Below are 57,671 nucleotides of genomic sequence, written 5' to 3' on the forward strand. Positions count from 1 at the left end.
TTAATATCAGATTTAAGTGCTGATATGGCTCAGTTGGTAGAGCGCACCCTTGGTAAGGGTGAGGTCCCGAGTTCGATTCTCGGTATCAGCACCATCTCCCTTAAGAGAATTGCTTCTGAGATTTTAGAAGCTTTTTTTGTTTCTGTACCTCCATTTTTTTTTCTAATTATTCGATCCAGTCTACTTATTCATATTTATTTATCCTAAATTATATTATTTTAATATTTAATTAATAGTGAAATTTATTTGTGTTTAAGGAGCCATATACTAAACTTTTAAATATAACAGTTATATCTAAAAATATAACTATTTCTAACTAAATCAATAAATTAACGTTAACGGATTGATAATAATCTAAATGAATATATAAATATCTTCTTAATTCTCTTTGTAATTATATCGAGATAATATGGCACTTTTTCACACGTATTATTTGTGTTTTAGTGTCCATTCATGCTCTAAGGCGGTAAGTAAGATGCCCTTCAATACTGATCTTTTTGAAAACGTTCATGCTTCAAAGGAAGCTTCACAGACTAAAGTAGATCCTTCTGAGAATACAAATGTATCAAAGGCCACAGTTGCTACTGAAGGATTAAATGCTTCTATGAATGAAATCCCAAAGTCTGAAGGCAAGAAGAGTTCTGGTCGTCCAGGAAGACCAAGAACAGGAAAGATGGAAAGAGTAATGTGTTACTTCCCCAAAGAACTATTGGAGGATATGAATCATTTTTCTGAAAAGGAAATGATTAGCCGTAATTCCTTTATTATTACCTGTATTCTGAAGCATATCAGAGTGCTGAAGAAGGAAGAACGTGAAGAAGAGTAGGGCTGTTTCTTTGTTTTATCAACATAAAGCCAGCTTTTGGTATGCTGGCTTTAATTCTTTTTGTGGTCCTTTATTTAAAAGCCTTTTTATCTCCTTCGTAAGGGATCCACACATTATTTTCGTATTGATGTAATTTTACAAAGTCATGCATGTTTTTTCTTGAAACTGTACAGTGATTGATTGCATCCATATGAACAGTAATGATTTTGCTTTTTGGCATCTTCATAACCATTTTCTTAACATCTTCGGTTCCCATAATAATGCTTTCGTTATAATCGAGTACCTTTGCATATCCTGTATTCATTACAATAAGTTCAGGCTGATATTTTGTTAAAGCCAGGTCAACAAGTCCTGTCCAGATGGTATCTCCTAGAATAAAGGTAGTTTTCTCGTTCTTTTTTGTGAATACAATTCCCATTGTATTCATCATTGCTTCCTTGTAGATAGGATCAGAGAAGAGCTCGACAGGTCCGTGCATACCTTCGATATGATTCAGTGTAACTCCTTTGAATTCAAGATCTGATGAAAGAATTCTGACATCCTTAAATCCCTGTTTTTTTATAATGGATGCGTCTGTGTCGTTCTGAACAATAATAGGCATAGATTTGTCAATTATTTTTACAGCAAAATCATCCCAGTGATCAAGGTGAGTATGAGATACAACAACCGCATCCACATCCTTTAGAATATTCTCTGGTGACTCAGGAAGATCTAAAATTGGATTTCGAATTTCGCTGTTGAAAGTTCCTGCAAATCCCTCATAGTAACCTTTCTCCGCAAGCATTGGATCGATTAGAAAGGTTACATCGTTATAGCTTAGCTTTCCGGTTGCATTTCGAATATGCTGATAGCTGACTTCAGCATGAGCTACTCCCAAACATAGAACAGCCGATATAGTGATTCCTGAAATTATTTTTTTAAACATATTTACTCCTTTAAAGGTGAATTGAAAAATCTTTCATAGCTATTACAGAGTTTTTCAAGACTGCTTTGGAACTGCTCGTATTCAGTGTCTGTAAAATCCTTAAAACCAATATTTATGATTTTGGATACGACATTGTCGAAATCCTTTTTAGCCTTTAGTCCTTTTTCTGTTAAGACAACAATAACCTGTCTTCTGTCTTTTGGATTTGATTTTCTTTCAATCATTCCGTTCTTTGAAAGGTTATTCAGCAGTACTGTAACTGTATTAGGGGCCAGTCCGGTTTCATTGGCAATTTCTAAACAGGTGAGTTCGTTATTTTTCCATAAAGCCTGAAGTATATAACTCTGTTCGCAGGTAAAATCTGTACAGCCTATTTCGTTCAGGATCTGATTAAAGATCCTGATATTGAACTGCTTTATTTTTGTAATGTATTTGTTGCAGTTATATTCGTGATTCTCTTTATATTCCATTTTGTTAGCTTTAAAATAAATAATTCTAATTAGAAATATTCTATATAGAAATATTATAAATGTGATAATCAAATAGTCAACAACAAAATGTAATTAAAAAATAATAAAATACATATACTGAGAAAAAGAGGAATGCCTGTTAAAGGCTGGTAAATTAGCGGGAGGGAGGATGAATAAATTTTGAAAAAGAAACTCAGTAAGTCAGATTTCAGTCTTGAGTATAAGGTTTCTGGAGCTTACTGAATCCTATGTTTTATCTTCGCTGAAATTCTTCTCGGTTCTGAATAGAAGCTTTATCTCCTTTCTTCAGAATAATACATAAGGCTCCGGTGCCTCCCTTCCAGGCAGGAGCAGAGTGAAAAGCCTGTACATCCGGTATCTGTTTTAGCCAGTGAGCAACGTGGCTTTTCATTAGCGCCTTTGGATTCGATCTCTCACCTTTGCCATGAATGATTAGAATATTTCTGAATTCATGTCTCTTTGCAAAAGCAATAAAATTCATTACTTCCTGATAGGCCTGCTCAATGGTTTTTCCATGTAAATCGATGTGATCCGCTTCGGTATACTCGCCATGTCTCAGTTTCTGCATCACATAAGGCTGAATTCCTGGTTTTCTGTACTCAAGCACATCATTTGGCTGAACCATGTGAACAAAACCGGAAGAGGCTGAATCAGTAACATCTTCACTCTTTCTGGTTGCTGCTTCCTGTCTAATCTTGGCTAAATCTTTTTCCATTACTTCAGAGGTCTTTTCGATTTTATCCTGAACAATAGGCTTGATGTCACCTTCGATCAGATCTGAGAATGACTCTGATGCAAGATCTTTTTCTTCTGATAATAGTTTTAGGAAGTTGTCTTTGTTACTCATGTGATTTCCACAAATAAACAGTTACTGCAGCCTGGTTCAGAAAGCTGCTGAAATAATTGTTATTAGTTTCTCTGCAAAAACAGATTACTTGTTTAAAAGGTGTAAAGAAATATATGCATGATTACGCATACGCAGACGAACAAGATACCACAAAAACGCAGTTTATTATAGAGTTTGAGTGGGCTTGTAATCTCAGGTTCGTTCTCGCCGCCAAGTTTAGGCAGTCTAACCAGTTCTCCCTCGTAATATCTTGGGCCGCCAAGTGAAATATTGGCAAAGCTGCCAAGCATATCCATAACAGCACAGGATGAGGTGTTAACAAAGGTGTTGAAATGAGATTTGAGATTAGAGATGACTCTTTTGATGGAGAAAGAGAACATCATCATAAAGAACAGGCAGATTACAGCAGGTATCATCATAATCTGCTCGATTTTATGAACAAAGATACCAAAATTCTCGTTTCTCTTTTCCTTTAATGAAAAAGAACGGTTCATTACTGCAACCAGCTGCATGATAACAGCTCCCTCAAGTCCAAGCAGAATATACCAGACCAGAATACAGAACCAGTTGGCAAACATGGACAGGCTGGTGGCTTCTGCCATAGCTTTGTTGATTCCCATTTCTGAGAGTTTGCTGCAGTCTCTGAGCATGATCTTCTGAAGAGCTTTTCTTGCCTCGTCCTTGTTCTGTTCCTCAAGAGAATGCTTAACCTTCAGGGTAGTTAACAGAATAGGTTTAGATTCAAGCAGGAATGGCAGAATCAGAAGAGAAACAATAAGGTCGTGGTTGACGACAAACTTCAGGAAGAAAACAATCAGAAGAGCAACTACGATAATGAAGAAAGGTAAAAAGATACTTGAGAAAACACTCTGTGCTTCGGAGTTTTCTTCCTTGTTTACCTTTCTTGAAAGGCTTTCAAAAAATGGCCTTAAGCTTGAAATTCTTAAGGTCGGACCTATTGGCAGAATTATCTCTAAAAGCATGGCTGTAAGCAGGGTTATAGCCGGATACTCCAGTATTGAGAAGAATGTGCTTAAAACATCCAGAAAGGATGCTTCCTTTGCAGCATTGATAATCTGCTCAACGGGCATAAAGCCTCCTACAGCATTTTGATCATGGCCAGTACTAATCTGGCGCTGTTCTCTGATGCTGATTTAACATTAAAATCGTAGGTTCCTGTTTCTTTTTCATCAGCTGTATCTGATACTGAGCGGATAATGATGAAAGGCACCTTGAAACTTGATGCAATATGAGCAATAGGAGCTCCTTCGCATTCAGTTACCATTGCCTGAGGGAACTTGGTCAGAATTTCTGCTTTCTGCTCTGGAGTGTTGATGAACTGATCACCAGAAATAATCAGACCCTTTTTGATATGATCCTTCAGATTTGGAATAGTTGAGGCTGCAATATCTGCCTTTGCAATCAGCTCAGGGCTGGCATTGAAGACCGGCTCTTCACTAGGCATCTGGCCCAGTTTGTATCCAAAAGGAGTGAAATCTGCATCGTGATATAAAACGCTGGTTGAGAACACTATATCGTTTAGATTGAGTTCCTTTGACATGGAGCCGGCAATACCAGAGTTAATAACGTATCCGACGTTAAAGGTGGAAATCAGAAGTGCTGTATCTGCAGCAGCTTTTGCCTTGCCGATACCTGAACGGGAAACTACAACTTCTTTTCCGTCTTCTGTTTCGCCTTCATAAAACTTAAATGGACCGATTTCTTTGGTGGTGTATTTTGCAAGTTTAGATAAGAGATAATCTGTCTCTTCATCCATCGCACAGATAATACCAATCTTCATAAATAATTGCGGAATTTCTCTACTGAGTAATTCCAGCCTCCGTTAAAAAGGTTAAGTATTAAGAATGTCTATATTTGCATGACATTCAGCTTTTCTATGATGCTACAGTTCCCATGTGTAATATATATGAAACTGCACTTTTATGGCTCAATTCTATCAGTTCTTGGCTGATTTGTCTTTTTATTAGATGAGATTAACACTTTTTGTGTTGATTTCTCATCTGCCAGGATTATTATAATGCAAAGATAATTATTTAATTTTAAAAATAAAAATCTTCTTTATTTGATATTAATAATCTAATAATGATTCAGAAATCAAATCTGCTTTTACCAGAGTAATGTGAATCCTCTCAATACAATATCCGGATAAGTGGTAGAAATCATACTAAAAAAATTCAAATATATTATATAGATATTATTATTTCAGACGAGATCTCAAAAAAATACTTCGAATCTTCAAAAAAACATACAGAAGACTAAAATTGAGTATAGAAAACTATATACAAATTATGTGTGACACAAATATCTTTTTTTAGGGGACAAAAATGCAAAATGCTCGTGAAGTCGTCAGGCAGACGATGGCTTTGGTTTTGGCTGGTGGTAGAGGAAGCAGACTGAAGGCTTTAACTGATACCAGAGCAAAACCTTCTGTTTATTTCGGCGGTAAATTCAGAATCATTGATTTCGCTTTATCAAACTGCGTAAACTCAGGTATCACCGGAATCGGTGTTGTTACACAGTACAAGTCACACAGTTTACTACGTCACCTTCAGGCAGGCTGGTCTTTCTTCAGAAACCAGATGAATGAGTACATTGACTTCTTACCTGCCTCTCAGCGTCTTGATGAGGAACACTGGTATCAGGGTACCGCTGATGCTATTTTCCAGAACGTTGATATTATCAAGGACCACAAACCAAAGTATGTTCTGATTCTTGCCGGTGATCATATCTATAAGATGGACTACTCACTGCTGATTATGGACCATATCAGAATGGGCAGCCCTCTGACTGTTGCTTGTATCCCAGTTCCTCGTGATCAGGCAAAGGCTTTCGGTGTTATGAATGTTGACAGTAACAATCTGGTTACCGAATTCGTTGAGAAGCCTGAGAATCCTCCTGCAATGCCAACCAATCCATACATGAGTCTTGCTTCGATGGGTATTTACGTATTCGATGCAGAGTTCCTGTATGAGGTTCTTGCCAAGGATGCTGCTACCAAGGGTTCACACCGTGATTTCGGTATGGATATTATTCCTCAGCTGGTTGCTCAGCATAAGGTTCATGCTCATGACTTCTCCAAGTCATGCATCCGTAACAGTGGCAACAAGGACATTGTTTACTGGAGAGACGTTGGTACCATTGACGCCTATTGGGAAGCAAACATGGATATTGCATCCATTGAGCCTCAGCTGGATATTTATGATTTCAACTGGCCTATCTGGACCAACCAGATTCAGCTGCCTCCAGCAAAGCTTGTTCAGGATATCAGCGGCGCATCAACCATCTTCAGAAATTCTGTAGCTTCTGCAGGATGTATTATTTCTGGTTCTTCAATCAACCAGACCCTGCTGTTCAACTCTTGCCGAGTTCATTCTAACTGCTTCATTTCCGAATCTGTGATTATGCCATTCTGTATTATTCACCGTGCCTGCCGTCTGACCAAGGTGGTTATGGACCGTGGCTGTGAATTACCTCGTGGCATGATTATCGGTGAAGATGCAGCATTAGATGCTAAACGCTTCTATCGTTCTGAAGGCGGTGTAACACTGGTTACTCGTGCAATGCTTAATAAGCTTCGTCAGACTGAACCAGAGCTGTTTGAGGACTTTGACAACTATAAGGCACCTGTAGCAATGCCTTCATACTAATCTTTATATTAGTTTATGAATATAAATGAAATAACAGATCGTCTCTTTTGTGCTAAACGCCAAAGGGGCGATTTTTTTTCCGAGGGGCCAATGCTAAGAGAGCTGTCCTCTCTTGATTTTGCTCCTTTTGGAGTAGAACAGGACCGTCTAAAAATCGCTATGTGCGCACCTTTAAGACGTCTGCAGCAGAAAACCCAGGTGTTCCCTCTGGATGTAAAGGCGGCTTCAAGAAACCGTCTGACTCACTCACTTGAAGTTGCCGAGTATACCCGTCTTATTGCCTATGAACTCGTAAATCAGGTGAAGGACGTTAATCTTCTGCAGATCTTAAGTCCTATTGTCAGCTGTCTCCACAATGCAGCTATTCTTCATGATATTGGTAATCCTCCTTTCGGGCATTTTGGAGAGTCTCTTATCAGAGAATGGCTGAAAAAGACTGTTAACAGCGAGCATGTAAAATCAGAGATTACCGATTTTGAGAAGGATGATCTGCTGACCTTCAATGGCAATGCTCAGGGGCTGCGACTGGTTCACTCAATTCAGAAGCTGAATCTTACCTTAGGTCAGTATGCATCTGTAATTAAGGTCCCTTATACCATTAAGGAGCTTCTTCTGGGTAAAGGAAAGGGCGAATCCGGTAATGGAATTCAGGGGGATTTCTATTCCTGGTCATACTCTAATGCCGGAGTATTCCTTTCGGAGAAACATCTGTTAGACGCAATCCGTGAAGGCTGTGGTCGCGATACCAGACATCCTTTTGCGACCATCATTGAATACTCGGATGATCTTGCTTATGTTCTGGCAGATCTTGAGGATGCATTTGACAGAAACATGGTTAATAAACACATGGTCATTCGATTATGTGAACGTATTTCCGAGTATCCTGAGCTTAGTGAGCTTCAGACTCATCTGGATCCAGAAAAAATCAGATCCCTGTTTAAACAGGGCAAAATAGAGGCTCTGTTCTATTTAAGAGAAGTTATCTCGTATTTCTATATCAGAGATTTCTGCGCAGCCATAGCCAATAATCTTGAGCAATTCTTAAATACCGGCGAACCAGATTTCTCTTTTGGTGATTATCCGGGAATTACTGCTCTCAAAATGCTGAAGGACTTTGAGTACACTGCTGTATATAATCATTTTGAAGTGCAGACTCTTGATCTGTCTGGAGCCAGCTATATACGAGGCCTTTTCAGCGCCTACGAGACTCTGTTAACCCAGTCTCCAGAGGATTTTGCCAAGGAGCTTGTTGCTGCAGGAGGAGAACCTTTCTGCATGAGAATTGCTTCAAGAATCTCACGCAGACACAAGATAGCCTATACCGAGGCCTGTCAGGAGAATAGCTTCAGTGAGATGTATCTGCGTATAAGATTGCTTGTGGACTATATCTCCGGAATGACGGATACTTTTGCCGCTTCAGAGTATCGTGTATTAAATGGCATTCACTAAATGCATTTCAATGCGGATTTTGCTAGAATATAGCCAAAATTTTTAGCGAGTTATAAAAACAAAAAATAAAATGACTACTGAGACTAACGATATAAACAAAATCACCTCAAATGATCCTATTTTCGATGACATCAGACCTTGCCGTGATGACGAGGTTCAGTCAGAACTGAATAAAATCATCTCAGATGACCTGGTTATTAACAGCATCCTGAAATTCAGATATCCAATCTTCTCAAAGAAGTTTTCTTTTCTGTTAAAGCCTTTTGTAAAGGCATATCTGAGGAACAAGGTTTCAAAAATCACCTCTATCCGCCAGTTCCAGGAAATAGTTTCAACCTTCATGAAGAAGGTAGTTGATTCTACAACAGACGGTGTTGAGCTGGTGGGCTTTGACAAGCTTGATAAGAACAAGGGGTACCTGTTTATATCAAATCACAGAGATATTTCACTAGATCCAGCATTTATTGATCTGGCTCTGTTCCTGTCAGGTCAGAACACTGTACGTATCGCTATTGGTGATAATCTATTAAGAATGCCTGCAGCAACCTCTCTTATGAGATTAAACCGCAGCTTCATTGTTCGCAGATCAATTGAAGCTCCTCGTGAGAAACTGAAGGCTTTAACCCATCTTTCAAACTATATCGGTCTTTCAATCGAAGAAGGAATTTCCATCTGGATAGCTCAGAGAGAAGGGCGAGCCAAGGATGGTAATGACAAGACTGAAGATGCAGTTCTGAAGATGATCTCATTATACGGACGTCAGAAGAAGCAGGATTTCAAAGAGTATATGAGCTCTCTGAATATTGTGCCTGTTTCAATTACCTACGAGTATGATCCAAACGATCTGGCAAAGGCTAAAGAGCTTTATGAAAAAGAGAAGAATGGAGAGTACAAGAAGGACGAGTTCGAGGATATTGATACCATCACCCGCGGAATTCGCGGTTACAAAGGCCACGTAAAGCTTGTTGCCGGAGAACCTATCAGTGGAGGCTTTGAAAATGCTGAAGAGCTTTCTGCCATGATCGACAAGTTCATCTGGAATAACTATGAGTTATACCCATCTGCCAAGATTAGCGCAGGTGTTACAGATGGCGTCAGCGTTGCCGACAGAGAAAAGTTTGAAAGCAGAATGGCCTCATATCCTGAATATCTTCGTGACAGAATTAAGGCAATGTATGCCGCCCCTTACTATAATAAGGACAGAAGCTAATGTTTAACCCAGTGTTTAACAAGGACGGTTCTGTGAGCTATTTTAGAGTATTCTGCCTGATTACAGCTGTAAGCTGCCTGATATGCGGCTGTGTCATGAAAACTTCCAATAACGATGATCTTTCTGATCTGCAGGCTCAGACTGCAATGATTGAAAAGGATCTTGATAATGTTCCTGAGGAGAATTCTCTTGAAATCAGAGAAAAGGCAGTTGCTGAGCTGGCTCAGAATGCCGAGTTTATGCAGACCTGCGGAACACTGGACAGAAGTTATGATAACTGTGTCGTTGAACTTTCAGATGATTTAAAGCCATTTTATTCACTGGATCTTGAATCTTCTGATGACGGATACAGTATGATTCTTACAGCAACTGAACAGAATAAGGATAGCTGCCGCACATTTGAGTCCAATAGTAACGGCGAGATTATAGGACTTAATGAGCAGGGAGAATCTGATAAAAATTGTCTTTTAGACTTGGCAAAAGACGAGAATAACTTTAAAGTATCCCGAGATACAGATAACAAGTCAGGACAGAGTGCGCCATCAGGACTGGCTCCGCTGGTTAAGCACTTAACTAATAGATAAAGAGGATTTTATGAAGATAGCAAAAGATACAGTCGCTACTCTAAGTTATACCGTAACTGAGACAACTGGTCAGGTAGTAGGTAGAACAGAACCTGGTCAGCCTGTGACTGCTCTTATTGGTCACCGTTTTCTGGTTAAAGGACTTGAGAATGCCCTTTTAGGTCACGAGAAGGGAGATGAGTTTGCAGTAACCCTCGAGCCTAAGGATACCTATGGTGAGATTGATGAGTCTTTAATTCAGACCATCGACAGAAAGCTATTCGGTGATTTTGAAATCGCTGTTGGCAATGTTTTTGAGGCTGACTCAGAACAGGGCCCTATGGCAGTAGTTGTAAAAGAGATTAAAGATGATGTTGTTATCGTTGATGGCAACCACCCACTTGCAGGCAAGGTTCTAAACTTCCTGATTGTGGTTGAGGATGTAAGAGAAGCAACTGAAGAGGAAATCAAGCACGGTCATGCACACGTAGATGGTCACTGCCCTTCAGAGCATCATCACTGCTGTCATCATCACGATGATGAAGATGGTGAGCACCACTGCTGCCACGGTCATCACCACGATGATGAAGACGGTGAGCACCACTGCTGCCACGGTCACCACCACGATGATGAAGATGGTGAGCACCACTGCTGCCATAAGCACGATCACGAATAATTACGCTTTGTGATTTGATTTCTGGCTCCATAGAATGGAGCCTTTTGCGTATTTAATTACTTGAGTTTTTTATGAAATTTATTGTTAGACTGTTCCCTGAGATTTCAATCAAGAGTAAGCCTGTCCGTACCCGTCTGATTAAGCTTGTTAAACAGAATATTGTTAATGTATGCAAGCATCATAATATTAAGGTTAACGCTCTTGCCCAATGGGATAAGGTCATTGTTGTTTTCAACGATGAGGAACATCCTGTAAGCAAGGAACATGCGATTACAGAGCTATCAAGAATTCCTGGTATTCATTCCTTTATGGAGGTTAATGAATATCTTTTCACCAACCTTGATGATCTTTTTGAAACCATTAAGGATAAGGTTGGTCCATCAATCTGCGATAAGACTTTTGCCGTAAGAATTAAGCGCAAGGGCAATCATGAGTTCAATTCTCAGCAGGCGGAACGTGTAATCGGTGGCAAGTTCAAGGCAGCCTTCCCTAACAAGGGCGTATGTCTTGATAATCCTGAGGTGATGATCCACATTGAGATCGAGAATCAGACAGCCTATCTGTCTGGTGAGAAATATCTTGGAATCGGTGGCTATCCTGTTGGTTCTCAGGGCGATGTTTTCTCACTGATTTCCGGTGGTTTTGACAGCGGTGTCTCAACCTATAATGTGCTGCACCGTGGCTGCAGAGTTAACTATCTGTTCTTCAACATGGGCGGTACAGCTCATGAAATCGGTGTTAAGCAGGAATCCTACTTCATCTGGGACCGCTTTGCCTCATCTCACAGAGTTCGTTTTGTAACTATTCCATTTGAGCCTATTGTCGGTCAGATCCTTGAGCGAACCCATCATGGCGTAAGAGGTGTTATCTTAAAGCGCATGATGATGAGAGTCGGCTCTCTTGTTGCCAAGAAGTTTGATGCCGAGGCTCTGGTTACCGGTGAGTCTCTAGGTCAGGTTTCAAGTCAGACTCTTCGTAATCTGAATCATATTGATGATGTCTGTGATGTATTACTTCTCCGACCATTAGTAACTGCAGACAAACAGGATATCATTGATAAATCAAGAGAAATTGGAACCATCGGCTTTGCTGAGTCTATGCCTGAGTACTGTGGTGTTATTTCAGACCATCCAAATGTATGCCCTACAGCCTCGTTTGTGGAAGAGGAAGAGGCCAAGATGGATGCTGATCTGGTTCAGAAGGCTTTTGAAGCCATGAAAGTTGTGGATATTAACGATATTCCTACTGATACCTCAAAACTCAAGACGGAGATTGAAGTTGTTAGCGAGCTGTCAAAATCTGATGTTATTCTGGATGTAAGAGCTCCGGATGATGTAGAGAAGGCGCCTCTTACCGGCTTTGAAAATGAAGTCATCTGTATGCCTTTCTATAAGACCGCCAGTGATTTCAATACTCTGGATCAGCTTAAGACCTATGCGTTATTCTGCGATCAGGGCGTAATGAGCACCATGCAGGCAAAACAGCTGAAGGAAAAAGGTTATCACAACGTTAAGGTTTTCAGACCTGAGCGTTAATTTTTTTAAGATCCTGCTTTTTTTGAGAGCAGGATTTTTTTTGTATGCGTATTACATATATCACCAAATGATCTTTTTTTTGATGAATATGCTGATACAATGCGTGTGACGAAAGTCATTTCCAAGCGATCAATATCGTATCTAAATAGAGAGAGAGATATTCATGTCAGAATCAAATGTATTTATTATGGACCACCCTCTGATCCAGCATAAGATTGGTTTTATCAGACGTAAAGAGACCGGCACCAAGGAATTTCGTAATATGATCAGCGAAATCGCCATGCTGATCTGCTACGAGGCTTCAAGACATCTTGAGCTTGTAGACGTAGATATTGAGACCCCAATCTGCAAGACCACTGTAAAAGAACTTGCTGGTCCAAAATTATGCGTTGTTCCTATTCTAAGAGCTGGTCTTGGCATGGTTGAAGGTATCTTGAATCTTCTTCCAGCTGCAAAGGTTGGTCATATTGGTTTATACCGTGATCCAGAGACCTTAAAGCCAGTTGAATATTTCTGTAAACTTCCTCAGGACTGTGAGGAGAGAGAGGTATTCGTTGTTGATCCTATGCTGGCTACCGGTGGTTCAGCTTCTGCGGCAATTACCATGTTAAAGAACCGTGGCTGTAAGCACATCAGCTTCCTGTGCGTTCTTGCAACTCAGGAAGGTATTGACCGTCTGACTCATGATCATCCTGATATCAGAATCTTTATTGGTATCAAGGACAAGCAGTTAAACGAGAAGGGCTATATTGTTCCTGGTTTAGGTGATGCCGGAGACCGTATCTTCGGAACCCTATAATCGAAGATCTGTCGATAGAAAAGCGGTACATTACGTACCGTTTTTTGTAAGTTAACTGCTGTATAAAGACTGTTTATTCCGTGGCAGTTTTTTGTTTTTAACCGACATAACATATACCAAAAGTCATATCTGTATTTTTTCTATCCGACAAAAACTCTGACTAATCCGAAATATCAGAGTCTCCTCCTGACATTTTCTTCTCTGCTGTTTCTTCATTGATTTCCTGATGCAATTCAAAAAGGCTTTCAAATGCACAAAAGAGGATATGTCTTACAGCTAAAAACCACATAAAAACAGGTATCAGAGAACACATTTTTCCTAATTCTTTCTTGCATTGGCTTAGGATGAAACAATAATAAAATCTAGAGGTAGTATGTTGTGAATATAATTGAAGATCAGATTAAATCAAAAGGTATTTCTTTACGAACTTTACATAAATTACTGATTATTTTCGCTGTGGTCGTATCAGCGGTAATGATTCTCTCTACATTTCATTTCTCCAAAAAATCTTCAATGCTTGCTGAGATGTCTGCGCAGCAGGTTGAACTAAGAAAAGTTGCGCTGGATTTGATGGATGCTTCAGATTATCTGACTGATAATGTTCAGCGTTTTACCATTTATGGTGACATGAATTTTCTTCATAATTATTTTATAGAGGCCTTTGGTAAAGGGCGTCGTGAAAATGCTGTAAAAAAAATGTCAACAAATTCAAATACCAAAGAAGCCTTGTACTATCTTAAGAATGCCATGGAAATCTCTATGAATTTAATGAATAGGGAGTACTATGCCATGCGTCTTGTAATTGACGCATTAGGTTATACTGATTATCCAGATCTGCTAAATTCTATTGAGATTTCTCCTGCCGATGCCTCTCTTTCCAGAGATGAAAAAATAAAGCGTGCTGTTGATTTGGTTCATAACGATGGATATGGCGCAGAGAAAGAACAGATTAAAAATAGTGTTACCGCCTGTTTATCAACTCTTGAAGAGATCATGAACAAGGGTGATGAAGAAGAACTGTCTGTTCTGGATAATGAACTTAATATCATACGTATCATCATTGTTGTTCAGACATTGGGCATATTCTTTTTTGTATGGTTAACCTCAAGACTTGGAATTCATCCGGTTCTGAAAGCTGTAACCAAGATTATGGCTGACTGTCCGATCCCTGAGAGTGGCTCAAAGGAATTTAGGTATCTGGCTTGTACCTACAATAAAATGTATGAGGTTTATAAAAACAGTCTCGATCAGTTGAATTTCAAAGCTTCTCATGATGAATTGACTGGGGCTCATAACCGATTCGGCCTTGAGTTGCTTATGTCAAGCGTCGACCTTTCATCTACCTATGTGATCATGTCTGATGTTGATAATTTCAAAACTATCAATGATACATATGGACATGATATCGGAGACAAAATTCTGATAAAAGTTGCACAAAGCATAAAAAAACATTTCAGATCAGATGATTATTTATGTCGTCTGGGTGGTGATGAATTTGTTGTTCTTGCTCTTCACGTTTCTTCCAAACAGGATCATCATATGGAAAATAAGATCACCCTTATTAACCAGGATTTATCCAATACGGAAGATGGATTACCTGCAACCTCAATTAGTGCAGGAATCGTAAGGGGTGATTCTAATAGTAATTTCGATTCGTTATTAAGAGAAGCCGATGAGGCACTTTATACAACCAAAAATGGTGGAAAGCACGGCTGTTCTTTCTATCGGAGAAATGCTGCAGATAAACAAATAACTTCTGGGATATCAGAGTAATCTGTTACAGATAGCTAAATGATTTTACTCAGAATTATAGTTTTAAGTTTTATTAACTATACAAATTGAAAATAGGAAATTTCTTATGTTCATAAGCAAAATGGTTAAACTTTTTATTGTCGGTCTGATTTGTTCTGTCTCCACATGTCTGGCTACTCCTATGCGCCTAACCATGATGCTGGAACATGAAGGTTTTCTTATGTGGTATGCCCTGCAGAAAGGATGGGATAAGGAGCTTGGGCTTGATCTGAATCTTGAAATAACCAAAGCATCAGGAGAATACATTTTAAATGTTGACAATGCGAAAGCCTGGGATGTCACTTCAGTTGGCGTGGTTCCGGCAACGATTTACAGTAAAAATTTGCCTATAACTGTGTTTGCTCTTGCAAACAATGAATCACGAGCCACCGAAATTTTCGTGAAACCTGATAGTGAGATCCTCAAAACGCAGGGATATAACAGTAAATATCCAACTGTCTACGGCAGTCCGGAGAGTATTAAGGGCAAAACCTTTATGGTACGTGAAAATACCTCTGTATTTTATACCCTTATGATGTGGCTGAAGATTTTTGGATTGGATCTTAAAGATGTTAACTATATGAATGTAACTATTCCTGAGATGGTTCAAAAATTTCAGGATAGTAATGCTGAAGGCTTTGTTATCTGGTCTCCAGATTCATATGAAGCCATACGCTATGGATATGCTCAGGTCGCAAATGTTGAAGAAATGCATGCTTTTTTACCTATGGTATTCTGTGCTCATAATGACTATGCAAAAAATCATACAGAGGAATTAAGTAAGTTGGTGTACCTTTACTCTAAAGCATGTCATGAACAGCGACAAAAGCATAATCTGCCTGAAATGATCAAAGCGTATCAGAAATTTCTCAAAATCTATACTGGAATTAGTTTTAATGAGACATTCTGTAAGTTTGATCTGTTGAGACACGTTGTACTCAGCCTTGACGAACAGATTGACTATTTCAAGGAAGTTAATGGTGTAAGCAAAATTTCAGAAGTACGCAATAATATACTTTCGCTATACCGTGAATCCGCCAACTCCCTTGGCTGGAAGGAGTCTTATGAAGAAAAGGATTACCCTAATACCATTTCAGATCGTTATCTGATTGAGGCTAAAAAAATCCAGCAGCCTTGATCCATAGGCGTGAAGCTTAGTCGGTTAAGGAATAGTGTTCTGATGGAAACAATAAAGGAAGACTAAAGGAACAATAGTCCAAAAACAGCCTCATCAGAAGATATTTAACCGCCATGAGGCGGTTAAGATTAAGCTGTAAGTAATTAAACGTTCAGTTCCTGAGCAGGCTGAATCTTTGAGGCTCTCTTGGCTGGGTAAACAGATGCCAGAAAACTCATCATGATGGCACAGAATATAACTACAGCCACATCAAATAACTGAAGTTCAGATGGAACATAGTTTATAAAATAGATGTCCTCATTTAAAAGCTCTATGCCGAACCACTGTTTAAAGTGGGAGGTAACGTATGGAGTGAAGTATGAGAGAGTGCATCCAAGTATTGTTCCATAGACACATCCCCTGATCGCAGAGAAAACTCCCATCAGCGTAAAGCATCTGACAATAAGTCTCTTTGATGCTCCCATGGTCATAAGAATAGCAATCTCATGTCTCTTTTCGCTTACTGCCATAATCAGGTTGGACACAATATTGAAGCAGGAAACTGCAATAACCAGAATCATGGCTATATACATAATGGTTCTGATCATGTGAATATCTGAATAGAGTTTTCCCTGTGTATCAGTCCATACGGAGACCTCGTGCGCATCTCTTAGGAATGAGGTTGCCTCGTAGATTATTTCACGGGCCTCAAGCATGCGGTCTACTCCAATATGGAATGTGTTTGGATTGGCAAGACCTGAAATCTTTTTGGCGCTTTCAATATTTATAAAGGCCAGGTTGCTGTCGATCTGTCCTCTGGTTTTGAAAACTCCTGCAATTCTGAAGGTATTTACTGTAACTGACCCAAGTCCGTTGTTGGCAATTTCAGCATTGATTGAGGAGAGGTTAATCTCATCTCCGGTTTTGAGATTAAGTTTTTTGGCAATGCCGTTTCCCAGAATTACCGCAGGAAGGTCATCCTCCTGCTTTAAAACTGAAATCTTGCAGTTCATGAAGTTTTCAAGGCTGATAACCTTGCCTTCTCTTTCAAGATCAATTCCCATTACGGCTGCAGGGGCAAACTGGGTACCGGAGCTGAAGGCTCCATTGATGGTGATAACAGGAGAGACTGCTGTTATATGAGGAGTCTTGCTGATGTTTTGAATATCCTGTTCAACATTATGAAATCCATCTGTATCGTAGGCTTTGATTTCACCTGCAGGAATCAGTGACAGTACGCGGTAATTGAGTTCCTTCTCAAAGCCGTTCATTGCAGATAGACCTAAGATCAGAGCACAGACACCAACACAGATCCCTGAAGTGGTAGCAATGGAGATGAATTTAGCCAGAGCTCCGTAACGCTTTGAATTTAAAAAACGGAGCGCAAGCTGAACACTTAGACTAGTTCGCATCGATAACTCCGTCCTTCATCTGATATACACGGTCACACTTGGCTGCAAGTGTATTGTCATGGGTAACCATAACAACAGCGATATGCTCTTTTCTGACAAGTTCAGTGAACAGAGCAAAAATGTCCTGTGCATTCTGTGCATCGAGATTGCCGGTTGGTTCGTCGGCTAGAATCAGGTCCGGATGATGGGCCAGGGCTCTGGCAATAGCTACACGCTGTCTTTCTCCTCCTGACATTTCTGCTGGACGGTAATTTAGACGGTGTGACAGACCAACTTTTTCCAGGTTCTCGGTTGCGGTTTTTGTTGCTGTATCAACATCGGTGCCCCCGATGAGCATTGGCATCATTACATTTTCCAGAGCGGTGAAATCACCCAGCAGATGGTGGAACTGATATACAAAACCAAGGTTTTTATTACGAAACTGTGCTTTCTGATTGGCGCTGAAACCGCTGAGATTCTGTCCGTTGAAGATAATGTCACCGCTACTCTGGGTATCAAGTGTGCCCAGAATATGGAGCAGGGTACTTTTTCCTGAACCTGATTTTCCGATGATAGCGGTTATTTCATCTGAGTAGATGTCCAGATTAACCTTTTTAAGAACGCAGGTATTAACCTTGCCTTCAACATAGGTTCTGGTTATATCTTTTGCCTGTAGGATAATATTGCTCATTTTAGCCTCTACTTAGATGGGTAACAGGATCAGTTACAGCAGCTCTTACTGCAGGATACAGTGTACATAGCAGACTCATCAGAACTGAACCGATACCAATGATTAGAATGTTGGCAAGTTCTATTGAAACCGGCAGCTTTCCAAAGCTTCCGGTATTGCTCATAAAATCGGAAACATAATAGGTAAGAGGAATTCCAATGATGATTCCTACAGCAGTTCCGATTACACCAACAAAAATTCCCATGAGTAAAAAGATATTGAGAATTCGCAGATTGCTCAATCCCATGGTTTTAAAAATAGCGATTTCTGTAAGTCTTGAGCTTACCACCATGGCAAGCGCAGAAATAATATTGAAGGAAGCCACGATAATAACCAGACATAGCATGATGGTCATGGTAAGTTTTTCCATGGCAACAGCCTTGAAGAACTCACCCTGAACTGAAGTCCAGTCCGTGTAGTTCAGTCCCATTTCCTTAATCTTTGGTGTGACCTTGTCGATGACAAATGGATCTGTCAGCCAGATTCTGTAGGAGTTAACCTGAGCGGGCATCCTGAAAAAACGTCTTACATCATCATAGTTACCTACAGCACTGTCCAGCGCGGTTGAATTTGCCGTGCTGTAGTATTTTTTCAGGGTAAAGATTCTCTGGGTTGGTGTCAGTCCCATTGGAGTGTATCTGGCATTGAGAGTGCTTATCAGCTTTACATTGGTGTTAAGCTTCAGATCGTTTCTTATATAAAGCGCAGCCTCGGCATTGAGTTCGAAGCTGCCTTTCTCAGGCACGGCAACCAGATTTAGATCCTTTCTTTCATAGCCTTTGGAGTAGGTGATTCTGGTGTCATCAAGTCCCTGCAGATTTATAAGAGCAAGAGCGTTCTGAGACTGCATTAGTGTCTGTGCCTGAACAAAAGGAGCTGCTGCCACAACATGATTGAGCTGCATAATTGAAGGAAGCTTATCTTCCTGCGTTTCTACAATCAGGTGAGGGGTATCGGAGAGCACTGATTTTTTTAGACGGTTCTGCAGTCCCTGCATAATTGAGGTGTCTACAATAAGGGCTGCAACACCGATGGCAATTCCCACTGTAGAGAGAATAGCAACAAATTTTGCAAATTTATGAGCCTTGCTGTTAAGCCCGTATTTTAGAGCAATAGCAAAGGTGAGTGGATGGAATAATCTCAAAACTAATCCTGTTTTCAATACAAATATAAGGTATATATTTTACTCCAATATGCGGTCTGAACCATTCATTTTGAAAACTTTTTGTGCATACGTGAGTTGCTGAGGAAAAAGATTTTTGCTGAAAGATAAATTTTTTTCTTTTGTACACAAATTTCGCTTTTCTCTACTTTTGTCAGGATAGAAATTCTAATTGGAATTTACTGATTGAAAATGAAAAATAAAATTAAAAAAAGGTGAATATTTTTTTACTGATAATAATTGCTATTTAGCTGAATATTAAAAAATTTCTCTTAAGAATAAATGAGTAAATTGTGTGAGCCAGGCTAAAAATGAGAACCTTGTTTATGGTCACAAAATTCCCTTAAACCATAACTTATATTAATAGTGTGGGTGTGTCACAGTTTATTATAATAATTCACTCATTTTCCTGTACTACTCTTAAAGAAAACACCCAGAATAGTGATTATTTTTACAGCAAACACTGGAGCAGAAATATGGAAAATATAAGCAATATTGAGTTTGAGCACGAGAAAACAAGACGAATCCGTAATCTCAAGATCTTCAACCTGACTTTAGAGAGCTTCATGGTTAAGATTACCCCAGAGATGTCAAAACTGTACAATGACTATATTAACTGCAGAATTGATATCGGCAACTACTGCGATCGGATTTTTGAACTTTTAAAGAAAGGTTCAAACAGAAAGTTCAATATTGAAGCCTAGCTTAATTCTGTAGATATTTCTGAGATACAATTGCTGCAGTTTCTTTTTAGAAACTGTAGGCTTGTTTTGTATGGTCTGAGCAGATCTCCTTCCTCCATTAATAATTCCATTTAAATGCACTTTTATTAATCGTCATATTTAAATTTCCGTTTATGTCATAAAAATGCGATAATACACGGTTATCTATATTTTTAATTTGGACATAGAAGTCCTTTTGGATACTGGTATATATCAATGGACAATTTAGAACAAGCCAAAATAAATGGCATAAACGCAGCTAATAATGCTAAAGATTTACAGGAATTAGAGGCAGTTAAGACCAATTTCCTAGGAAAGAAAGGTGAATTTACCGCCTTTATGCGTGAGCTGGGCAAGCTTTCTGCTGAAGAAAGACCTAAGAGAGGCGCTATCATTAATGAAGCCCGTCAGGCTGTTATCGATGCAATCGAAAGCAAGAAGGCTCAGATTGAAAAGTCTCTTTTAGAGGCAAAACTTTCAAATGAAACTGTTGATATCACTCTGCCAGGTCGTAGAATCGAGCTTGGAAATGAGCATCCAATCAGCAGAACCATCCAGAGAATCAAGGAAATCTTCGGTTCTATGGGCTTTAGCGTAGTAGGTGGTCCAGAGATTGAGGATGACTATCATAACTTTGATGCTCTGAATCTTCCACCAAATCACCCTGCAAGATCATCACAGGATACCTTCTCTGTTGAAAACGGTCTGCTGCTACGTTCTCAGACCTCTTCAGTTCAGGTTCGTACCATGGAGACACAGAAGCCTCCTATCAGAATTATTGCTCCTGGCCGTGTATACAGAAACGACTATGACATGACCCATACCCCAATGTTCCATCAGGTAGAAGGTCTGCTGGTTGAGGAGCACACCTCCTTTGCAGAGCTTAAGGGCGTACTGCACGAGTTCCTGTTAAAATTCTTTGAGGAAGAGCTTGAGGTTCGTTTCCGTCCTTCTTTCTTCCCATTCACTGAGCCTTCAGCTGAGGTTGACCTGCGTCGCAAGGGCGGCAAGTGGCTAGAGGTCTTAGGCTGTGGTATGGTTCATCCAAATGTTCTGAAGAATGTTGGTATTGATACTGATAAATACGTTGGCTATGCCTTCGGTATGGGCGTTGAGCGTCTGACCATGCTGCGCTACGGTGTAAATGACCTGCGTGCATTCTTTGAAAATGACCTTCGTTTCTTAAAGCAGTTTGCCTAATACCTAAAGTTTGGATAAAAAAAATGATTTTCAATAAATTATGGATTGATGAGTGGGTCAAGAATGACCTGAGTGCAGAAGAGCTGTCAGACATGATTACCATGGCAGGTCTTGAAGTTGATTCTGTAAACGATGTTGCTGACAATTTTGACGGCGTAGTGGTTGGTAAGGTATTAGAGTGTGTGCCTCATCCAGATTCAGACCATATGCACGTAACCAAGGTTGAAGTCGGTGGCGGTCAGATTTTCCAGATCGTCTGCGGAGCTCCAAACTGTCGTGAAGGCTTAAAGGTTTGTGCTTCCCTGATCGGAGCTCATGTAAACGGTATTACCATCAAGAAGGCAAAGCTGCGCGGTGTTGAATCCAACGGTATGCTGTGCTCCTTCAAGGAGCTTGGTATGTCAGAGGAGTCAAACGGTATTGTTGAGCTTCCTGAGGATGCTCCTTTAGGCATGGATATCCGTGAGTACTTCAAGCTAAACGATAAGGCTATTGATGTTGATTTAACCTCAAACCGTCCTGACTGTCTGGGCATGAGCGGCATTGCCCGTGAAATTGCGGTACTTTTAGGCAAGAAGTTTGAGTATCCAAAGGTTGAGAAGGTTGCCCCAACCATCAATGATATCTTCACAGTTGAGGTTGAAGACAAGGCTGCCTGCCCACGTTATATTTCACGTGTGGTTCGCGGTGTTAACCAGAAGGCCATGTCTCCACTGTGGATGGTTGAAAGACTGCGCCGCTGCGGAATCCGTTCTGTTTCTCCAATCGTAGACGTTACAAACTATGTAATGCTTGAGTACAGCCAGCCTCTGCACTCTTTCGATTTAAACAAGATCCACGACAAGATTATTGTTCGCAAGGCTCATCAGGATGAACCTATGACAGTTCTGTCCGGAGATGAGGTAAAGCTCAAGGACAATACTCTGATTATCGCCGACTCAACCGGTCCTGTAGCTATGGCTGGTATTTTCGGTGGTCTGAACTCAGGTATTGATGAGAATACCTCTGATGTTCTTTTAGAGTCTGCCTATTTTGCTGCTGATGCAATCAAGGGCAGAGCACGTCAGTACGGTCTGAACACCGATGCTTCTCACCGTTTTGAGCGTGGTGTTGATCCTATGAACCAGGCTCGCGCAATGGAGCGTGCAACTGCACTGCTGATTGAAATTGCAGGCGGTCAGGCTGGTCCTCTGAATGAGGTTGTATCTGAGGATGATCTTCCAAAGTACAAGGAAATCACTTTAAGACTTTCAAAGTTAGAGAAGGTTTTAGGTGTAGCCATTGACGCTGATACTGTATTCAAGATCCTGGATAATCTTGAGCTTTCTCCAAAGAAGGTTGACGGAGGTTTTGTCTGTGTATCTCCATCATTCAGATTTGATATTGAAATCGAAGAGGATCTGATTGAGGAAGTAGCAAGAATCTACGGCTACAACAACATTCCTAACGCAACTCCTGTAAGTGACCTTTACATGGTCCACGAGAAAGAGGAAGTTGTTGAAGACAGAGATATCAAGAAGGTTCTTTGCGATGCCGGCTACAATGAGGCTATTACCTACTCATTCACCGATCCTAAGGTTCTTGCAGAGTTCTCTGATATCAAGCCATTAATGCTGAACACTCCTATTTCACCTGAATTATCTGCTATGCGTACCAGTCTGCTTGCAGGTCTGAGCATTGTTGCTAAATACAATGTAAACCGTCAGCAGCGTAAAGTACGTCTGTTTGAGCAGGGCCTACGCTACATCATTGATGAGAAGGCTGAGAACGGTGTAAGACAGGAAGCCATGATTGCCGGAATCAGCGTTGGTGATATTCACGATGAGTCCTGGCACGAGAAGAGCCGCAGTGTTGATTTCTTTGATGTAAAGGGGGATGTAGAGAACCTTCTGGCATTAAATGTTGACACTAAGGATATTACTTTTGTCCGCACCACCGAGAAGTGCCTGCACCCAGGACAGGGCGCTGACATTCTTAAGAACGGTAAGAAGATTGGTTTTGTAGGTATGCTGCATCCATTAGCTCAGAAGGCATTAGGCTTCAAGCAGGCTGTTGGTGTATTCGAGATTGAAAGAGCAGCTGTTGAAAAGCGTGCAATTCCTGTTTATGAGCCAATCTCAAAATTCCCTAGCGTTCGCCGTGATTTTGCATTCGTAATTGAGAAGTCAGTTGCAGTTTCTGCATTAACTGATCTAATTTACGAGGTTGGCGGTAATATAGTAAAAGATGTAAACATCTTTGACGTATTTGAAGACGCCTCACTAGGTGACAAGCGTTCTGTTGCAGTTGGTGTTATCGCTCAGGCCCTAGAGCATACTCTTGAGGATGCCGAGGTTGAGTCACTGGCAAACAGAATTATTGAGGAAGCCTCTAAGAGATTAGGCGCAGAACTTCGTTCATAACAGGAAATATCCATGGCTGACAAACAGATGACCTCCCTTGAGGAGAAACTTTCAGAATTAGAGAAGCTTACCGTTCAACTTGAGGAAGGAAAGCTTCCTATTGATGAAGCTATTGCTGTATACAGCCGTGGAATGGAACTGGCTGTTTCCTGTAAACAGTCTCTGGATTCTCTGTCTCAGAGGATCCAGATTGCAAAGAAAAATGCCCAGGAGGCTATTTCTTTGGAAAATTTTGAGCCTAATGGTTCAAATTCAGATTTCTAAGGATTTTAAGTGGAATTAAAAGACTTTGCCTCATCAGTTTCCAAAAGGATTAACTCCTTTATGGAAGGTTATCTTAAAAACTTCGATGATGATGCCGCTTCTTTAAAGGAAGCCATGGAGTATGGGCTTCTTTTAGGAGGAAAAAGGGCAAGACCTTTACTTGTCTATGCAACCGGAATGGCTTTGGGACAAAGTCAGGACAGGCTTGATTATGCTGCCGCTGCTGTCGAATGTATTCATGCATACTCCCTGATTCATGATGATATGCCGGAGATGGACAATGACAAGCTAAGACGCGGACGCGAGACTGTCCATGTCAAATTCGGGCAGACGCTGGCTCTGCTTGCCGGAGATGCTCTACAGACTCTTGCATTTGAAATCCTGTCTGATAAAAAATCAGGCTTTTCAGATAAATCAGTTGCCAATCTGACCCGTATTCTTTCCTCAAAGGCAGGATACTCAGGAATGTGCGGCGGACAGGCGATTGACCTTGATTCTGAAGGAAAAAAATTAAGTTACGAGCAGTTAAGATTACTTCATTCCAAGAAAACCGGAGCGCTGATTAGAGCTGCCGTTCTAATGGGCGCCTACAGCTGTGATAATGCAAGTGAAGCTGATATTGCAGTACTGGATGAATATGCCACCTGGACCGGACTTGCATTTCAGGTATGGGATGATGTGCTGGATGTTATCGGTGACACTGCGGTTATGGGGAAAACTCAGGGTGCTGACATAAATCTTGATAAGAGCACCTATCCATCACTGCTGGGACTTGAAGAATCAAAGAAATTTGCGCAGGAATGTGCTGATAAGGCAATTGCAGCCTTGTCAAAACTGAAAATGGATACCTCACTGCTTGAGCAGTTTGCTTTATTTACTGTAAACAGAGATCATTAGAAAGTCGTGACTGAGACTATATCTACACCTTTACTCGATAAGATTCACTCACCAGAGGATCTGCGCAAGCTGCCTGTGGAGGAGCTGACTCCCTTATGTTCAGAAATCAGAAAATATATTGTTGATTCAGTAAGCAAGACTGCAGGTCACCTGGCATCAGGTCTTGCGGTTGTAGAACTTACTGCTGCTCTGCACTATGTCTTTGACACTCCTAATGACAAGATTGTCTGGGACGTGGGACATCAGTCCTATCCTCACAAAATACTTACCGGACACAAGGAAGAGCTTAAAACCATACGTCAGCGTCATGGTCTGCATGCTTTTATCTGGAGAGGTGAGACTGATTATGATCTGATTTCAACCGGACATGCATCAACCTCAATTGGTTCAGCTCTGGGACTTGCCATAGCTCAGAAAAAGCTTAAGACCAACAACAAGGTTGTAGCTGTTATCGGTGATGGAGCTCTGTCAGGCGGTGCTTCGTATGAGGCAATGAACTGTGCCGGTTCATGCAAGGATGTTGATCTCATCGTTATTCTGAACGATAACGAGATGAGTATATCCCAGAATGTGGGGTCTATCTCCAAATACTTGGCCTCTATTCTTGCAAGTCCATACTATGTAAATTTTGTTGAGGGCGGAAAGAAACTTCTGTCCAATCTAGATCTGCCAAGTATTAAATCACTGGCAGAAAAGGCTCAGGAACATGTTAAGGGCATGATTATGCCGGGTACTCTTTTTGAGGAGCTGGGATTTAACTATATCGGTCCTGTTGATGGTCATGATATTGAGGGACTGGTTTCTCTGCTGCAGAATGTAAAAAAAATCGGCGGTCTGCAGCTGGTACACGTGGTTACCAAAAAGGGAAAGGGCTATGAGCCTGCAGAAAATGATCCTACCAAGTATCACGGTGTTCCATCCTTTGATCCTGAACGCGGTATAGAAGCTAAGATTACCAAGGATCATGTAACCTACTCGGAAGGTTTTGGTAAATGGCTGTGCAAGAGAGCTGCAGCTGACAGAAATCTTGTAGGAATTACTCCTGCTATGCCGGTTGGCTCTGGTATGGAGGAGTTTGCCAGGGTATACCCTCAGCAGTTTTTTGATGTTGGAATTGCCGAACAGCATTCCATGATTTTTGCCTCTGGCCTTGCTGCCGGTGGTCTTCATCCTGTGGTTGCGATTTATTCAACCTTTCTGCAGCGAGCCTATGACGGTCTGATACATGATATTGCCATTCAGAATCTGCCAATTATGATTGCGGTTGACCGAGGCGGTATTGTAGGTCCTGACGGTCCAACCCATCAGGGCATGTTTGATATAGCCTTTATGCGCTGTATTCCAAATCTGGTGATCATGACTCCATCTGATCTTAAAGAACAGTTCCTGATGCTCAACACCGGTTATCTGTCCAATCGCCCATGTGCTGTAAGATATGAGCGCGGAGCTGATGATACTGATATCTCCAGCCTTTCTCTGGATGAAACAATTGATATCGGTAAATCCAGAACCCTTAAAGAAGGCAGAAATCTTGCTGTTCTGGCTTTTGGTTCAATTGTTCATAAACTCAAAGAGCTTGCTGACCGTTATCATCTGACCTTGGTTGATATGCGTTTTGTCAAACCTCTGGATGATGAGCGTATAAGAGAGCTGGCCAGAACTCACAAGTATATGGTTACGGTTGAGGAAGGAGTAATTCACGGCGGTATCGGTCAGGAGATCTCCTGTATTGCCCATGAAGAAAATCCTAAGATTGTGGTCAGAACCCTGGGACTTGCTGACGATTTTATACCTGAAGGCAAAAGGGATGAACTCTTAGCTGAGCAGGGACTGGATGTTTCCCATATTGAAAAGACAATTTTAAATCTACTGGAAGGTTAACTATGCCATCATTTGATATTGTTTCAAAACTGAAAAAAGATGAAGTTCAGAATGCCGTAGACAATGCAAACCGTGAACTTCAGACTCGTTATGATTTCAGAGGCGTTGAAGCTTCTTATAATTTTGACAAGACCAAGAACACCGTTAAGGTTGAGGCTGACGAGGAATTTCAGGTTCAGCAGATGGATGAAATTCTGAGAATGAAGCTGGTTAAGCGTAACATCGAGGCTACTGCAGCAGAGTTCTCCGAGATTACCCGTTCAGGCAAGAAATCAATCCAGAACGTTACCTTTAAGGAAGGTATTGACAAGGAACTTGCCAAAAAGATTATCAAGATTATCAAGGATGCCAAGCTTAAGGTTGATGCAAAGATCAACGATGATATTATCCGTGTAACCGGAAAGAAGCGTGATGATCTTCAGGCAACCATTGCACTTGTTCGCGAAAGCAAGATTGAACAGCCACTACAGTACGAGAATTTCAGAGACTAACTAAGAGAGCATAAATTGAGCATTCTATCAGAGGAAAGAAAGACACTTCTCCGTCAGATATTTTCTATAAAAATGGGGCTGTGTCTGTGTCTGGGATTCGCCTCTGGAATGCCTCTGTTTGTGGTTCTTACTCTTATCGGCGCCTATCTGAGAAAGGAGGGCGTTGATTTAAAGGAAATCGGCCTGTTCTCACTGGCTTCCTTCCCTTATACCTGGAAGTTTGTCTGGGCTCCTCTGGTTGACCGCTACAATCCTTTTGGTATCGGCAGACGTCGTGGCTGGATAATTCTATCTCAGATCTTTGTATTTGCCTCTATTTTTATAATCGGTCTGTTTGATGCTAAAAATCAGACCATGATTATTGCGGTTATTACTCTTATTCTGTCTTTCAGCTCAGCCACGCAGGATATTGTAATTGATGCCTACAGACGAGAAATTCTCGCTGACAATGAGCTTGGTCTCGGTACTTCGCTGTTTATCGCCGCCTCAAGAGCCTCAAGTCTGATCCCTGCTGGCTTATCATTAATTCTTGCCGAGTTTATCTCCTGGGAGATGGTTTTCTATATAACCGCTTCCTTTATGCTGCCTTGTCTGGTACTGTCCTTTTTCTTAAAGGAACCTCTTTCCATAAATGCACCTCGTAATCTTAGAGAGGCGGTGGTTGAACCTTTCAGAGAGTTTGTTACCCGCAAGGGCCTAAAATCTCTGCTTTTAGTAATTCTGTTTGTGTTCTGCTACAAGCTGGGTGATTCCATGGCAACAGCTCTGGCCACACCTTTCTATATAGATATGCACTATGATCTTTTAACTATTGGTCTGGTGGCTAAAAACTGCGGTATCTGGTCGATGATTATCGGTGGTATCATCGGCGGTGTAATCATGCTTAAGATCGGAATCAATAAAGCTCTGTGGGTGTTTGGATTTGGTCAGCTGATTACAATTCTGGGCTATGCTCTTTTAGCTCATGTGGGGGAGGGGAGTGATGTATCTCCCTCAATCTGGCTACTCGCAGCGGTGATTATTGCTGAATATCTCGGAGCTGGACTTGGAACGGCTGCGTTTGTAGCATTCATATCAGCAAAAACCTCAAAGGCTTATGCCGCAACCCAGTTTGCTCTGCTTACTTCACTGAGCGCTGTACCTCGTACCTTCTGCAATGCTACTACCGGATATCTTGTGGAATCTCTTGGGTGGGAGAATTTCTTCTATCTGTGTACTGTTCTGGCAATTCCTGGAATGCTGCTGCTCTTTAAGGTTGCACCTTTCAATTCTGAAACCACAGACTAATTTCTTTGAAATCTATCTCATAAGGTGTTTGTACTCAGACTAACGCGGCAGTATGCCGCATTAGATGATGTTTTCTGGTCAGTTTTTCTTCCTATAAAGAAAAGTCTGATTTAAACTCGAAGTCCTTAGGATCAAGCATAACCTCATTGCCAATACGTGCAGCAACGTTACCAGAGCGTTTACGGTTACCGCCATCGGCAGTCTCTTCAGCATATGCATCAATTTCCTGCATAACTTCGTTCATGATCGCCTGAATTTTGATCTGGTCTTCCTCACTACGCGAAATCTGCAGAATTTCTATCATATTTTGAATCAACTGTCTGATACCGCCGTTATTCTTTTTAAACTTAGAATCTTCGTTACCGACCACAATCTTTTTGGCCTCTGCTTTGAAGCCTTCTTTATTAAGCTTGGTTACAGCTGTGTTCATAGCAAGTTTTACACTAGAAGGGAAATCCTCCTTTCTGTTACCAAGGTTATCGCCTTTACGTGTAAAGACTGTAGCAAGAGAGCCGCAGTGCAGCATTGATTCTTTAACATCAGTGCTGCGTCTGCCTCTGACCTGCATTCCTGGTGAACGTGACTTCTGATCCTCTTCCTTGGAAATGGTGCTATTGTAGATACCATGGGTTTCTGTCTTTAAATACAGTCTTCTAGGCTGTCCGTTTACAGCTGGCAGAGTAAAGTAGTGAAGCGTCTTCATTCCTCCCATCAGACCGCCTACTCCTGTAGGTATATCCAGACCTCTTGGCATATTCATATGTCCATCAACTGTATTATGGTGATACTGTTTGGCATGTGTAGAAGTTCTTGTATATACCTCTTTACATGTATCCAACCACTGATACAGTCTACCGTCTGGATCTGAGATTGAGAATGCTCCTCTTTCGTTGAATTCTTTTTTATTCAGCGTTGCTGCATGCAGTGCAAGAGTCAGGCAAGCAACATTCCGGGTAGTTGCCTTGTGTCTGAAACCGTTGCCTGCCAGTACGTCCTTAAGAATTTCACGCCCCTTTTCCACTCTTGCCTGTATTAGAGCTTTAAGTTCTTCAACATTCTTAGGTCTCTGTGCGTCTGGTGTTTCCATGATCATTTTTTCATATTGAGACTGTACGAAAATAACGTTGGTATCACCAATATTTACAGAAAGGTTTGGAGGGATCACAAATGGAGGTTTAGAACTGATCTCAACCGGAGTATTGTTTATAAGTGGTGACTCATAGACTTTTGCCTCTAATAGTCCGTCTCCGCCCAATCTTCTGTTTTCTGCTTCCTCAGGATGGGTTTCCTTCATAACATTCTTCTCTGAGAATGCCTCAAAGAAATGCTCTCGATTCTCTTTAGAAACTGTAATCTTTGCAGTACCGTCTGCAGCAATCTCAAGTACAGCTCCTGAGTTCTGAGCTACTTTCTCAAGTAATGCTTTTGCTGCTGCATTTAAAGGTTCGTCGCAGTTATAGACTATTGAGTCTCCATCAACATGAGCCTGCCATGGAACTCTACTCTCCTTTATAACTTCAAGATGCTCAAGTGCAACAGATTTATCTTTGCTTACCCAGGTAGTAGGGGATGTCAGCTTTTCAAGATTTTCGATTGTATTTATTGCCTTTTCCTGAATCTCAGGGCCTTCTGCCTGCAGGTCGTCATAAAGATGGATCTGGTTGTCAGCGACATTTAAAATCTTCTGCAGGGAGTCATAGAATTCTTTCTCCTTCTCGATTATGTCGTCGGTTATTTTCTTACGGAGTTTGACTTCAGCTTCATCAATACCTGGTTCATTTGGATCAAATGCTTTTTTGTAATCATCAAAGAGCTTCTCAATTTTTCCATCATTCTTCGCATTTCTCATCACGATAACACCCTTAAGTTTGTTAAAACGGGTGTCATCATCAAACACAGAGAAGTTATTGAAACGAGGTTTAGTTATAACATCGCCGCCTATTCCAAATGTATAGGTATCTTTGAAGGTAAAATCATCATCAACCTCCAAATACTTGGAATTACCCTCAAGAGAGTGACCTGGGTCAATAGCAAAGAATTTGCCCTGTGAAATTCCCTTGTTCTGTCCGCGGGAACCTACAGCGTCTCGATCTGCGGTTACCAGGAAAAATCCCTTGTATTTTCCGAGATTTTCAACAGGTAATCCCTTTGGAGAAACAATTCTTCCGTTTCTGAGGAAGCCTCTTTCAAAATCTTTATAGTCATCAGCATATTTTGCTTCAAGCATGATCTTAGGATGTCCGTCTGAGTATTTTGCTCTGACAATTTTCAGTTCCTGAGTTGGGATTCCAAGAATACGTGACAGATCATTGGCAAGGGCTTCGGTTACGGCTCCTGCAGAAACTGAATCGGCAGTTTTTGCTGAATTCAGACGATAGAGAGTACCGAATCTACGGTTATGGGCTACACGCTCAGGTCTCATGAACCTACCCGCGTGGGCGGCATTTTTTTTCTTTAGTCGGTCTGCCTCATTGTAATCAAGCTTCATGATGTGATGAGTATTAAAACGCTTGAAAACAGGATACTCAAGAATAAGATTTTTGTCTTTAACTCCTAAAACAGCATTGCGAATCTGAACAAACAAACCTTTTTTGAGAAGCTCTGGATCAACATCTTTATAGTTCTGAGGATCGTAGGCATGAAATTTTTCTTCAAATGCCTTATACATTTCGCTGTCAGGATTTTTCATTTCCTGTTCAATTATGAAATCCGCAACTGCAGACATTACAGCCGGATGAGCATAGCCGCATTTCAAGATCTGTTCTCTTAGATCAAGACCTTCACAGGCCATACGTAGACTATCGTTCTGTTTTTTCAGATTATCAAGAATCTTTATACTTTCCTCAGAATCCCACTCCTGCATCAGACTTCTAGAATCATTTAATGACCAGTCCTGATGATATATAAAGCCAGGTTCAACACCGTTATCCTTAAGTTTTTCAAATACCATCGGATTCAGTGTTGAGCGGTTGATTGGCATACCAACACCAATTTTTCCGGCTTTGACATGATCTTCTACAGAGGTATCCTTAGCGCCTAACTGCTCTTTTAGATTTGCAAGTCCAGTTGCCTCGTTTTCTGCAAATTTTTTCTCGGTGACTACGTCTCCAAGAGCTGCTCTCTCGTAGCCCTCGTTTCCTATAACATAATCAATTTCTGCAGTTATTCTTTCAGACACCTTTTTAAATAAGGTATTCTCATCCTTGATTTCTTTAAAATTAATGTTTGAAAAAGGCTTTGAACTGAGATTCTGTCTGATCTGCGCTCTTTTTTCTCTTGGCAGTTCTCTGAAAGATGGGTCAGTATCAAGCTGACGGGTGATTTCTCTTGCGAAGCGTCTCATTTTCAGCTGTGAGATCTGTGAAAGGGTTTTTTTGATATCACAGGCTCTAAGAGATTTCTTAGTCTGGATTCGGTGGTTTAGGACAGTATCAAAGGCATGCTCTCCAAATACACCATATTTTTCAGAAAGAGCCTTACGGAACGCTTTAATTGTGTTTTCGTTGGTTTTTGCATCTTCTGAAAAAATCAGATTACCAAGTTTTACCTTATTATCCTCATCAACAACAATGTCTCTTGAGCTAAATATTGTTGAATTTGCTGCATTAATGAAGGATTGAAGCTTATCTGTCATAATACCTCACCGCCCGGGATTTATTCTTTTTGATTCCTTTCTGAGCTTTTTAAGACATCATTCCTATGCTGGTTAATCTGTCAAGTTCTTCATGTTTCTCATCGTTATCAGCTGTTGTATTGATTCTGTCTATCCACATATCACAGAGCTGAAGCATCTTTTCAAGTGTGTCAGTAAAATCTTCAATATCTTTTGTTATTTCATTTAGTTCGAACAGATAGTTATAAATCAGAGTTTCACTCTGAGGTTCAATGGTAAAGTAGCCTCCGGCTGTATCCTTGCCAAACAGAGCACCTACCAGAAGGTCACGATAGACATTTTTTGGGGTATCTTTCTTTAGAGTGCAAACTTCAATAAAGCATAGAACCCTTGCCGTATCTTCGATTAGTTGCAGATTGATGTTATATTTCTCATCGACATTGACAGAAACCAGACCATCTTCATCTGGCTCGAAGGCGTCTATTCCTGTTTCCTTCCTTACTTCTGCTAAAAATGCCTTGTAGGCTTCCATGTTTGTCATTTTTACTTCCTAGGGCTACGAAAAAATTGTCTTGTATAATTCAACGTACAGTTTTAATCAATCAGTTTTAATCAATTATAAATTAAATTGCACTACAAATGTAAATGAATATTGTGTTTTGTGATCCTCGGTAAATATTATACTTTCAGTTTCTCTGAAGTCTTTTTTCTTTTAATCAGTCAGTGACGTTTGTAGCGCAAATTTTTTCGTCTGACAGTCCTTGATGAGACTTCAGCTTCCTCGTTCTGATTTCTTTTTTTTGTACAGGTGATTTTTTTTGAGAGTTGAACCTCATTTTTGAGGTTTAGGTGAAGAATGATAAAAATTTTAAAAAAAAGCTGAGCTCCTTTTTAGAATTTGTGAAAGGAAAATTGTTTTCACTTTTAGACCTAAATCTAACATTTAAGATTTAAAGATATTTAATTGGTATCAAAAATGGAAAACACGTCCCATAAATGCTAAAATCACTGCGAACACTTGCCTGCGTAGAAAATGTGATTTTTTTTTATAAAAAAGTCACGCTTTTTTATGTCGATGGCATGTAGGTAACTAGGATAAGTCTCCTTAATTAAATTTATTGGAACCGTCTATGATTAACATCAAAAAAGGATTGGATCTGCCTATTGGCGGCAAGCCTGAACAGTCGGTGAATGAGGGACCACAGGTAAAGCATGTTGCTTTAATCGGCACTGATTACATTGGTCTTCGTCCATCAATGGCTGTTGAAGCTGGTCAGAAAGTCAAAAAAGGTCAGGTTCTCTTTGAAGATAAGAAAAATCCTGGAACACGTTTCACCGCTCCTGCAGCAGGTACAGTTGTAGCTGTTAACAGAGGCGAGCGTCGTGCTTTCCAGTCTTTAGTAATTGAAGTAGATCCTAACGGTGAGAGTGTTGAGTTTAAGAAAACTTCCTCTGACAATCTGTTAGGCCTGTCCTCAAAAGAAGTTGTTGATGAGCTTGTTGAGTCTGGTATGTGGACAGCATTCCGTACTCGTCCTTTTGACAAGGTACCTGTAATCGGCTCATTACCACATTCTATTTTCGTAACAGCTATGGATACCAATCCTCTTGCTGCTGATCCTAAAGTAATCATCGATGCAGAAGCTCAGGCTTTCGCTGATGGTATTAAGGTATTGAGCCGCATAGGCGATTTCAAGGTATACGTATGTAAGGGCGCTTATGAGCTTCCTTCTGTAAACCTTCCAAATGTACAAGAGGAAACCTTCGTAGGTCAGCATCCAGCTGGTTTAGCTGGTGTTCACATCCACAACCTTGATCCTGTTTCAGAGACCAAGACTGTATGGCATATCGGCTATCAGGATGTGATTGCAATCGGTCACCTGTTTGTTGAAGGTGAACTGTATAACACCCGTGTTATTTCAATTGCAGGTCCTCAGGCTAAGAATCCTCGTTTAGTAAAGACCCTAATGGGTGCATCAACTGCTGAACTGGTTGCAGATGAAATTATTCCATCAGCATCAGGTGTTCGTGTTATTTCCGGCACTGTTCTATGGGGTAACATCGCAGTCGGTCCATATGCATACATGGGTAGATATCATCAGGGAATCGCTCTTCTTGAAGAAGGCAAGAACAATGAGTTCTTCCTTTCAAACTGGATGGGTCTAGGTGCACGTCGTCACTCAGCAACCCGCGCATTCCTTGCAAACTTTATCAAACCAAGTTCTTATATTTTCAATACCGCTTTAAATGGCGGTCCTCGTTCAATCCTACCTATCGGCTGCTACGAGAAGGTACTTGCTCCATATGATGTAGAAGCAATTATGTTATGCAGAGCAATCGATATGAACGATACCGATCAGGCTAAGCTTTTAGGTATTCTTGAATTTTCTGAAGAAGATATTGCATTGGCTACTTATGTTTGCCCAGGCAAAAATGACTTCGGTCCACTGCTTCGCAGAAGCTTAACCAAGATCGAAGTGGAGGGTTAATAAGTGTTATTAGATGCATTAAAGAAATTCTCCCTTCTATTTACCAAGGGTGGACTATTATCATGGTTCTATCCTTTATATGAGGGTACTTTCACTTTCCTATACAGTTCAGGCCGTGTAACAACTGGTAGAACCCACGTTCGTGATTTCGCTGAATTCAAGCGTATCATGATTATTGTATGGTTCGCAGTTTTCCCTGCTATGTTCTGGGGTTTCTATAACATTGGTAATCAGACAGTAACTGCTATTGCCTCTCTGCCAAATGCTATGGATATCGTTTCACAGAGCTACAGCCTGTTCAGCGGTGACTGGCACTATGCAATCGCACAGTTATTCGGTGCTTCATTAGGTACTGATGCCGGTCTTTACTCAAAGATGGTAATTGGTGCGGTTTACTTCCTGCCAATTTACATCGTTGTATTCGCTGTCGGCGGTTTCTGGGAAGTTCTATTCTGCCTGGTTCGTCACCATGAAATTAACGAAGGTTTCTTCGTAACTTCTATAGTGTTCGCACTGGTTGTTCCACCAACCATGCCATTATGGCAGGCTGCTTTAGGCATTTCTTTCGGTGTTGTTATCGGTAAAGAAGTATTCGGTGGTACTGGTAGAAACTTCGTAAACCCTGCTCTATGCGGTCGTGCTTTCCTATTCTTTGCTTATCCTGCTTCAATCTCAGGTACCAACTGCTGGGTTCCAGTAGACGGTTTCTCAGGTGCAACTCCTCTGGCTCAGTGGGCTTCAGGCGGTGAAAAGGCATTAGTTGATGCAGCTGGTAATGCAATTAACTGGATGGACGCATTCCTAGGTAATATCCCTGGTTCAATCGGTGAAGGCTCAACAGCAATGATTCTTGTTGGTGCAGCAATCATCCTTGCAACCGGCGTTGCTTCATTCCGCATTATGGCTGGTATCCTAATCGGCGCATTCCTAACAGCTACATTGTTCAACTCTATTGGTTCAGTAACCAATAACATGTTCTCAATGCCATTCGCATGGCACGCTGTTTTAGGTGGTTTTGCCTTTGGTACTGTATTTATGGCAACCGATCCTGTATCAAGTTCATTCACCAACAAAGGTAAGTGGGCATTTGGTTTACTGATTGGTGTGATGGTTATCCTGATCCGTACCGTAAATCCAGCTTATCCAGAAGGTATGATGCTTGCTATTCTGTTCGCAAACTGCTGGGCACCTCTATTTGACTACCTAGCAACTTCACGCGATATTAAGAGGAGAGCTGCCCGTGTCAAAGCTTAATAAAGACTCAGTATTAGGTACCTTTGTTATCATTGTTACCTTCTGCTTGGTATGCTCAGTGCTGGTTTCTTCTGCTGTTGTAGCTCTGGATCCTTTCAAGACTGCAGCTGTAGCAAATGACCGTCAGGTTAATATTCTGAAGGTTTCCGGCTTTGAGGTTAAAGGCTCTGTTGCCAAGACTTTCAAAGAGCATATCGAATCACATCTGATTGATGTTGAAACCGGTTCTCTTGCAGATGACGTTGTTCCTGCTTCTCAGATTGAGGGCTACAACTTCGCTTCATTAGCTAAGAAGCCAGATTCATCAGTTAAGATTCCTAAGGACCGTGATGTTGCAGGTATCTTAAGCCGTGCTAAGTACATGCCTGTATACTTCGCAAAGGATGAAAACGGCAAGGTTGCCCGTGTAATTCTTCCTTTCTATGGTCAGGCTCTATGGTCTACCGTATATGGTTATGTTGCACTATCTCCTGTTGATGCTAACACCATTTTAGGTGTTACCTTCTACTCACATGGTGAGACTCCAGGTCTAGGTGGTGAGATCGATAACCCACGCTGGCAGGCTTTATGGGTTGATAAGAAGTTAACCAATGAGAACGGCGAGTATAAGTTCCATATTGTTAAGAATGCTGCTGATAAGAATCATGAAATTGATGCTCTGTCAGGCGCAACCTTAACTTCAGTTGGCGTAGATAAGACTGCTGCTTTCTGGTTGGGTGACGCTTACAAACCATTCTTAGAGAAACTAAGCAAAGGGGAGATCATTGTAAATGAGTAAGGGTCCAAGTCTAAAGGAGATATTCCTAACTCCAATCATTGCAAATAACCCTGTAATGATTCAGATCTTAGGTATCTGTTCTTCTCTAGCTGTTACCTCAAGCATGAAGACTGCTTTCGTTATGGGTCTGTCTGTAACTGCTGTATGTTCATTAGCCAACCTGGCTATTTCAATCGTACGCAATTACATCCCTAACTCAGTACGTATTATTGCTCAGATGACAGTTATTGCATCACTGGTTATTCTGGTTGACCAGATCTTAAAGGCTTTTGCTTACGATCTGTCAAAGCAGTTATCAGTTTATGTTGGTCTGATTATTACCAACTGTATCGTTATGGGTAGAACCGAGGGCTTTGCTCTTAAGTCAGCTCCTCTTCCATCACTTCTAGATGGTCTTGGAAATGGTTTAGGCTATATGCTGGTTCTATGCGTTGTTGCAACTATCCGTGAATTATTCGGTGCTGGCACTTGGTTTGGTATGACCGTATTAGAGTCCGTTAATAACGGAGGCTGGTATGTTCCATGCGGACTATTAGTAATGCCACCATGCTCATTCTTCCTATTAGGTCTTCTAATCTGGGGTGTTAAGTCATTCCGTAAAGATCTTCAGGAACCTCTTGAGTACGATACTCACAGGGAGGATTACTAATAATGTTAGAACATTATCTATCCCTCTTTATTAAGAGTGTTTTCATTGAAAACATGGCTCTGGCATTCTTCCTGGGTATGTGTACCTTCTTGGCCGTTTCCAAGAAAGTTACAACATCTGCAGGTTTAGGTGCAGCCGTTATTATGGTTCAGCTGTTAGCAGTTCCTGTTAATAACTTAATCAATACATACATCCTAAAGCCAGATGCACTTGTTGCTGGTCTTGATCTTTCATTCCTAAGCTTCATTACCTACATCGGTGTTATCGCAGCTCTGGTTCAGATTCTGGAAATCTTTCTGGATAAATACGTACCTTCACTGTACGCTGCTCTGGGTATCTTCCTGCCTCTGATTACCGTAAACTGCGTTATCTTCGCAGGTGTATCATTCATGGTACAGCGTGAATATACCTTCACCGAGTCAGTTGTATACGCTTTAGGTTCCGGTTCCTCATGGGCCCTTGCAATTATCATCTTAGCTGCTATTAACGAGAAGCTGAAGTATGCTAATGCACCAGGTGGTCTGCGTGGATTACCTCTAACCTTTATCACAGCAGGTCTGATGGCTGTTGCCTTCATGTCCTTCTCTGGTATTCAGTTATAAGGGGGATTCATGTTTACTATCGTTTCTGGTGTTGCAATGTTCGTTGCTATCGTAGTTATCCTGGTAGCATTGATTCTTGTTGCAAGAAAGTTCCTAGTTCAGTCAGGTGACATCACCATTGGTGTTAATGACGATCCAAAGCTGGACATGAAGTGTCCAGCAGGCGGTAAGCTTCTAAACGATCTATCTGAGAAGGGCATTTTCGTTTCTTCTGCATGTGGTGGTCGTGGTGCTTGCGGTCAGTGTAAAGTAAGAGTTACTGAAGGTGGCGGCAACGTTCTTCCTATCGAGTATTCTCACTTCTCAAAGAAGGAGATTAAGGAAGGCTGGCGTTTAGCATGTCAGGTTACAGTTAAGAATGACTGTAAGATTGCTCTACCTCCTGAGGTATTCGGTGTTAAGAAGTGGGAATGTGAGGTTATTTCTAACCACAACGTTGCTACCTTCATTAAAGAGCTACGCTTACGTATTCCAGAGGGTGAGGAAGTTCCATTCCGTGCTGGTGGTTATATTCAGATCGAAGCTCCTGCTCATACTGTTAAGTATGCAGATTTCGATATTGAGCCTCAGTTCATCGGTGCTTTCAAACACTTCGGTTTTGATAAGCTGGTTTCAAATGTTGATACTCCAACCATCAGAGCTTACTCAATGGCTAACTACCCAGGTGAGAAAGGTCTGATCATGCTGAATGTTCGTATTGCTACACCTCCATTTGGCAATCCATCAGCTCCTCCAGGAATCATGTCTTCATACATCTGGAGCTTGAAGCCTGGTGATAAGGTTACTATTTCTGGTCCATTCGGTGAGTTCTTCGCTCGCGATACCGACAATGAAATGGTATTCATCGGTGGTGGTGCTGGTATGGCTCCTATGCGTTCACACATTTTCGATCAGTTAAAGAGATTGAATTCAAAGCGCAAGATGTCATTCTGGTATGGTGCACGTTCATTGAACGAAGTTTTCTATGCTGACGAGTTTGATCAGTTAGCTAAGGAACATCCAAACTTCACATGGCATTTAGCTCTGTCTGATCCACAGCCAGAAGATCACTGGACTGGTTTAACAGGCTTTATTGCTAACGTTCTGTATGAGCAGTACTTACGTGATCACAAGAATCCTGAGGATTGTGAGTACTACATGTGCGGACCTCCAATGATGTCTAAGTCAGCTGTTGATATGTTACATTCACTGGGTGTTGAAGACGAGAATATCCTATTCGATAACTTCGGTGGTTAATAATCACAGTTGCATTAAAGCAATTTGAACAAAGGCCCAGGGGTAAAAATCCTGGGCCTTTAGTTTATTTGATTTAATATTATATTTTGAAATATTATACTTGAAAATATTATATTCTAAAATATAATAATTATAGATATATTATTTAAGAGGTGCTCTATGAAATTCGTTGATAGACTGAACGAAATGGCTACTTTGGATAATGAATATAGAAGAGATGGGGCATCTTTCGTTGTAGTTTATGGTCGCAGAAGAGTTGGTAAGACTGAGCTAATACGACATTTTATTAAGGATAAATCCGCAATATATTTTCTAGCAACCGAAGAGTCTGAAGCGATGAATCGTGAGGCTTTTAAAAGACAGGTTGCTGATTATCTAAATGATGAACTTTTACGAGAAGCTGTAGTAGAGCGTTGGGATTTGATATTTGAAAAGTTAGTTTCGTCTTCTAATTCACATAGAATTGTAATAGTAGTTGACGAGTTTCAATATATTGGAAAGAATAATTCTGCATTTTTGTCTGTATTTCAACGTGTATGGGATAATCTTTTATCAAAAGAAAACGTTATGGTCATTTTGTGTGGCTCTTTAGTTTCAATGATGATGTCCCAAACTCTTAATTATGATGCTCCTCTGTACGGAAGAAGAACTGCACAAATTCGCCTTCGTCCTATCAACTTTGAATATTATAAAGAGTTTTTTGACAACAACTATTCTGAAGAGGAACTTGTAAAACGTTATAGCCTCACAGGTGGTGTCCCAAAATATATTGAAATGTTTCAAAATTCCTCTGACTTACAGAATGCTATTAAAAATAGCTTATTGAATGTTTCAAGCTTTTTGTTTGATGAGCCAAATTTTCTTTTACAGAAGGAAGTAAGCGATATTGGTAGCTATTTTTCGATTTTAAGAGTTATAGCGGAAGGAAATCATAAAATTTCCAATATAGCAGGATTGGTTCAACAGAAACAGACGAATCTTCCTCGTTATTTAAATGTGCTTATTGATCTCGACCTTTTGGAAAGAGAAGTTCCTGTTACTGAAAAGAATCCTGATAAAAGCAAAAAAGGTCAGTATCAGATACGAGATAATTTCTTACGATTCTGGTTTAAGTTTATTTATCCAAACCGTAGTTATTTAGAAATGTCTCATAGTGATGTTGTTTTAAACCTTCTTTCCAAAAATTTTGTAGATGGCCATGTAAGTTATGTTTATGAACAGATCTGCCAGGAAAAGTTATGGACTCTATCTGCAAAAGGATTACTTCCAGGTATATTAGAGAGAGTTGGACGCTGGTGGGATAACTCTCATGAGATAGATGTTGTAGGTCTTTCAGAGAAGGATGATTTACTGGTTGTTGGTGAATGTAAATTCTGGAAGGGGCCTGTTGGATCGAATATATTGTATCAACTTGAGCAGAAAACTGCTTTTATTGATTGGCATAAGGCTTCGAGAAAGACAATTTACGTTATATTCAGTATCAACGGTTTTACTGATGATATTAAATCTTTAGCCCAGGGACGTGATGATGTCTTTTTGATCTGAGTTATCTAATAAAAGATTGAGAGGTACTCTATTAAAAATTAACTACATGTATAACTATTTATACAACAATTCATCCTGCTGAAAAATCAGCTTTTTCTTATACTAAACATAGGCTGTTCATTGTTTCCAATCACCAAAAAGGGATTTTTTTTTGATTAAGGTACATAAACGTTTTCAATAGTAATATAATCTCTGCTGAACATTAAAAACTAAAGCAAATACATATAAATATGAGGTTTCTTTCTTACTTATCTTTTCTATTGTTGACAGGAACTGTCCAGATCTCTCAGGCAGCTAATATCTGGGAAGCTGGTGAGTTAACCTATCCAAATAATGAAACTGAGGTAAGTGCATTTATCAATACTGAAGGAAATACTCAGCTACAGGCTGTGCTCTGTACTAAAGATTCTACTAATTCCTATCGCTTTACTCTTTTACTTCCTGAAAAACTTGATTCAGACTCAGTTATCAAAGTAATTATCAAGACTGATGATAACGAGGTTGAAGCTTATGCTGAAGTTTCTGGCAACAGTATGGATATTCAGATTGATGAAAGTCTGATGCTGTCCATTCCTGATTCCACAAAGATGACTTTATCTTTTGATAAGGATGATGCTGATTACCTCAGGATTCCTGCCAATATAGAAGTAAACATGCATGGTGCGGATATGACAATCAGAAACGTTGCTTCTGAATGTACGGCTCTTTGTCTTGGCAATGGATTTAAATGTAATTACCCTCTACTGTCATCTCTGTTATGGCCAAGAGATCAGTATAGAAGTGTTCAGATTGATGATATTGATGAGCTCTGCACTACTGCAGTAATGCCTGGCTACTATAAATTCAACCCGACAAAATCCTGTAAGCTTGCCCTGGACAGATTCTATAAGAAGGAAGGTGTAGGTCCTCTTTCTTATGTTTATAAGATTTTTAAGGATAAGAATTCAATATTCCAGCAGTACGTTAAGAACTGGAATGAAGCTGTAGCTTTATGTCCTTATTCAGCGTTAGACCTTCCTGTAACTGCCAGTGACAAGGAATGGTATCTGATCCTCTATTCTCTGGTAGGAAAAAATCACATCAGAGAATTTCCAAGCAGCTACTATTCTGTAAAGAAGTATACAGATGATCCAACGACACTGATATATGACATTGATAACAGATATGAGATGGAGCTTTTGAAGTATTCATCCGTGCTTTATAGAAGAGTTAAAGGTTCTGTATCTGCTGTCAATGCAGTAGAGAAAGCTCTTAAAACCTGGCAGGATTTCTATCGTCAGCTGGTATCAGCTCTGCCTTCAATTCATCAGGCACAGGCCGTAAGACCCGTTGTTTACAGAGAAATGATGCTTAGAGTCTGGAACCTTGCTGGAAAGCCAACCGGTCTTAAGATTCTTCCTGAGAATATGTTCAGGCAGGGAACCAACGGCAGAACTGCAACCTCTGAGCCTCTTGAAACTCAGTGTTCTTTCTTTGAAGGAAGCGGCGGTGATCAGTTCTTCTTTGCCTCTGAAGACTGCATCAAAGGCTTCAATGATTATATGAGAACTTCTCCTCTGAACAGTAAACTGTATCAGAATGTTGTGGACTCATGGAACAAGTTTGCCTCTAACTGGGCAGCCTCCCAGTTCTACACTGATGGTATTGATGATGCTGTTGGTGAACATCCACAGGCTAATCTGGCACTGACGATTATGTCTCTGTTTAAACTGTACGGTTTTGGTGACTATTTCCTTCTGCGTGAGTGTATCTCCAGCCGTGATGCTGATATCTGCGGTTATGAGCAGCACAAGGCATACAGCACTTATACCAAAGAGTTTAACAACCGTCTTGATTCAATAACCAATGCGTCTGATAAGGATGGCAGTAAACTTAATGCTCTAAATGCGCTGTGGCTTGATTACTACCACAATCTTGAAGAGTATCTGAAAGATCTTGTACAGAGAAACGTTATTCCTCTATGGAGGGCTGAATTTGCAAAGGCTATTGCCTGCGTGGTACAGACCAATGCAATTCTGAATTTCCCTTATGACAGGGAAGAATTCCCTCAGCTGAGTGATGATGAGGAATTCGAAGGTACAGATTCAGCTGGTAAGCGTTTTACTCTTGAGCAGAATAAACTTACCACTCCTGATGTAATTGAACCTGAGCAGGACGAGGACATCATCGATGATGACATCATCATTCCTGAGTAAGCTTTTCTTGCTTTTAAACTAGTTCCACTTTAATTATTTTCTTTTGTTCTGAAGAAATGATCATAGAGGCTCTTACGTGGGTGTGATTGTAAGGATCTTCTCCATAGGCTTTTTCTTTTATCTGAGCCTTCGCTTTTTCTCTGGCTTTTGGTTCTAGTTTATCTTTTTTTATCCTTTTAAATTCAATTACTAGTCTTGTTTTGGGAGTTTTCAGTTCAAGATCTGAATAACCATAAAGATTCTCCTGCTCTTTACTTTTTAAAAGACCAATTAAATTGATGTGTGAATAAATAATATCTCTCACGTCAGTTTCTGAATTGAACACTATTGTACTAGGCCCAAGACAGTCAGTTAGAATTGAGTTGAAAAGTTTTCTAATTCCTTCTAGATTCTTTTCATCGACATATTTAATTAGATTCTGATTTAAAGCAACACTTGTATCAGCACTTATTCTGAAGTTGCCGACAACTTCCTTAAGCTGAATAATTGAAGATTCAACCTCCTCATTAGGATACTCCAATTTAGCAAAATCTGGTGTGCCAATATTTCTTAGCGTGTAATATCCTGTTTGATATAAGAGTATATCTAGTGGTATACGATTAATATCTGATTTTTGCTCAAGTTCTATTGTTGAAACGTTATTGTCTTTTTTAGTTTTTTCTAAAAACTGTGTTTCTAGATATTTTTGCTTTAAGTGATTTACAAGTAGAGAAGGTGTTCCTCCATTACTTTCAAACCAGTAATTCTTAAAACCAAGATGAGGTTTGCTTAAGAAGGAAAGTATGGACCATGGATTGTAGACGGTTTCTTTGGCTTCAATTGCAAACTGAAAACCGTTGTATGTGGTTTTCAGTTTTGTATATGTTTCTTCTGGGCTGATCCCAAGAACTTCAGATGCATTTACGATGAAAGGCTCAAAATAATAATGCAATTCTTTTTCTGTGATTCCGACAAGTGATGCATACTGAGGGGCAAAGGAAATATCATTTTGATTATTAGCAGGTGATAAAAGGTGAACGGTTGATAATCGAGTTATACCTGTAATGAAAACGAAACGGAAGATTTTCTCACAACTTTTAATAGCTGCAAAGAATCGTCCAAGAACTCCTGTTATTTCGGATAATAACTTTGGATTATTCATTGCATGCACTATCGGTGCGTCGTATTCATCAATTAAAAGAACAATAGTTTTTGATTCAAATTTTTCGTCTTCGCTTATTATTCGTAAAAGTTCCTCACATCCGTAATCTCGTCCCTGATCATCTGAAACTTTTATGTCCACATAATTTGAAAGTTTGTGGACTAGATATCTGCAAATTCTTCTATTTAATTCTATTCCGTTTAAATCATAGAATTCTGAAAAATCCAAATGCAGAACTTTGTAGCTTTTTTTCTCTTTGTCAGCTTTCCATAATTTTTCAATTGCAAGTCCATGGAAGTCTTCAAGTCCTCTTGAGAACAAGGCCTCAAAGGTGGAGACTAAAAGAGATTTACCAAAACGACGAGGTCTTGATAAAAATATAGGTGCGCTATCATAGCGTGTTAGTTTATAAATAAGCTCAGTTTTATCAACGTAAATCTTGTTTGCTTCTCTTAAATTTACAAATCCGGTACTAGCTAATGGAAGTCTTTCTAAATTAATAGAACTCATAGTGTGCTCTATTTTGCCTTTATAGTCCGTAATCGAAGCAATACTGTTCACGCGTATGCTAATTGATCTTATGGTATTTAATATGGTAAAAATAGCAAAGTGTTTATTGCGAAAAAAAGCTCAGTCTGACAAAAAGAATCTTTCTGTTTTTGTTCAGAAGTATATCAAAATTTGTAAATTGATATGATTTTAATGAGCATAATCAGTTCTGAAATTCAAAATACACTTTGCGTAATCGTAAATATCAGTGGACAGTCTGTTCATTATGAGCTTAGTCATTTTAGATTATATCCAGCGCAGCTTTCAGCTCTAATGAAAGCTCATTCTTCTGAGATAATGAAAGCGGAAGTCCGTTGATATCGGTGATAGCAAAGTAGTCATCTGCTCTCTCACCGGTAGTGGTAATTCTGGCGGCGCTGATCTGATATCCGAGTCTTGCAAAGGTCAGAGCAATTCTTGCAAGCAGACCGTTTCTGTCTAGAGTAGAAATTTCAAGTTTTGTCTGTTTATCGTTTTCAGAATCAAGGTATACGATTGTTGTTGGCACGTCGAAAATTTTTCTCTCGGTCTTTTCTTTAGGTAGGATAAATTCTGTAGATTTCTCATCTATTCTGCTGAGAATTGTCTTTCTAAGACCATTCAGTCTTTCGGTGTCTATCGGCATTCCCTGTTTATTCTGGAACATAAAGGTGTAGAGAACATGCATATTGTTTGTCAGGAACACCTGTGCACTTACAACATTAAGCTGTTTTGAGGCCATGGTTTTGGCAATGTTGCCAAAGAGCATTGCTGAATTGCTGTAAGAATATACGAACAGTTCCGTACCGATATTTGGATTCTGTGAAAACAGCAGTAAAGGCTTATTTTCTGAATCATATCTTATGATATTCTTTAAGTGCCAGGAGATATCCTCAGGCTGATAATGCATGAAGTATTCGATAGGCAGCTGTCTTATATATCTTAGGAGAGCTGCCTTGTTGCAGTCTTCCTGCAGCAGAGACATAACAGTCTTCTGTTTTTCCAAAGCCTTGGTTTTAATGCTTGCAGCAATATCTGAGCTTTCCTGACTCAGGGCAAATCTTACAGACTGATAAAGCTGTCTGAAGATGTTATCCTTCCAGGAATTCCAAACATTCTCATTGGTTGCGGAGATATCAGCAACAGTCAGACAGTAGAGTTGGTTCAGATGCTCTTCGTCTTTGACGAAATAGCAGAAATTCTTGATGACCTCAATATCCGTAATATCACGACGGGTTGCTGTAGTATTCAGCTGCAGATGTGATTCTACCAGCCATCTTACCATCTGTGTCTGATACTCGGAAAAATCATGCAGACGACAGAACTGTTCTGCTTCTTTTGCTCCCTTAGCTGCATGGCTTCCGCCACGACCTTTGGCGATATCGTGAAGAAGGGCTGCGGTGATTAGCAGCTCGTGATCATTGATCCTCTTGTAGACGCTTCTGAAGAGCTGGTATTCTGGAAGTTTTGATTGGGACAGCTCATTAACATTCTTGATAACACGAATAGAGTGCTCATCCACACTGAAGAGGTGGAAACGATCAAACTGGGCTAGTCCCTCAATTCTTGCCCACTGAGGCATATAGCTTGAGAGTACACGTGTTTCATGCATAAGATTAAGAATCTTATAGGCACTGTCGGTCATTGAAAGAATGGTTTTAAGACGATAGCGGCACTCAGGAAAGGTAATCAGAGGTTCCTTGAGTTCTCGTCTGCCTTCTCTTAGAGCACGAAGACAGTTTACATGAATTTTTTCGATGTTTGGTCTTGTGGCAATAGTTACAAACAGATCCATGATCTTGGTTGGATCGCTTTTGAAAAGCTCAGGGTCAAGAACATCTATGTAGTGACCTCGCTGAACAAAGTCCCTGTTAATAAAGACCGGTTCAGAATAGTCTTTGCCTACATAGCCATGGGTCTGAAGCTGGATCAGCTGCAGAACAATATGATTGAGTTCCTTTACACGATGGAAGGTCCTGTACAGATCTCTCATCATGGCTTCAACCGGGGTATTGCCTTCTTCACCGTATCCAAGCATAGAGGAGACGGTTTTCTGAAAATCCAGTCTCAGTATATTGCTGTTGGAGTTGCAGTGAACCGCATATCTTACATCAAAGAGAAATCTCTGACAGGCAAGATACTCGTCATACTCAGATTTTGACAGCAGACCGACAGAGAACAGGGTATCTGTTTCTTTGGCCTTAAGAATCTTTAGAGATAGCCACTGCATCACCTGAAGATCACGAAGTCCGCCTGGATTATTCTTGATATCAGGTTCTAAAGAAAAGATGGTATCTCTGAAACTGTGGTATCTTTCATTCTGCTCATCATATTTAGCCAGGAAAAACTTCTCGTTATCCCAGACCCCGTCTGTATCTACAGATTTTTTCAGATCATCGTAAACTTCTGCAGATCCTGCAATAAAGTGAGTTTCAAGAAGGTTGGAGCGAATGGTGATATCGTTTCTGGAGGCAACAACCGTTTCCTTGATGGTTCTAACTGAAGAGCCGATATCAAGTCTTAAGTCCCAGAGAAAAGAAACAAAAGACTCTATTCTGCCTTTGGATTCAGCATCAATCTGATCTTCATTACAGAGGATCAAAAGATCGATGTCTGATCTTAAAAACTGTTCACGTCTGCCGTAGCCGCCAACGGCGATAAGAGCAAGGTGAGAGGAGTTCTCTCCAATAAAACTATTCCAAAGAATAGTCATCAGTTCATCAATGATATCTGATGAATTTCTGATTATTTCTCTGACATCAAATCCTTTTTTGAAACACTCTCTCTGATAGAGTTCAAAAAGGGAGATTCTTTCTCGGGCTTTTTTTATGTCATGAATATTTAAGCCGGAGAATGAAAACGGAAAAACTTCCTTAAGTTTTTCTTCATTGATTTTTCTTGGAATAGTTATTGATTCGAACATTACAGTCTACTTGCTAGTGAGTAATTATTCTTGGGAAATCCTCATCCTTTCTTAAGGTCAGAACTTCAACACCGTTTGGAATAACCAAAAGAGTATGCTCATACTGTGCTGAAGGCTGCTTGTCAGCAGTTGTAACTGTCCATCCGTCTTTTCTGTTTACCTTGACTTTGTGAGTTCCGGCATTAATCATCGGTTCGATGGTAAAGCACATGCCCTCTTCTAAAAGCAGGTTGTAGTTGTTCTTGTAGTGAACTACCTGAGGCTCCTCATGGAAGCCTGCACCGATACCATGACCGCAGTAGTCTCTAACAATTGAGAATCCTGCCTTGTCGGCAACTTTCTGAATTGCCGCACCGATATCAGCAAGATTTGAGCCAGGACGAACAGTCTTAATTGCCTCATACATACCTTCCTGGGCACATCTGCATAGGGCTTCGTTTCTAGGTGAGGTCTTACCGACAATGTACATTCTTGAGCTGTCACCGTGGTACTTGTCTTTTAGAACTGTAACATCAATGTTTACGATGTCACCTTCTCTTAATTTGTGGCTGCCTGGAATTCCGTGGCAGACTACCTCATTGATACTGATACAGGTAGCTTTAGGATAACCCTGGTATCCCAAATCTGCGCTTTTGGCATGTTCAACCTGCTCAATGTAGTCATTCATAATCTTGTCCAGTTCATCAGTGGTTACACCTGGAACAATATATGGTTCGATCATTTCAAGAACACGGGCAGTTGCTGCGCCTACAATGCGCATTTTTTCAATTTCGCTTGGACTTTTTAAAGAGATGTTCATTGTTGATTCCTTATTAAATATTCGGTTCATTATATTATTATTTGCATCGGTATGCATGAAATAAGGCGTCTATTGAGCAAAAATCGCAGCTGTATCAGTCTGTTTTTGATTTAGAAAACATATCTAGATAATATATTTTGTAGTAAAAGTAATAGGCGCCGTCTGTTGTAAAACGGATGAGAACCTTTTGGAATTCTGTGTTATGTGGTAATTACAGCTTTTTGCTATAGCATATCTTTAATTATTCTTTCCTATGCTAAAATCCTTATAGGAACTGTTAAGAGGCGATTATGAGTAAAGATGTTTTGTTTTTAACCGGAGTAGAAGATTTTTCAACAATCATCGAAAAAAAGACTTATTACATTGATAAAACATCATATTTAAAAGAACTTTTCATGAGTACATCAGAAGTCATGAATGCTCTTTTTATTCGTCCTCGCAGATTTGGTAAAACACTAAACATGAATATGATTAAGGAATTCTGTGAGCTTAACTATCAGAATCCTGGAGATAAATCATATCAACAGAAACTCTTTATTGATAATGGTAGAAATTTAGCAGTTGCTACTGATGAATATAAAGAACTCCGAGAAAAGGTTATGGGAGAGTTTCCTGTTATTAGTATTTCCTTTAGAGGGGTTGAAGGAAGTTACTTTTACGAGGCTGTTTCAAAAATTCTCCTTAAGATATCAAGCCTTTACGAGAAGTTTATTTTTTTAAGAGAAAGCAAGTTACAGACCAAAGAACAGATAGAAGCTTTTTCGTATATTTATAACTTCAGTACTACTAAAAACACAAAGCTTTTCAAACCAGAATATCTTGCAGAGGCGAAACAAATCTGCGGTTCTTTTCTTTCTACTCTTGCAGAGATGCTGTTTAAAGAGTACCAAAAAAAAGTTCTGGTAATAATTGATGAGTACGATGTTCCTCTGCAGAAAGCTGTAATAGCTAAAGAACCTTACTATGATGATATGCTAGATATCATCAAACAGATTAGTGTTTCCACATTCAAGCAAAATCCAGATCCATGGTTATACAAGGGAATTGTCTCAGGTTGTCTTAGCATAGCTCATCAGAGTGTGTTTACCGATGCCAATAACTTTACAACCTATGGCATGAACAGAGAACCATATACCGGTTTCTTTGGCTTCACAAAGGATGAAACTCATAAACTTCTGGATGACTGTGGACTTTCTGATAAGGAAAATGATGTTAAGGAATGGTATGACGGCTACAGATTCGGCAAGAAACATATCTATTGTCCATGGAGTCTTATTAGCTACTGTGATGAAGCTCTTCACGGCTCTACTGACAAACCTCAGCAATTCTGGGTTAATACCAGCGGCAACGACCTTATCACTATGTTTACTGACAACAGTATGGAAGCCCACAATGCAGAGAATATAGATAAACTGCAAAAACTGATGGAAGGTGAGAATGTTGATATCAGTTTAATGGAATTTACTACCTGTCCTGACTTAAGAGTTGGAGTAAGCTTTGATGTATTTATGACACTGATGCTGCATACAGGATATGTAACTTTTGCAGAATGTTCAGATACAATCGATAAGGTTACTTTAAGAATTCCAAATCAGGAAGTTCTGTACTGTTTTAACAAGAAGCGAGAGCTTCTTTTTGGAGAGAATAATCCATACTGGTACAATCAGACGCTAAGTCTTGTGGATTTACTCATGGCAAATAAGACTGATGAAGCACAGGCTTTAATCAGCTCCATGCTAAAAGAGTTTTTAAGTATCAGAAATACCGGAGATGAGCTCTACTACCATGGTTTCATGATTGGCATTCTTGGGTTGGCAGCAGCAACAAAAAATTTTGAGTATCACGAGGAAATCGAAACAGGAACCGGTTTTTCAGATATTGTCATTGATAGCTTTGATAACAAAACAGCCTGCATCTTAGAGCTGAAAAAGACAGAAAAACTTGAAGACTGCTATGATGCAGCTCAGACTGCAACTAAGCAGATAATCCAAAAGGATTATGCCTCAAAATTTATATCCAGAAGATATAAGAAGGTCTATGGAATCGGTATCGGCTTTGCCAAAAAGAGCTGTGAAATTGTTTCTTTAGGAAACCTTGTCGAAAAAGTCTGTTAATCAGTAAATCATAAAGAAAATAAAAAAGCCTTTAAATCTAAAGGCTTTTTCAGAAGGAAATTCTAGATAGTAATTGTTTCAAGATCTTCTGGAACAAAGATATTTCCATTGAAATAGTGTCTTCCTTCCTCTAGATAAAGTTCTTTTCTGTTTTTGATATTCTTCTCTTCAGTGTGGTAGAGAATGATGTTCTTTACATTCAGTTCAGTAGCCAGTTCACAGGCATCCTTAACTGTGGAATGGTGTTTTTCATATGGCTTGAAGATATCTGCTTGAGAATACAGACAGAAAGCTTCGTGCATCAGCCATTCTGCATCTCTTGCCATGTCCTTTATCGAGTCGTTGCAAGGCTCGTCACCGCAGCAGACCAGTTTCTTTCCGTCAAGTGCAAAGCCGAACTGCTTGGTCTTGGTTGAGTGGATATCAAAGAAAGTAACATCGTGGTTGCAGATTTTTACAGTTTCTCTGTCTGTAACAGGAATCAGCTGCAGGGATTTGCCGACGAATTTAAAATCCTTTTCTAAAAGCAGCATCTTGGCAAGCTCATAGATGGTTTTGATTACTTCATCATGACCGTACACACGAACAACGCCGTCAAAGGTTTTCTCTCGTGATTTCTGACAGATAAGTCTGCTCAGCCAGACCATACCGATAATATGATCAATATGAGTGTGGGTAACAAATATATCGTTAACCTCTTTCCAGTCGGTTCCGGTATGTTTTAACTGACGCATGATGGTATTTCCACCGCCGGCATCTACCAGAAAATTACCGTTTGAATCCTTCAGAATAAAACAGGTGTTGTAGACTTCTGTGGTAAAGGCATTTCCTGTTCCTAATAGGGTAATATCCATGTGTTCACCTTCTGTTTTTTTGTTATTCGATGTATTATCGCATATTCAGCTTAAAACTCTACTTTAATGCGATTTGTATCTGGAATTACGGCGTTTTCTGTGACGCAACAGCCGATAAACCAGATTTTAACGCCGGCTTTGACAGCTGCTCTGAATGCAGTTTCAAATTCAGGATGAATCCTTCCGTTAGGACGTACTTCTGTAACCTTGGGCATCTGAATGACGAAGTCTAGAGCACACATATATCCATGCTTTTGAGCCTCAATCAGTTCATAAATGTGTTTTACACCACGCAATGTAGGTGCATCCGGAAAGTATCCTATACAGTCCTCTTCAAGTGTACAGCCTTTGACTTCGACAAGGTATTTCTGTGAACCTTTTTCCAGATAGAAGTCTATTCTGGAGTTGCCGTACCGGTATTCTGGCTTTACCATATCGAATTTTACTGCAAGCCATTCCTTCATTACCTGATTTGGTGCCTGACTGTCGATATTTACCAGTCCTAGTCCTGCTTTTTCAACGGCAATAAGATCATACTGAGTTTTCCGCTCAGGATTGTCTGATTTTGTCAGTACAACTTTAGAGTGAGGCAGAAGCAGTTCTCTGCAGCGACCGGTATTTTTGACATGGACGGTTTCTGTCTTTCCGTTTAAAAGAACTTTTGCAATAAATCGGTTTGGGCGTTCAAGAAAGACTGCTTCAACTGTATTATCGTAGAGCATGTTTTTTTCTCCTGTCTGTCTCGATAAGAATGTTAGCAGATTCTTCTGTATCCTAGTATGTGCCGAAAGGCTTTTCTTTTGTTTCCAGAGGCATTGTCAATGTTTCATTGGCAACAGCTGATTACCGACTTGAATTTTAAGGATAAAAAATTTACAAAATAATTAAAAAAACATGATAAAATAACGTGCCTTTTGTGTGGGTACATGAAAGGTAAATTAATACTCAGTGAGTATGATTTTTTATTTTTTTTAGAAAACGCACACTGTTTGTCAACGTCCATGACTGGGTGCCATTATTATGGTTAGTCAGGCGGAACAGTGGAGGCTTAACCCTAATTTAGAGGATATTTAATATGTCTACCATCACTATGCGCGATATGCTACAGGCTGGCGTTCACTTCGGTCACCAAACCCGTTACTGGAATCCTAAAATGAAGCAGTACATCTTTGGTGCTCGCAACGGCATTCACATCATCAACCTAGAGAAGACTGTTGAGTGCTACGAGTCAGCATTGAACTTCCTAAGCAGCACTGTTGCTCACAAGGGTAAGGTTCTATTTGTTGGTACCAAGCGCGCAGCAAGCGATAAAGTAGGTCCTGCAGCAACTGCATGTGGTCAGTTCTATGTTGATCACCGTTGGTTAGGCGGTATGTTAACCAACTGGAAGACCGTTCGTCAGTCAATCAAGCGTCTAAAGGAATTAGAGGCTCAGACTCAGGATGGCACTTTCGATAAGTTAACTAAGAAAGAAGCATTACTACGTACCCGTGAGCTTGAGAAGTTAAACCGTTCATTAGGCGGTATCAAGGATATGGGTGGTCTACCAGACGCATTATTCGTAATCGATGCTGAAGTAGAGCACATCGCTATCAAAGAAGCTAACAACCTAGGTATTCCAGTTGTTGCTATCGTTGATACTAACTCAAACCCAGACGGCGTAAATTACGTAATTCCTGGTAACGACGACGCTATCCGCGCTGTTGACTTATACCTGAAGGGCGCAGTTGAGACCATCAACGCTGCTCGTTCACAGGTTGTAAATCAGGAAAAGGCTGAAGTAGCTGAAGCTGCTAGCGAAGAAGCTGCAAAGGCTGAATAAGTTTGATTGGATCTTTAATTTAGATCTAGATGCTATGGCGCAGGTTGCGTCATAGATTACGTGAACTTTTATAAGGCCGGTTTTATCCGGCCTTTTACAGATTTAAGAGGAATAAAACATGGCTACCGTAACCGCTGCTATGGTTAAAGAACTACGTGACGCTACTGGCGCAGGTATGATGGACTGTAAGAAGGCTTTAGTTGCTGCTGACGGCAACATGCAGGCTGCTATTGACGCAATGCGTAAGAGCGGTGCTGCTAAGGCTGCTAAGAAGGCTGGTCGTACTGCTGCTGAAGGTGTTATCACTGTTGCTCAGAACGGCAACAAGATTGCTTTAGTTGAAGTAAACTCAGAGACCGATTTCTGCGCAAAGAATGCAGAGTTCGTTGAGTTTGCTCAGAAGGTTGCTGACGTTGCTCTTGCAAACAGCATTTCTGACATTGAGGCTTTAAAGAACGCTCAGTTAGATGGTCAGACTGTTGCTGAAGGTTTAACTGCTTTAGTTGCTAAGATCGGTGAGAATCTACAGGTTCGTCGTGTTTCATTAGTTAACGCAAATGCTGATGAGACTGTTGGTGTATACGTTCACTCAAACAAGCGCATCGGTGTTGCTGTTGTTCTTAAGGGTGGCGATACCGAGACTGCTAAGCACGTTGCTATGCACGTATGTGCTGCTAAGCCTCAGTTCGTTAAGCCAGAGGATGTATCAGCAGACGTTGTTGAGCACGAGCGTCAGGTTCAGATCGAGATCGCTATGAACTCAGGCAAGCCACAGAACATCGCTGAGAAGATGGTTGAAGGCCGTATGAAGAAGTTCACCGGTGAAGTTTCTCTAACCGGTCAGCAGTTCGTTATGAACCCAGAAGTTACCGTTGGTCAGATGCTGAAAGAGAAGGGCGCTGACGCTGTTTCATTCGTTCGTCTAGAGGTTGGCGAGGGAATCGAGAAGCAGGTTGTTGATTTCGCAGCTGAGGTTCAGGCTCAGGTTGCAGCCGCACAGAAGTAATTTGGCGGAGTAAACAAATAATGTCTTCGGAGCAGAAAAGTAACGTTCGTAGAATTCTACTTAAGATTTCAGGTGAAGCCTTAAGTGGAGATACTGGTTTTGGAATTGATCCTGCTGTTCTATCTCAGACTGCAAAGGCAATCAGAGAAGTTCAGAAAAAGGGTGTTCAGACCGTATTGGTAATTGGTGGCGGAAATATTTTCCGCGGAGCTGCATTACAGAAAGCAGGTTTTGACAGAGTTTCAGGCGACCAGATGGGGATGCTTGCAACTATCATGAACGGACTTGCAATGAGAGAGGAATTAAAGTCTCAGGGTGGCAAGTGTGTACTTATGAGTGCATATGGAATTCCATCTATTACGGCTCAGTACAGTGCAACAGAAGGTCGTGACCTGCTAAACCAGGGGTACAGCCTGATTGTTGCCGGAGGTACTGGTTCTCCTTTCTTTACAACTGATACAGCTGCTGTTTTACGAGCAATTGAACTTCAATGCTCTGAAGTTTTAAAAGCTACCAAGGTTGATGGTATTTACACGGCAGATCCTGTAAAAGACAAGAGTGCTACCAAGTTTGATGCTCTAACCTTTGATGAGGTTATTTCTAAACAATTAGAAGTGATGGACCTCACTGCTTTTGCATTAGCACGTGAACATCACATGCCAATTAGAGTATTCTCTATGAATAAACCTGGTGCATTTGATAAGGCTGCAATTGGTGAAGCCGAAGGAACTGTGGTTAGCGATTAAGGAGTTTATATAAATGTTAAATGACGTTCATAAAAATGCAGAAGCTCGTATGAACAAGGCTGTTGAGTCTTTAGATGTACGCCTATCAAAGATTCGTACCGGACGTGCTCAGCCAGCTTTACTTGACGGTATTATGGTTGATTACTACGGCAGCCAGACCCCATTACGTCAGGTAGCACAGATCAATGTTGAAGATGCCCGTACTCTTAAGTTAAGCGTATTCGACAGAAACGCAATCAAGGCAGTTGAAAAGGCAATTCAGCAGTCAGAATTAGGTTTAAATCCTGTTGTTGCAGGTGTTGAAATCCGTGTACCTCTACCTCCATTAACCGAAGAGCGTCGTAAAGAGCTGGTTAAGATCGTTAAGAACGAAGTAGAGCAGTCAAAGGTAGAAATTCGTAACATCCGTCGTGATGCTAATGCAGAAGTAAAAGACCTTCAGAAGAATAAAGAGATTTCTGAGGATGATCAGCGTTCTGCAGAAGAAAAGATCCAGAAGCTAACTGATGCTTCAATCAAGAAGACTGATGATCTTCTGGCAGCAAAACAGAAAGAGTTAATGGAAATTTAATTCATCTGTATGCCGATTAGTCCAAATACTCCGGGGAGCTTAACTGCTCCTCGTCATTTAGCCATTATTATGGATGGAAATGGTCGATGGGCACAATCTCGCGGAAAACAGCGAGTAAGTGGTCATCAAGAGGGTGCTAATGCTGTTAGACGAGTTATCACTGAGTGTGCAAAGATGGGAGTTAAGGAATTAACTCTTTTTGCATTTTCTAGTGAGAACTGGAAACGACCTTCAATGGAAGTTAACGCCCTTATGACCCTGTTTGTCCAGGCTATCCGCAAAGAAAGCAAAAATCTTTTAGATAACGGAATCCGTACCAGAATTGCTGGCGATATTTCCCGTTTTCCAAAAATTCTTCAGACTCAGATTAAAAAGCTTGAAAAATTAACTGCAGACTGTGATGTCATGAAACTTAACATCGCTGCAAACTATGGTGGCCGCTGGGATATCCTTCAGGCATGCAAAAAACTTATGCACACGTGTTCGGATGAGTCACTGGATATTGACGCTATAACTGAAGAGCAGTTTACCGAGCAGCTTGATATCATCTCTGATGTTGATCTGATGATCAGAACCGGCGGGGAGCAGAGAATCAGTAATTTCCTGTTATGGCAGGCAGCATATGCTGAGCTGTTTTTCTCAGATACTCTGTGGCCGGATTTCGGCAAAGAAGATTTAATTCAGGCCTTTACTTTTTTCAATAGCAGAGAGCGTCGTTTCGGCATGACCTCTGCTCAGGTACAAAAAAAGGATAATCAATAATGTTAACAAGAATCTGTACAGCTGTTGTCCTGATTGTGGCCGTACTTGCATGGCTGTTTAAGGCTGATTATGCAATTTATGCCATGGGCTGTCTGTTTATGTATGCTGTAGGTGCTTATGAAATGGGCCCTCTGTTAGGCTACAAGAGCAGAATTCCTTTCATTCTGATTTCATGTATCTGTGCAGTTCTGTCCTTTATTGCCGTTGGCAATCCTGGAAATTTTATCAATACAGGCATTCCTTCAACCGCGCAGTACATCACTGTCGCAGGTATGATTGTCTGGATAGGCTGTTTACCTTTATTGATAAAATATCCACATAATACTGGATGGCATAAGAATCTTATTTTAAACACCATTATTGGTATTCTGCTTCTGGTTCCATTTCTGATGGGACTCCTGATTTTAAGAGCCAGTGAGTATGCAACCAATAATCTTGCAGGCTCATTCCTGGTTTTAAGTGTAATGGCTCTGGTCTGGTGTGCAGATTCCGGTGCTTACTTTACAGGTTATTTCCTGGGTAAGCACAAGATGCTGCCTAATGTAAGTCCTAAAAAGACTGTTGAAGGTCTTATCGGAGGCCTTGTTACCGCACTAATCGGCATGTACATTTTCATGCAGATGGGCTGGTTCGGTCAGTACGCAGACAACAAGTTTGCCTTAACCTGTGCCTGTGTGGCTGCAATCGTGTTCTCTGTAATCGGTGATCTTGTGGAGAGTATGCTCAAGAGAATCGTTGGTATCAAGGATTCAGGCAAAATCTTCCCAGGCCACGGAGGCATGCTTGATCGTATTGATTCACAGCTTGCTGCCATTCCTGTATTTCTGACAGTCATCTGGCTGGTAAGCGGGGAGTTACGTTAGTATGAAAAGTGTTACTCTTTTAGGTGCTACCGGTTCAATCGGAACCTCAACTCTTGATGTAATCAGAAGACACAAGGATGAATTCTGTTTGCACGGAATTGTTGCAAATTCATCTGTCGACAAGACTATTGAGATTATCAGGGAATTTAAGCCACAGAGAGTTGCTCTTGCAGATACTCTTGCCTGCAAGAAACTTCAGGAAGAGCTGAAAAAGCAGAATCTGTTTGCTGAGGTGCTTGAAGGTCAGAAGGGTGTTGAGGAATTATCCGGTGACGGTGCTGCAGAGATAGTTGTAGCCGCAATTGTCGGTGCTGCAGGACTCAAGCCAATTCTTGCTGCTGTAAAGACAGGCTGTATTGTTGCACTTGCCAACAAAGAATCTCTGGTTATGTCTGGTAAGATTTTCTTTGAAGAGTCCAAGAAATACGGTGCAAAGATTCTTCCTGTAGACAGCGAGCACAGTGCTATTTTCCAGTGTCTTCCTTATGAGTTGCAGACCAACCTTGGTTTCTGTGATTTAAAGAAGGCAAATGTTTCAAAGATTCTTTTAACAGGTTCTGGCGGCCCATTCAGAGATACTCCGTTAGCAGAGCTTCCATCAGTTACCCCAAAGCAGGCCGTAGCTCATCCAGTATGGTCAATGGGTCCTAAGATCTCTGTTGATTCAGCCACCATGATGAATAAGGGACTTGAGTTTATTGAGGCTCGTTACCTGTTCAATGCAACAGACGAGGATATCAAGGTTGTTATTCATCCTCAGTCAGTTATTCACTCCATGGTTGCCTATACCGACGGTGCTGTTCTGGCCCAGATGGGACAGCCGGATATGAGAACTCCAATTGCTGTGGCAATGGGAT

At 40.6% G+C, this 57,671-nt stretch carries 49 protein-coding genes and 1 tRNA gene (1 of these 50 running past the window's edge); 35 read left to right on the plus strand and 15 right to left on the minus strand.

Features of this window, described 5'->3' with window-relative positions:
• The first annotated feature begins 18 nt into the window (after positions 1-18).
• Both QZU45_RS00005 and QZU45_RS00010 read left to right on the plus strand, forming a co-directional pair.
• Positions 19-94, plus strand: a tRNA-Thr gene (locus tag QZU45_RS00005).
• A 381-nt stretch (positions 95-475) separates the two neighbouring features.
• The gene (locus tag QZU45_RS00010) at positions 476-826 is read left to right on the plus strand and encodes a hypothetical protein (RefSeq protein WP_295350005.1); all 351 of its coding nucleotides are present in this window, start codon (positions 476-478) and stop codon (positions 824-826) included.
• A 70-nt stretch (positions 827-896) separates the two neighbouring features.
• Here the strand turns inward: QZU45_RS00010 and QZU45_RS00015 are convergent, their stop codons facing one another.
• From QZU45_RS00015 to QZU45_RS00035, 5 genes are all read right to left on the minus strand, one after another.
• On the minus strand, positions 897-1,751 hold the full coding sequence (locus QZU45_RS00015) for an MBL fold metallo-hydrolase (protein ID WP_295350008.1): 855 nt from the start codon (positions 1,749-1,751) through the stop codon (positions 897-899).
• A 2-nt stretch (positions 1,752-1,753) separates the two neighbouring features.
• Entirely contained in the window at positions 1,754-2,221 is a 468-nt protein-coding gene (locus tag QZU45_RS00020) for a MarR family winged helix-turn-helix transcriptional regulator (RefSeq protein WP_295350011.1), read from the minus strand.
• A gap of 253 nt (positions 2,222-2,474) precedes the next feature.
• Positions 2,475-3,089 (minus strand): DNA endonuclease SmrA, encoded by a 615-nt coding sequence (gene smrA, locus QZU45_RS00025; RefSeq protein WP_295350014.1) that lies wholly within the window; start codon positions 3,087-3,089, stop codon positions 2,475-2,477.
• A gap of 92 nt (positions 3,090-3,181) precedes the next feature.
• Positions 3,182-4,180: a cobalamin biosynthesis protein gene (locus QZU45_RS00030; RefSeq protein WP_295350017.1), complete on the minus strand. Its 999-nt coding sequence runs from the start codon at positions 4,178-4,180 to the stop codon at positions 3,182-3,184.
• A gap of 8 nt (positions 4,181-4,188) precedes the next feature.
• Positions 4,189-4,890 (minus strand): 5'-methylthioadenosine/adenosylhomocysteine nucleosidase, encoded by a 702-nt coding sequence (locus QZU45_RS00035; protein ID WP_295350020.1) that lies wholly within the window; start codon positions 4,888-4,890, stop codon positions 4,189-4,191.
• A gap of 544 nt (positions 4,891-5,434) precedes the next feature.
• Between QZU45_RS00035 and glgC the strand changes: the two genes are divergently transcribed.
• From glgC to QZU45_RS00080, 9 genes are all read left to right on the plus strand, one after another.
• Complete coding sequence (glgC, locus tag QZU45_RS00040; protein ID WP_295350023.1) at positions 5,435-6,757, plus strand: glucose-1-phosphate adenylyltransferase; 1,323 nt, start codon at positions 5,435-5,437, stop codon at positions 6,755-6,757.
• Between the two features lie 90 nt (positions 6,758-6,847).
• The gene (dgt, locus tag QZU45_RS00045; RefSeq protein ID WP_295350026.1) at positions 6,848-8,206 is read left to right on the plus strand and encodes a dGTP triphosphohydrolase; all 1,359 of its coding nucleotides are present in this window, start codon (positions 6,848-6,850) and stop codon (positions 8,204-8,206) included.
• A 70-nt stretch (positions 8,207-8,276) separates the two neighbouring features.
• Positions 8,277-9,416: a 1-acyl-sn-glycerol-3-phosphate acyltransferase gene (locus QZU45_RS00050; RefSeq protein WP_295350030.1), complete on the plus strand. Its 1,140-nt coding sequence runs from the start codon at positions 8,277-8,279 to the stop codon at positions 9,414-9,416.
• A complete protein-coding gene (locus tag QZU45_RS00055; RefSeq protein WP_295350033.1) occupies positions 9,416-10,000 on the plus strand; it encodes a hypothetical protein in 585 nt (194 codons plus the stop codon). Before QZU45_RS00050 ends, QZU45_RS00055 begins: the two co-directional genes overlap by 1 nt.
• Before the next feature lie 10 nt (positions 10,001-10,010).
• A complete protein-coding gene (locus QZU45_RS00060) occupies positions 10,011-10,655 on the plus strand; it encodes a peptidylprolyl isomerase (protein WP_295350036.1) in 645 nt (214 codons plus the stop codon).
• Positions 10,656-10,726: 71 nt separating this feature from the next.
• On the plus strand, positions 10,727-12,190 hold the full coding sequence (gene thiI, locus QZU45_RS00065) for a tRNA uracil 4-sulfurtransferase ThiI (RefSeq protein ID WP_295350039.1): 1,464 nt from the start codon (positions 10,727-10,729) through the stop codon (positions 12,188-12,190).
• A gap of 187 nt (positions 12,191-12,377) precedes the next feature.
• Complete coding sequence (gene upp, locus QZU45_RS00070) at positions 12,378-12,989, plus strand: uracil phosphoribosyltransferase (RefSeq protein ID WP_083425567.1); 612 nt, start codon at positions 12,378-12,380, stop codon at positions 12,987-12,989.
• Positions 12,990-13,367: 378 nt separating this feature from the next.
• Complete coding sequence (locus QZU45_RS00075) at positions 13,368-14,762, plus strand: GGDEF domain-containing protein (RefSeq protein WP_295350042.1); 1,395 nt, start codon at positions 13,368-13,370, stop codon at positions 14,760-14,762.
• Between the two features lie 85 nt (positions 14,763-14,847).
• Complete coding sequence (locus QZU45_RS00080; protein WP_295350045.1) at positions 14,848-15,918, plus strand: ABC transporter substrate-binding protein; 1,071 nt, start codon at positions 14,848-14,850, stop codon at positions 15,916-15,918.
• A gap of 143 nt (positions 15,919-16,061) precedes the next feature.
• On the opposite strand, the gene QZU45_RS00085 is transcribed toward QZU45_RS00080, so the two are convergent.
• From QZU45_RS00085 to QZU45_RS00095, 3 genes are read right to left on the minus strand one after another with little or no spacing between them, the layout of a single operon-like run.
• A complete protein-coding gene (locus tag QZU45_RS00085; protein WP_295350048.1) occupies positions 16,062-17,309 on the minus strand; it encodes an FtsX-like permease family protein in 1,248 nt (415 codons plus the stop codon).
• A complete protein-coding gene (gene lolD / locus QZU45_RS00090; protein WP_295350051.1) occupies positions 17,299-17,979 on the minus strand; it encodes a lipoprotein-releasing ABC transporter ATP-binding protein LolD in 681 nt (226 codons plus the stop codon). Before lolD ends, QZU45_RS00085 begins: the two co-directional genes overlap by 11 nt.
• Position 17,980: 1 nt before the next feature.
• A complete protein-coding gene (locus tag QZU45_RS00095) occupies positions 17,981-19,162 on the minus strand; it encodes an FtsX-like permease family protein (protein ID WP_295350054.1) in 1,182 nt (393 codons plus the stop codon).
• A 494-nt stretch (positions 19,163-19,656) separates the two neighbouring features.
• On the opposite strand from QZU45_RS00095, the gene QZU45_RS00100 reads away from it, so the two are divergent.
• The 8 genes from QZU45_RS00100 to QZU45_RS00135 all read left to right on the plus strand — a co-directional run bounded on the left by QZU45_RS00100 (position 19,657) and on the right by QZU45_RS00135 (position 28,324).
• Positions 19,657-19,884, plus strand: a complete 228-nt coding sequence (locus tag QZU45_RS00100) for a hypothetical protein (protein WP_074841554.1) — start codon at positions 19,657-19,659, stop codon at positions 19,882-19,884.
• A 234-nt stretch (positions 19,885-20,118) separates the two neighbouring features.
• Positions 20,119-21,102, plus strand: coding sequence for a phenylalanine--tRNA ligase subunit alpha (pheS, locus tag QZU45_RS00105; RefSeq protein ID WP_295350057.1), 984 nt, complete (start codon positions 20,119-20,121; stop codon positions 21,100-21,102).
• A 23-nt stretch (positions 21,103-21,125) separates the two neighbouring features.
• Positions 21,126-23,504: a phenylalanine--tRNA ligase subunit beta gene (pheT, locus tag QZU45_RS00110; protein WP_295350060.1), complete on the plus strand. Its 2,379-nt coding sequence runs from the start codon at positions 21,126-21,128 to the stop codon at positions 23,502-23,504.
• A gap of 12 nt (positions 23,505-23,516) precedes the next feature.
• A complete protein-coding gene (xseB, locus tag QZU45_RS00115; protein ID WP_295350063.1) occupies positions 23,517-23,768 on the plus strand; it encodes an exodeoxyribonuclease VII small subunit in 252 nt (83 codons plus the stop codon).
• A gap of 9 nt (positions 23,769-23,777) precedes the next feature.
• Entirely contained in the window at positions 23,778-24,665 is an 888-nt protein-coding gene (gene ispA / locus QZU45_RS00120) for a (2E,6E)-farnesyl diphosphate synthase (RefSeq protein WP_295350067.1), read from the plus strand.
• 6 nt (positions 24,666-24,671) lie between these two features.
• Positions 24,672-26,546: a 1-deoxy-D-xylulose-5-phosphate synthase gene (gene dxs / locus QZU45_RS00125; protein ID WP_295350070.1), complete on the plus strand. Its 1,875-nt coding sequence runs from the start codon at positions 24,672-24,674 to the stop codon at positions 26,544-26,546.
• A gap of 2 nt (positions 26,547-26,548) precedes the next feature.
• Complete coding sequence (locus tag QZU45_RS00130; protein WP_031491369.1) at positions 26,549-27,037, plus strand: YajQ family cyclic di-GMP-binding protein; 489 nt, start codon at positions 26,549-26,551, stop codon at positions 27,035-27,037.
• Positions 27,038-27,052: 15 nt separating this feature from the next.
• Positions 27,053-28,324, plus strand: a complete 1,272-nt coding sequence (locus tag QZU45_RS00135) for an AmpG family muropeptide MFS transporter (protein WP_295350073.1) — start codon at positions 27,053-27,055, stop codon at positions 28,322-28,324.
• A gap of 91 nt (positions 28,325-28,415) precedes the next feature.
• Here the strand turns inward: QZU45_RS00135 and QZU45_RS00140 are convergent, their stop codons facing one another.
• Together QZU45_RS00140 and QZU45_RS00145 are read right to left on the minus strand one after the other, a co-directional pair.
• Positions 28,416-31,958, minus strand: a complete 3,543-nt coding sequence (locus tag QZU45_RS00140) for a hypothetical protein (protein ID WP_295350076.1) — start codon at positions 31,956-31,958, stop codon at positions 28,416-28,418.
• Between the two features lie 49 nt (positions 31,959-32,007).
• A complete protein-coding gene (locus tag QZU45_RS00145) occupies positions 32,008-32,478 on the minus strand; it encodes a type III secretion system chaperone (protein ID WP_295350079.1) in 471 nt (156 codons plus the stop codon).
• Positions 32,479-33,067: 589 nt separating this feature from the next.
• Between QZU45_RS00145 and QZU45_RS00150 the strand changes: the two genes are divergently transcribed.
• The 8 genes from QZU45_RS00150 (at position 33,068) to QZU45_RS00185 (ending at position 42,685) form a co-directional block, all read left to right on the plus strand.
• A complete protein-coding gene (locus QZU45_RS00150; RefSeq protein ID WP_295350082.1) occupies positions 33,068-34,426 on the plus strand; it encodes a Na(+)-translocating NADH-quinone reductase subunit A in 1,359 nt (452 codons plus the stop codon).
• A gap of 3 nt (positions 34,427-34,429) precedes the next feature.
• A complete protein-coding gene (locus QZU45_RS00155; RefSeq protein WP_295350085.1) occupies positions 34,430-35,680 on the plus strand; it encodes an NADH:ubiquinone reductase (Na(+)-transporting) subunit B in 1,251 nt (416 codons plus the stop codon).
• Positions 35,667-36,458, plus strand: coding sequence for a Na(+)-translocating NADH-quinone reductase subunit C (locus tag QZU45_RS00160; RefSeq protein ID WP_295350087.1), 792 nt, complete (start codon positions 35,667-35,669; stop codon positions 36,456-36,458). The genes QZU45_RS00155 and QZU45_RS00160 overlap by 14 nt, the downstream gene beginning before the upstream one ends.
• Positions 36,451-37,107, plus strand: coding sequence for an NADH:ubiquinone reductase (Na(+)-transporting) subunit D (locus QZU45_RS00165; RefSeq protein WP_031491364.1), 657 nt, complete (start codon positions 36,451-36,453; stop codon positions 37,105-37,107). The genes QZU45_RS00160 and QZU45_RS00165 overlap by 8 nt, the downstream gene beginning before the upstream one ends.
• A gap of 2 nt (positions 37,108-37,109) precedes the next feature.
• Entirely contained in the window at positions 37,110-37,709 is a 600-nt protein-coding gene (nqrE, locus tag QZU45_RS00170) for an NADH:ubiquinone reductase (Na(+)-transporting) subunit E (protein WP_295350094.1), read from the plus strand.
• A gap of 9 nt (positions 37,710-37,718) precedes the next feature.
• On the plus strand, positions 37,719-38,945 hold the full coding sequence (gene nqrF / locus QZU45_RS00175; RefSeq protein ID WP_295350097.1) for an NADH:ubiquinone reductase (Na(+)-transporting) subunit F: 1,227 nt from the start codon (positions 37,719-37,721) through the stop codon (positions 38,943-38,945).
• 159 nt (positions 38,946-39,104) lie between these two features.
• Positions 39,105-40,490: an ATP-binding protein gene (locus QZU45_RS00180; RefSeq protein ID WP_295350100.1), complete on the plus strand. Its 1,386-nt coding sequence runs from the start codon at positions 39,105-39,107 to the stop codon at positions 40,488-40,490.
• Between the two features lie 263 nt (positions 40,491-40,753).
• The gene (locus QZU45_RS00185; RefSeq protein WP_295350103.1) at positions 40,754-42,685 is read left to right on the plus strand and encodes a hypothetical protein; all 1,932 of its coding nucleotides are present in this window, start codon (positions 40,754-40,756) and stop codon (positions 42,683-42,685) included.
• A 13-nt stretch (positions 42,686-42,698) separates the two neighbouring features.
• Here QZU45_RS00185 and QZU45_RS00190 read toward each other — a convergent pair whose 3' ends face one another.
• The 3 genes from QZU45_RS00190 to map all read right to left on the minus strand — a co-directional run bounded on the left by QZU45_RS00190 (position 42,699) and on the right by map (position 48,076).
• Positions 42,699-44,336: an AAA family ATPase gene (locus QZU45_RS00190; RefSeq protein WP_295350106.1), complete on the minus strand. Its 1,638-nt coding sequence runs from the start codon at positions 44,334-44,336 to the stop codon at positions 42,699-42,701.
• A gap of 280 nt (positions 44,337-44,616) precedes the next feature.
• Positions 44,617-47,277 carry a [protein-PII] uridylyltransferase gene (gene glnD / locus QZU45_RS00195; RefSeq protein ID WP_295350108.1) on the minus strand — a complete coding sequence of 887 codons (2,661 nt, stop codon included), beginning with the start codon at positions 47,275-47,277 and terminating at the stop codon, positions 44,617-44,619.
• A 13-nt stretch (positions 47,278-47,290) separates the two neighbouring features.
• Positions 47,291-48,076, minus strand: a complete 786-nt coding sequence (gene map, locus QZU45_RS00200; protein WP_295350110.1) for a type I methionyl aminopeptidase — start codon at positions 48,074-48,076, stop codon at positions 47,291-47,293.
• A gap of 290 nt (positions 48,077-48,366) precedes the next feature.
• Between map and QZU45_RS00205 the strand changes: the two genes are divergently transcribed.
• A complete protein-coding gene (locus QZU45_RS00205; RefSeq protein WP_295350112.1) occupies positions 48,367-50,190 on the plus strand; it encodes an AAA family ATPase in 1,824 nt (607 codons plus the stop codon).
• A gap of 62 nt (positions 50,191-50,252) precedes the next feature.
• Here QZU45_RS00205 and QZU45_RS00210 read toward each other — a convergent pair whose 3' ends face one another.
• Positions 50,253-51,044, minus strand: a complete 792-nt coding sequence (locus QZU45_RS00210) for an MBL fold metallo-hydrolase (RefSeq protein WP_295350114.1) — start codon at positions 51,042-51,044, stop codon at positions 50,253-50,255.
• Between the two features lie 50 nt (positions 51,045-51,094).
• Positions 51,095-51,766, minus strand: coding sequence for a DNA/RNA nuclease SfsA (gene sfsA, locus QZU45_RS00215; RefSeq protein WP_295350116.1), 672 nt, complete (start codon positions 51,764-51,766; stop codon positions 51,095-51,097).
• 353 nt (positions 51,767-52,119) lie between these two features.
• Between sfsA and rpsB the strand changes: the two genes are divergently transcribed.
• From rpsB to ispC, 7 genes are all read left to right on the plus strand, one after another.
• A complete protein-coding gene (rpsB, locus tag QZU45_RS00220; protein WP_295350118.1) occupies positions 52,120-52,866 on the plus strand; it encodes a 30S ribosomal protein S2 in 747 nt (248 codons plus the stop codon).
• A gap of 118 nt (positions 52,867-52,984) precedes the next feature.
• Entirely contained in the window at positions 52,985-53,872 is an 888-nt protein-coding gene (gene tsf, locus QZU45_RS00225; RefSeq protein ID WP_295350121.1) for a translation elongation factor Ts, read from the plus strand.
• Positions 53,873-53,892: 20 nt separating this feature from the next.
• Positions 53,893-54,618, plus strand: coding sequence for a UMP kinase (pyrH, locus tag QZU45_RS00230; RefSeq protein WP_074841164.1), 726 nt, complete (start codon positions 53,893-53,895; stop codon positions 54,616-54,618).
• Positions 54,619-54,631: 13 nt separating this feature from the next.
• Positions 54,632-55,189: a ribosome recycling factor gene (frr, locus tag QZU45_RS00235; RefSeq protein ID WP_074841165.1), complete on the plus strand. Its 558-nt coding sequence runs from the start codon at positions 54,632-54,634 to the stop codon at positions 55,187-55,189.
• Between the two features lie 9 nt (positions 55,190-55,198).
• Entirely contained in the window at positions 55,199-55,951 is a 753-nt protein-coding gene (uppS, locus tag QZU45_RS00240) for a polyprenyl diphosphate synthase (protein WP_295350125.1), read from the plus strand.
• Positions 55,951-56,814, plus strand: a complete 864-nt coding sequence (locus tag QZU45_RS00245) for a phosphatidate cytidylyltransferase (protein WP_295350128.1) — start codon at positions 55,951-55,953, stop codon at positions 56,812-56,814. Before uppS ends, QZU45_RS00245 begins: the two co-directional genes overlap by 1 nt.
• A 1-nt stretch (position 56,815) precedes the next feature.
• Positions 56,816-57,671: the 5' portion of a 1-deoxy-D-xylulose-5-phosphate reductoisomerase gene (gene ispC, locus QZU45_RS00250; protein WP_295350130.1), read on the plus strand. Its footprint extends 344 nt past the window's final position; 856 of the gene's 1,200 nt are visible here — the first part of the coding sequence; its start codon is at positions 56,816-56,818; its stop codon lies off the right edge, out of view.

The sequence above is a fragment of the uncultured Succinivibrio sp. genome (genome assembly GCF_902756765.1).
Classification (GTDB): Bacteria; Pseudomonadota; Gammaproteobacteria; order Enterobacterales; family Succinivibrionaceae; genus Succinivibrio.

Bases quoted from the DNA above. Each gene is read 5' to 3' on its own strand.
- QZU45_RS00010 (WP_295350005.1), top strand. From the start codon at position 476: ATGCCCTTCAATACTGATCTTTTTGAAAACGTTCATGCTTCAAAGGAA.
- QZU45_RS00015 (WP_295350008.1), bottom strand. From the start codon at position 1,751: ATGTTTAAAAAAATAATTTCAGGAATCACTATATCGGCTGTTCTATGT.
- QZU45_RS00020 (WP_295350011.1), bottom strand. From the start codon at position 2,221: ATGGAATATAAAGAGAATCACGAATATAACTGCAACAAATACATTACA.
- smrA (WP_295350014.1), bottom strand. From the start codon at position 3,089: ATGAGTAACAAAGACAACTTCCTAAAACTATTATCAGAAGAAAAAGAT.
- QZU45_RS00030 (WP_295350017.1), bottom strand. From the start codon at position 4,180: ATGCCCGTTGAGCAGATTATCAATGCTGCAAAGGAAGCATCCTTTCTG.
- QZU45_RS00035 (WP_295350020.1), bottom strand. From the start codon at position 4,890: ATGAAGATTGGTATTATCTGTGCGATGGATGAAGAGACAGATTATCTC.
- glgC (WP_295350023.1), top strand. From the start codon at position 5,435: ATGCAAAATGCTCGTGAAGTCGTCAGGCAGACGATGGCTTTGGTTTTG.
- dgt (WP_295350026.1), top strand. From the start codon at position 6,848: ATGCTAAGAGAGCTGTCCTCTCTTGATTTTGCTCCTTTTGGAGTAGAA.
- QZU45_RS00050 (WP_295350030.1), top strand. From the start codon at position 8,277: ATGACTACTGAGACTAACGATATAAACAAAATCACCTCAAATGATCCT.
- QZU45_RS00055 (WP_295350033.1), top strand. From the start codon at position 9,416: ATGTTTAACCCAGTGTTTAACAAGGACGGTTCTGTGAGCTATTTTAGA.
- QZU45_RS00060 (WP_295350036.1), top strand. From the start codon at position 10,011: ATGAAGATAGCAAAAGATACAGTCGCTACTCTAAGTTATACCGTAACT.
- thiI (WP_295350039.1), top strand. From the start codon at position 10,727: ATGAAATTTATTGTTAGACTGTTCCCTGAGATTTCAATCAAGAGTAAG.
- upp (WP_083425567.1), top strand. From the start codon at position 12,378: ATGGACCACCCTCTGATCCAGCATAAGATTGGTTTTATCAGACGTAAA.
- QZU45_RS00080 (WP_295350045.1), top strand. From the start codon at position 14,848: ATGTTCATAAGCAAAATGGTTAAACTTTTTATTGTCGGTCTGATTTGT.
- QZU45_RS00085 (WP_295350048.1), bottom strand. From the start codon at position 17,309: ATGCGAACTAGTCTAAGTGTTCAGCTTGCGCTCCGTTTTTTAAATTCA.
- lolD (WP_295350051.1), bottom strand. From the start codon at position 17,979: ATGAGCAATATTATCCTACAGGCAAAAGATATAACCAGAACCTATGTT.
- QZU45_RS00100 (WP_074841554.1), top strand. From the start codon at position 19,657: ATGGAAAATATAAGCAATATTGAGTTTGAGCACGAGAAAACAAGACGA.
- pheS (WP_295350057.1), top strand. From the start codon at position 20,119: ATGGACAATTTAGAACAAGCCAAAATAAATGGCATAAACGCAGCTAAT.
- pheT (WP_295350060.1), top strand. From the start codon at position 21,126: ATGATTTTCAATAAATTATGGATTGATGAGTGGGTCAAGAATGACCTG.
- xseB (WP_295350063.1), top strand. From the start codon at position 23,517: ATGGCTGACAAACAGATGACCTCCCTTGAGGAGAAACTTTCAGAATTA.
- QZU45_RS00130 (WP_031491369.1), top strand. From the start codon at position 26,549: ATGCCATCATTTGATATTGTTTCAAAACTGAAAAAAGATGAAGTTCAG.
- QZU45_RS00140 (WP_295350076.1), bottom strand. From the start codon at position 31,958: ATGACAGATAAGCTTCAATCCTTCATTAATGCAGCAAATTCAACAATA.
- QZU45_RS00145 (WP_295350079.1), bottom strand. From the start codon at position 32,478: ATGACAAACATGGAAGCCTACAAGGCATTTTTAGCAGAAGTAAGGAAG.
- QZU45_RS00150 (WP_295350082.1), top strand. From the start codon at position 33,068: ATGATTAACATCAAAAAAGGATTGGATCTGCCTATTGGCGGCAAGCCT.
- QZU45_RS00165 (WP_031491364.1), top strand. From the start codon at position 36,451: ATGAGTAAGGGTCCAAGTCTAAAGGAGATATTCCTAACTCCAATCATT.
- nqrE (WP_295350094.1), top strand. From the start codon at position 37,110: ATGTTAGAACATTATCTATCCCTCTTTATTAAGAGTGTTTTCATTGAA.
- nqrF (WP_295350097.1), top strand. From the start codon at position 37,719: ATGTTTACTATCGTTTCTGGTGTTGCAATGTTCGTTGCTATCGTAGTT.
- QZU45_RS00180 (WP_295350100.1), top strand. From the start codon at position 39,105: ATGAAATTCGTTGATAGACTGAACGAAATGGCTACTTTGGATAATGAA.
- QZU45_RS00190 (WP_295350106.1), bottom strand. From the start codon at position 44,336: ATGAGTTCTATTAATTTAGAAAGACTTCCATTAGCTAGTACCGGATTT.
- glnD (WP_295350108.1), bottom strand. From the start codon at position 47,277: ATGTTCGAATCAATAACTATTCCAAGAAAAATCAATGAAGAAAAACTT.
- map (WP_295350110.1), bottom strand. From the start codon at position 48,076: ATGAACATCTCTTTAAAAAGTCCAAGCGAAATTGAAAAAATGCGCATT.
- QZU45_RS00205 (WP_295350112.1), top strand. From the start codon at position 48,367: ATGAGTAAAGATGTTTTGTTTTTAACCGGAGTAGAAGATTTTTCAACA.
- QZU45_RS00210 (WP_295350114.1), bottom strand. From the start codon at position 51,044: ATGGATATTACCCTATTAGGAACAGGAAATGCCTTTACCACAGAAGTC.
- sfsA (WP_295350116.1), bottom strand. From the start codon at position 51,766: ATGCTCTACGATAATACAGTTGAAGCAGTCTTTCTTGAACGCCCAAAC.
- rpsB (WP_295350118.1), top strand. From the start codon at position 52,120: ATGTCTACCATCACTATGCGCGATATGCTACAGGCTGGCGTTCACTTC.
- tsf (WP_295350121.1), top strand. From the start codon at position 52,985: ATGGCTACCGTAACCGCTGCTATGGTTAAAGAACTACGTGACGCTACT.
- pyrH (WP_074841164.1), top strand. From the start codon at position 53,893: ATGTCTTCGGAGCAGAAAAGTAACGTTCGTAGAATTCTACTTAAGATT.
- frr (WP_074841165.1), top strand. From the start codon at position 54,632: ATGTTAAATGACGTTCATAAAAATGCAGAAGCTCGTATGAACAAGGCT.
- uppS (WP_295350125.1), top strand. From the start codon at position 55,199: ATGCCGATTAGTCCAAATACTCCGGGGAGCTTAACTGCTCCTCGTCAT.
- QZU45_RS00245 (WP_295350128.1), top strand. From the start codon at position 55,951: ATGTTAACAAGAATCTGTACAGCTGTTGTCCTGATTGTGGCCGTACTT.